The sequence below is a fragment of the Bosea vaviloviae genome (genome assembly GCF_001741865.1).
Lineage (GTDB): Bacteria > Pseudomonadota > Alphaproteobacteria > Rhizobiales > Beijerinckiaceae > Allobosea > Allobosea vaviloviae.
This window is the reverse complement of sequence record NZ_CP017147.1, coordinates 5,885,948-5,941,397: the sequence shown is the minus strand read 5'-3', so window position 1 is coordinate 5,941,397 and position 55,450 is coordinate 5,885,948. Positions and strand designations below refer to the sequence as shown.

Annotated in this window: 54 protein-coding genes and 1 tRNA gene (2 of these 55 cut by a window edge); 32 read left to right on the top strand and 23 right to left on the bottom strand. The window is 65.8% G+C overall.

Annotated features, from left to right (window positions below; translation table 11 throughout):
- The 6 genes from BHK69_RS27500 to ggt form a co-directional block, all read left to right on the top strand.
- Positions 1–1,497, top strand: partial view of an ABC transporter substrate-binding protein gene (locus BHK69_RS27500; protein WP_069692887.1) — the 3' portion only. The gene continues 45 nt to the left of window position 1, outside the view; only the last 1,497 of its 1,542 coding nucleotides appear in the window; its start codon lies beyond the left edge, outside the window; the stop codon is at positions 1,495–1,497.
- A gap of 35 nt (positions 1,498–1,532) precedes the next feature.
- Positions 1,533–2,477 (top strand): ABC transporter permease, encoded by a 945-nt coding sequence (locus BHK69_RS27495; protein ID WP_069692886.1) that lies wholly within the window; start codon positions 1,533–1,535, stop codon positions 2,475–2,477.
- Positions 2,474–3,292 (top strand): ABC transporter permease, encoded by an 819-nt coding sequence (locus BHK69_RS27490; RefSeq protein WP_069692885.1) that lies wholly within the window; start codon positions 2,474–2,476, stop codon positions 3,290–3,292. The genes BHK69_RS27495 and BHK69_RS27490 overlap by 4 nt, the downstream gene beginning before the upstream one ends.
- Positions 3,289–5,004 carry an ABC transporter ATP-binding protein gene (locus BHK69_RS27485; RefSeq protein WP_083269718.1) on the top strand — a complete coding sequence of 572 codons (1,716 nt, stop codon included), beginning with the start codon at positions 3,289–3,291 and terminating at the stop codon, positions 5,002–5,004. The genes BHK69_RS27490 and BHK69_RS27485 overlap by 4 nt, the downstream gene beginning before the upstream one ends.
- 6 nt (positions 5,005–5,010) lie before the next feature.
- Positions 5,011–6,036 carry a CapA family protein gene (locus BHK69_RS27480; protein ID WP_069692884.1) on the top strand — a complete coding sequence of 342 codons (1,026 nt, stop codon included), beginning with the start codon at positions 5,011–5,013 and terminating at the stop codon, positions 6,034–6,036.
- A 67-nt stretch (positions 6,037–6,103) separates the two neighbouring features.
- Positions 6,104–7,720, top strand: coding sequence for a gamma-glutamyltransferase (gene ggt / locus BHK69_RS27475; protein WP_069692883.1), 1,617 nt, complete (start codon positions 6,104–6,106; stop codon positions 7,718–7,720).
- A 45-nt stretch (positions 7,721–7,765) separates the two neighbouring features.
- Here ggt and BHK69_RS27470 read toward each other — a convergent pair whose 3' ends face one another.
- The 7 genes from BHK69_RS27470 to BHK69_RS27440 form a co-directional block, all read right to left on the bottom strand.
- On the bottom strand, positions 7,766–8,788 hold the full coding sequence (locus BHK69_RS27470) for an amino acid ABC transporter substrate-binding protein (RefSeq protein WP_069692882.1): 1,023 nt from the start codon (positions 8,786–8,788) through the stop codon (positions 7,766–7,768).
- Positions 8,789–8,897: 109 nt separating this feature from the next.
- A complete protein-coding gene (gene metC, locus BHK69_RS27465) occupies positions 8,898–10,082 on the bottom strand; it encodes a cystathionine beta-lyase (RefSeq protein ID WP_069692881.1) in 1,185 nt (394 codons plus the stop codon).
- 118 nt (positions 10,083–10,200) lie between these two features.
- Positions 10,201–11,358 carry an amidohydrolase gene (locus BHK69_RS27460; RefSeq protein ID WP_069692880.1) on the bottom strand — a complete coding sequence of 386 codons (1,158 nt, stop codon included), beginning with the start codon at positions 11,356–11,358 and terminating at the stop codon, positions 10,201–10,203.
- A gap of 40 nt (positions 11,359–11,398) precedes the next feature.
- The gene (gene ehuD, locus BHK69_RS27455; RefSeq protein WP_069692879.1) at positions 11,399–12,052 is read right to left on the bottom strand and encodes an ectoine/hydroxyectoine ABC transporter permease subunit EhuD; all 654 of its coding nucleotides are present in this window, start codon (positions 12,050–12,052) and stop codon (positions 11,399–11,401) included.
- 8 nt (positions 12,053–12,060) lie between these two features.
- Positions 12,061–12,720 (bottom strand): amino acid ABC transporter permease, encoded by a 660-nt coding sequence (locus tag BHK69_RS27450; RefSeq protein WP_069692878.1) that lies wholly within the window; start codon positions 12,718–12,720, stop codon positions 12,061–12,063.
- A 45-nt stretch (positions 12,721–12,765) separates the two neighbouring features.
- Positions 12,766–13,647: an ectoine/hydroxyectoine ABC transporter substrate-binding protein EhuB gene (ehuB, locus tag BHK69_RS27445; RefSeq protein WP_069692877.1), complete on the bottom strand. Its 882-nt coding sequence runs from the start codon at positions 13,645–13,647 to the stop codon at positions 12,766–12,768.
- A gap of 119 nt (positions 13,648–13,766) precedes the next feature.
- Positions 13,767–14,642, bottom strand: a complete 876-nt coding sequence (locus BHK69_RS27440; RefSeq protein WP_069692876.1) for a LysR substrate-binding domain-containing protein — start codon at positions 14,640–14,642, stop codon at positions 13,767–13,769.
- A gap of 365 nt (positions 14,643–15,007) precedes the next feature.
- On the opposite strand from BHK69_RS27440, the gene BHK69_RS27435 reads away from it, so the two are divergent.
- Entirely contained in the window at positions 15,008–15,256 is a 249-nt protein-coding gene (locus BHK69_RS27435; RefSeq protein WP_148663612.1) for a hypothetical protein, read from the top strand.
- A gap of 130 nt (positions 15,257–15,386) precedes the next feature.
- A complete protein-coding gene (locus BHK69_RS27430) occupies positions 15,387–15,758 on the top strand; it encodes a hypothetical protein (RefSeq protein WP_069692874.1) in 372 nt (123 codons plus the stop codon).
- A 36-nt stretch (positions 15,759–15,794) separates the two neighbouring features.
- On the opposite strand, the gene BHK69_RS27425 is transcribed toward BHK69_RS27430, so the two are convergent.
- Positions 15,795–17,249 (bottom strand): undecaprenyl-phosphate glucose phosphotransferase, encoded by a 1,455-nt coding sequence (locus BHK69_RS27425; protein WP_069692873.1) that lies wholly within the window; start codon positions 17,247–17,249, stop codon positions 15,795–15,797.
- A 416-nt stretch (positions 17,250–17,665) separates the two neighbouring features.
- On the opposite strand from BHK69_RS27425, the gene BHK69_RS27420 reads away from it, so the two are divergent.
- Positions 17,666–19,084 carry a mannose-1-phosphate guanylyltransferase/mannose-6-phosphate isomerase gene (locus BHK69_RS27420; protein ID WP_069694010.1) on the top strand — a complete coding sequence of 473 codons (1,419 nt, stop codon included), beginning with the start codon at positions 17,666–17,668 and terminating at the stop codon, positions 19,082–19,084.
- Positions 19,085–19,162: 78 nt separating this feature from the next.
- The gene (locus tag BHK69_RS27415) at positions 19,163–19,912 is read left to right on the top strand and encodes an aspartate/glutamate racemase family protein (RefSeq protein WP_069694009.1); all 750 of its coding nucleotides are present in this window, start codon (positions 19,163–19,165) and stop codon (positions 19,910–19,912) included.
- 38 nt (positions 19,913–19,950) lie between these two features.
- On the opposite strand, the gene BHK69_RS27410 is transcribed toward BHK69_RS27415, so the two are convergent.
- The 3 genes from BHK69_RS27410 to BHK69_RS27400 all read right to left on the bottom strand — a co-directional run bounded on the left by BHK69_RS27410 (position 19,951) and on the right by BHK69_RS27400 (position 22,162).
- Positions 19,951–20,868: a 3-hydroxyacyl-CoA dehydrogenase NAD-binding domain-containing protein gene (locus tag BHK69_RS27410; protein WP_069692872.1), complete on the bottom strand. Its 918-nt coding sequence runs from the start codon at positions 20,866–20,868 to the stop codon at positions 19,951–19,953.
- 7 nt (positions 20,869–20,875) lie between these two features.
- Positions 20,876–21,850: a Bug family tripartite tricarboxylate transporter substrate binding protein gene (locus BHK69_RS27405; protein WP_069692871.1), complete on the bottom strand. Its 975-nt coding sequence runs from the start codon at positions 21,848–21,850 to the stop codon at positions 20,876–20,878.
- 63 nt (positions 21,851–21,913) lie between these two features.
- Positions 21,914–22,162, bottom strand: a complete 249-nt coding sequence (locus BHK69_RS27400; protein WP_069692870.1) for a hypothetical protein — start codon at positions 22,160–22,162, stop codon at positions 21,914–21,916.
- A gap of 143 nt (positions 22,163–22,305) precedes the next feature.
- Here BHK69_RS27400 and BHK69_RS27395 point away from each other — a divergent pair, with 143 nt between their 5' ends.
- The 4 genes from BHK69_RS27395 to BHK69_RS27380 all read left to right on the top strand — a co-directional run bounded on the left by BHK69_RS27395 (position 22,306) and on the right by BHK69_RS27380 (position 25,481).
- A complete protein-coding gene (locus tag BHK69_RS27395) occupies positions 22,306–23,247 on the top strand; it encodes a transporter substrate-binding domain-containing protein (RefSeq protein WP_083269915.1) in 942 nt (313 codons plus the stop codon).
- A gap of 85 nt (positions 23,248–23,332) precedes the next feature.
- Entirely contained in the window at positions 23,333–23,998 is a 666-nt protein-coding gene (locus BHK69_RS27390) for an amino acid ABC transporter permease (RefSeq protein WP_069694007.1), read from the top strand.
- Positions 23,999–24,005: 7 nt separating this feature from the next.
- Complete coding sequence (locus BHK69_RS27385) at positions 24,006–24,683, top strand: amino acid ABC transporter permease (RefSeq protein WP_069692869.1); 678 nt, start codon at positions 24,006–24,008, stop codon at positions 24,681–24,683.
- 12 nt (positions 24,684–24,695) lie between these two features.
- Positions 24,696–25,481: an amino acid ABC transporter ATP-binding protein gene (locus BHK69_RS27380; RefSeq protein WP_069692868.1), complete on the top strand. Its 786-nt coding sequence runs from the start codon at positions 24,696–24,698 to the stop codon at positions 25,479–25,481.
- Positions 25,482–25,608: 127 nt separating this feature from the next.
- Here BHK69_RS27380 and araD read toward each other — a convergent pair whose 3' ends face one another.
- The 3 genes from araD to BHK69_RS27365 form a co-directional block, all read right to left on the bottom strand.
- A complete protein-coding gene (araD, locus tag BHK69_RS27375; RefSeq protein ID WP_069692867.1) occupies positions 25,609–27,342 on the bottom strand; it encodes an L-arabinonate dehydratase in 1,734 nt (577 codons plus the stop codon).
- Positions 27,343–27,488: 146 nt separating this feature from the next.
- A complete protein-coding gene (locus BHK69_RS27370; RefSeq protein WP_069692866.1) occupies positions 27,489–28,406 on the bottom strand; it encodes a dihydrodipicolinate synthase family protein in 918 nt (305 codons plus the stop codon).
- Positions 28,396–29,100 carry a GntR family transcriptional regulator gene (locus BHK69_RS27365; protein WP_244548341.1) on the bottom strand — a complete coding sequence of 235 codons (705 nt, stop codon included), beginning with the start codon at positions 29,098–29,100 and terminating at the stop codon, positions 28,396–28,398. The genes BHK69_RS27370 and BHK69_RS27365 overlap by 11 nt, the downstream gene beginning before the upstream one ends.
- A 287-nt stretch (positions 29,101–29,387) precedes the next feature.
- Between BHK69_RS27365 and BHK69_RS27360 the strand changes: the two genes are divergently transcribed.
- The 4 genes from BHK69_RS27360 (at position 29,388) to BHK69_RS27345 (ending at position 34,156) form a co-directional block, all read left to right on the top strand.
- A complete protein-coding gene (locus tag BHK69_RS27360) occupies positions 29,388–30,356 on the top strand; it encodes a Bug family tripartite tricarboxylate transporter substrate binding protein (protein WP_069692865.1) in 969 nt (322 codons plus the stop codon).
- A 161-nt stretch (positions 30,357–30,517) separates the two neighbouring features.
- Positions 30,518–31,231, top strand: a complete 714-nt coding sequence (locus BHK69_RS27355) for a ribonuclease activity regulator RraA (protein WP_069692864.1) — start codon at positions 30,518–30,520, stop codon at positions 31,229–31,231.
- A 125-nt stretch (positions 31,232–31,356) separates the two neighbouring features.
- Positions 31,357–32,451, top strand: coding sequence for an SMP-30/gluconolactonase/LRE family protein (locus tag BHK69_RS27350; protein ID WP_069692863.1), 1,095 nt, complete (start codon positions 31,357–31,359; stop codon positions 32,449–32,451).
- A 202-nt stretch (positions 32,452–32,653) separates the two neighbouring features.
- Positions 32,654–34,156, top strand: a complete 1,503-nt coding sequence (locus tag BHK69_RS27345; protein WP_158516290.1) for a methyl-accepting chemotaxis protein — start codon at positions 32,654–32,656, stop codon at positions 34,154–34,156.
- On the opposite strand, the gene BHK69_RS27340 is transcribed toward BHK69_RS27345, so the two are convergent.
- Positions 34,157–35,194, bottom strand: coding sequence for an NAD-dependent epimerase (locus tag BHK69_RS27340; protein ID WP_069692861.1), 1,038 nt, complete (start codon positions 35,192–35,194; stop codon positions 34,157–34,159).
- A gap of 440 nt (positions 35,195–35,634) precedes the next feature.
- Here BHK69_RS27340 and BHK69_RS27335 point away from each other — a divergent pair, with 440 nt between their 5' ends.
- Complete coding sequence (locus BHK69_RS27335) at positions 35,635–36,207, top strand: hypothetical protein (RefSeq protein ID WP_069692860.1); 573 nt, start codon at positions 35,635–35,637, stop codon at positions 36,205–36,207.
- Between the two features lie 112 nt (positions 36,208–36,319).
- Here BHK69_RS27335 and BHK69_RS27330 read toward each other — a convergent pair.
- Together BHK69_RS27330 and BHK69_RS32405 are read right to left on the bottom strand one after the other, a co-directional pair.
- Positions 36,320–36,396: transfer RNA gene (locus BHK69_RS27330), tRNA-Met, on the bottom strand.
- Between the two features lie 216 nt (positions 36,397–36,612).
- A complete protein-coding gene (locus BHK69_RS32405; RefSeq protein ID WP_148663611.1) occupies positions 36,613–36,846 on the bottom strand; it encodes a hypothetical protein in 234 nt (77 codons plus the stop codon).
- On the opposite strand from BHK69_RS32405, the gene BHK69_RS27325 reads away from it, so the two are divergent.
- Positions 36,845–37,066 carry a hypothetical protein gene (locus BHK69_RS27325; RefSeq protein ID WP_148663610.1) on the top strand — a complete coding sequence of 74 codons (222 nt, stop codon included), beginning with the start codon at positions 36,845–36,847 and terminating at the stop codon, positions 37,064–37,066. The two genes, BHK69_RS32405 and BHK69_RS27325, sit on opposite strands and share 2 nt — an antisense overlap.
- Positions 37,067–37,114: 48 nt before the next feature.
- Here the strand turns inward: BHK69_RS27325 and BHK69_RS27320 are convergent, their stop codons facing one another.
- Both BHK69_RS27320 and mnmA read right to left on the bottom strand, forming a co-directional pair.
- On the bottom strand, positions 37,115–37,762 hold the full coding sequence (locus BHK69_RS27320) for a class I SAM-dependent methyltransferase (protein ID WP_069692858.1): 648 nt from the start codon (positions 37,760–37,762) through the stop codon (positions 37,115–37,117).
- A 52-nt stretch (positions 37,763–37,814) separates the two neighbouring features.
- A complete protein-coding gene (gene mnmA, locus BHK69_RS27315; RefSeq protein WP_069692857.1) occupies positions 37,815–38,999 on the bottom strand; it encodes a tRNA 2-thiouridine(34) synthase MnmA in 1,185 nt (394 codons plus the stop codon).
- Between the two features lie 238 nt (positions 39,000–39,237).
- On the opposite strand from mnmA, the gene BHK69_RS27310 reads away from it, so the two are divergent.
- The 8 genes from BHK69_RS27310 to flbD all read left to right on the top strand — a co-directional run bounded on the left by BHK69_RS27310 (position 39,238) and on the right by flbD (position 47,217).
- On the top strand, positions 39,238–40,797 hold the full coding sequence (locus BHK69_RS27310) for a flagellar hook-length control protein FliK (protein ID WP_069692856.1): 1,560 nt from the start codon (positions 39,238–39,240) through the stop codon (positions 40,795–40,797).
- 17 nt (positions 40,798–40,814) lie between these two features.
- Positions 40,815–41,501: a flagellar hook assembly protein FlgD gene (locus tag BHK69_RS27305; RefSeq protein ID WP_069692855.1), complete on the top strand. Its 687-nt coding sequence runs from the start codon at positions 40,815–40,817 to the stop codon at positions 41,499–41,501.
- Between the two features lie 110 nt (positions 41,502–41,611).
- On the top strand, positions 41,612–41,887 hold the full coding sequence (sciP, locus tag BHK69_RS27300; protein ID WP_038359348.1) for a CtrA inhibitor SciP: 276 nt from the start codon (positions 41,612–41,614) through the stop codon (positions 41,885–41,887).
- A gap of 196 nt (positions 41,888–42,083) precedes the next feature.
- Positions 42,084–43,751, top strand: a complete 1,668-nt coding sequence (fliF, locus tag BHK69_RS27295; protein WP_083269715.1) for a flagellar basal-body MS-ring/collar protein FliF — start codon at positions 42,084–42,086, stop codon at positions 43,749–43,751.
- Between the two features lie 104 nt (positions 43,752–43,855).
- Positions 43,856–44,845 carry a flagellar motor switch protein FliG gene (fliG, locus tag BHK69_RS27290; protein ID WP_244548564.1) on the top strand — a complete coding sequence of 330 codons (990 nt, stop codon included), beginning with the start codon at positions 43,856–43,858 and terminating at the stop codon, positions 44,843–44,845.
- Positions 44,842–45,447: a FliH/SctL family protein gene (locus tag BHK69_RS27285; RefSeq protein WP_069692853.1), complete on the top strand. Its 606-nt coding sequence runs from the start codon at positions 44,842–44,844 to the stop codon at positions 45,445–45,447. The genes fliG and BHK69_RS27285 overlap by 4 nt, the downstream gene beginning before the upstream one ends.
- Positions 45,448–45,457: 10 nt before the next feature.
- A complete protein-coding gene (gene fliN / locus BHK69_RS27280) occupies positions 45,458–45,808 on the top strand; it encodes a flagellar motor switch protein FliN (RefSeq protein ID WP_069694004.1) in 351 nt (116 codons plus the stop codon).
- Positions 45,809–45,852: 44 nt separating this feature from the next.
- On the top strand, positions 45,853–47,217 hold the full coding sequence (gene flbD, locus BHK69_RS27275) for a sigma-54-dependent transcriptional regulator FlbD (protein WP_069692852.1): 1,365 nt from the start codon (positions 45,853–45,855) through the stop codon (positions 47,215–47,217).
- 20 nt (positions 47,218–47,237) lie between these two features.
- On the opposite strand, the gene BHK69_RS27270 is transcribed toward flbD, so the two are convergent.
- From BHK69_RS27270 to BHK69_RS32785, 3 genes are all read right to left on the bottom strand, one after another.
- Complete coding sequence (locus BHK69_RS27270; RefSeq protein WP_148663609.1) at positions 47,238–47,534, bottom strand: hypothetical protein; 297 nt, start codon at positions 47,532–47,534, stop codon at positions 47,238–47,240.
- A gap of 124 nt (positions 47,535–47,658) precedes the next feature.
- Positions 47,659–49,122, bottom strand: coding sequence for an MFS transporter (locus BHK69_RS27265; protein ID WP_069692851.1), 1,464 nt, complete (start codon positions 49,120–49,122; stop codon positions 47,659–47,661).
- A gap of 104 nt (positions 49,123–49,226) precedes the next feature.
- Positions 49,227–49,532 carry a hypothetical protein gene (locus BHK69_RS32785; RefSeq protein ID WP_069692850.1) on the bottom strand — a complete coding sequence of 102 codons (306 nt, stop codon included), beginning with the start codon at positions 49,530–49,532 and terminating at the stop codon, positions 49,227–49,229.
- A gap of 310 nt (positions 49,533–49,842) precedes the next feature.
- Here BHK69_RS32785 and flhA point away from each other — a divergent pair, with 310 nt between their 5' ends.
- From flhA to BHK69_RS27245, 3 genes are all read left to right on the top strand, one after another.
- The gene (gene flhA / locus BHK69_RS27255) at positions 49,843–51,927 is read left to right on the top strand and encodes a flagellar biosynthesis protein FlhA (RefSeq protein WP_425285582.1); all 2,085 of its coding nucleotides are present in this window, start codon (positions 49,843–49,845) and stop codon (positions 51,925–51,927) included.
- A 154-nt stretch (positions 51,928–52,081) separates the two neighbouring features.
- Entirely contained in the window at positions 52,082–52,570 is a 489-nt protein-coding gene (locus BHK69_RS27250; RefSeq protein ID WP_069692848.1) for a GNAT family N-acetyltransferase, read from the top strand.
- Positions 52,567–53,538, top strand: a complete 972-nt coding sequence (locus tag BHK69_RS27245) for a DMT family transporter (protein WP_083269712.1) — start codon at positions 52,567–52,569, stop codon at positions 53,536–53,538. The genes BHK69_RS27250 and BHK69_RS27245 overlap by 4 nt, the downstream gene beginning before the upstream one ends.
- Positions 53,539–53,587: 49 nt before the next feature.
- Here BHK69_RS27245 and BHK69_RS27240 read toward each other — a convergent pair whose 3' ends face one another.
- On the bottom strand, positions 53,588–54,667 hold the full coding sequence (locus BHK69_RS27240; protein ID WP_069692847.1) for a lysylphosphatidylglycerol synthase transmembrane domain-containing protein: 1,080 nt from the start codon (positions 54,665–54,667) through the stop codon (positions 53,588–53,590).
- Between the two features lie 413 nt (positions 54,668–55,080).
- Between BHK69_RS27240 and BHK69_RS27235 the strand changes: the two genes are divergently transcribed.
- Positions 55,081–55,450 carry the 5' portion of a GNAT family N-acetyltransferase gene (locus tag BHK69_RS27235; protein ID WP_069692846.1) on the top strand. Its footprint extends 245 nt past the window's final position, so the window shows 370 of its 615 coding nt (coding positions 1–370); it begins with the start codon at positions 55,081–55,083; its stop codon lies off the right edge, out of view.

The window sequence follows — 55,450 nt, the reverse complement described above, 5'->3', positions numbered from 1 at the left end:
GGCCCCGCTGCCGCGCAGTCGCTCACCGTTGCGGTGGCGGCCGATGTCCGCAGCATCAATCCCGGCGTCAACCGCGACGACAACACCGACGACTTCGCCTTGCAGATGGTCGAGGGGCTGGTCGGGTATAACGAGGGCGGCGTGGCCCAGCCGCTGCTCGCCGAGAAGGTCGACCGCTCGGCTGACGGCAAGACCTACACCTTCACCCTGCGCCAGGGCGTCAAGTTCCACAACGGCGCGGAGCTGACCTCCGCCGACGTGCTGTGGAGCTGGAATCGCTACATGGATCCCAAGACGGACTGGCGCTGCACTTCGGAGTTCGATGGCCGCTCCGGCCTCAAGGTCGAGAGCGTGACGGCGCCCGACGCCCTGACGGTGGTGATGACGATCGCCCAGCCCAACGCGCTCTTCCTCGACACGCTGGCCCGGACCGACTGCGCCATGACCGCGATCATCCACAAGGATTCGGTCAAGCCCGATGGCTCCTTCGACAAGCCGATCGGTACCGGACCTTACAAATTCGGCGAATGGAAGCGCGGCGAGTTCTTCACGATGACCGCTTTCGACGGCTACAAATCGCCGAAGGACGGGCGCGCGGACGGCTATGTCGGCTCCAAGCGTCCGCTGCTCAAGGAGGTCAAGTTCCTGATCGTCAAGGATCCGGCGACGGTGAAGGCGGGCCTGACCTCGGGCGCGCTCGACATGGCCGAGATCCTGCCGAGCGATGTCGGGGAGATCCGCAAGATTCCCAAGCTCGCGGTTGCGACTGCGCCGAACGCCGTGCGCCACGTCTTCCTGATCCAGACCCGCGACGCGGTGATGGGCAACAAGAAGCTGCGCCAGGCCATTGCCGCCGCCCTCGACATGGATGAGGTCGTGGCCTCGTTCTACAACGACCTCGGCAAACCCAACAACTCGCCGATCTATTCCGGCTCAAGCTATTTCGGAGAGGTCGAGAAGAAGGGTCATGTCTACGACCCCGCCAAAGCCAAGCAACTCGTCAAGGAGTCCGGCTACAAGGGCGAGAAGATCGCGATCCTGGCCAACAAGCGTGGCACCGTGCCGAGCTTCCCGGCTGCCGTCGTCGCACAGCAGATGCTGCAGGCTGTCGGAATCAACGCCGAGATAGAGGTGCTTGACTGGGCGACCCAGCTCGACCGCTTCAGCAAGGGCAGCTACCAGATGCAGTCCTTCTCTTTTTCGGCCCGCTTCGACCCCGCGATCGCCTTCGAGCAGTTTTCGGGACCCAAGGACAAGCAGCCGCGCAAGGTCTACGACTCGGCCGAGGGCCAGGCCCAGATCGACAAGCTGATGCTGATCACCGACAAGGCGCAGCGTCAGGCCATCGTCGACGACCTGCACAAGCGCATTATCGACGAGGTGCCGCTGATCTTCCTCTTCAACGGCATCGACGTGATGGCGATCAACAAGCGCATCACGGGCTTCCAGCCCTGGCAGTCGAAGCTCAGGATGTGGGAAGTCACGCTCGCCAACTGAGCCATCCCCGACAATCCTGAACCGGGGAGAGCCCGATGCTGCGTTTTGCACTGACCCGGATCATGATGGCGATCCCGACCCTGCTGATAGTGGCGGTGTCGGTCTTCGTCCTGATCCGCCTGATACCGGGAGATCCGGCCTCGCTGATGCTGGGCGATCTCGCGACGCCCGCCTCGATCGCCGACCTGCGGGCCCGGCTCGGGCTCGACCAGAGCCTGTTCACGCAGTTCGGCATCTGGTTCGGCAATCTGCTCAAGGGCGATCTCGGCATCTCGATCAACAGCCAGGAGCCGATCCTGCCGCTGATCCTGGCGCGCTTCTGGGTCAGCGCCCAGATCGTGCTGGTCGCGGTGTTCTTCGCCAGCCTTGTCGCGGTGCCGGCCGGCGTCATCGCAGCCTGGCGGCAGGATTCGACGCTCGACCTAGGCCTCGTCGGCGCGGCGACGCTGCTGCTCTCGATCCCGACCTTCTGGCTCGGCCTGCTGCTGCTGCTGTTCTTCGGCCTCAAGCTCGAATGGCTGCCGGTGGTGGGCTATGTCTCGATCGGCGACGATCCCTGGCGCGGCATCATCTATCTGATCATGCCGATCCTGACGCTGTTCCTGCATGAGATCGGCGTGATCCTGCGCATGGCGCGCGCCTCGACGCTCGAGGTGCTGCGGCTCGACTACATCACCCATGCCCGCGCCAAGGGGCTCTCGGAAGGCGCGGTGCTCTGGCGCCACGCCTTCAAGAACGCCTTCGGGCCGACCTGGACGCTGATCGGCCTCGTGCTCGGCAATCTCCTGGGCGGCATCGCGGTCGTTGAAACCGTCTTCACCATTCCGGGCCTGGGCCGGCTCCTGGTCGATTCGATCTTCGCCCGCGACTACCCCGTCATCCAGGGCTGCATGCTCTTCGTCGCCTTCTGTTATGTGCTGGTGAATCTCGTGATCGATCTCTGCTATCCGATCTTCGACCCGAGGGTGACGGCGCAATGAAGCTCCCCGCATTCAATGCGCTGATCGGGGGCGGCCTCATCGGTGGCCTCCTCATCGCCGCCGGCACCGGCGCGCTCTGGACGCCCTATGATCCGCTCAAGCTCTCCTTTCGCGAGAAGCTCGCCGCGCCAAGCGCGGCCCATTGGCTCGGTACTGATGAATTCGGCCGCGATGTGCTCTCGCGCCTGATGGCGGGCGCCGCCACGAGCGTCTGGATCAGCCTGCTGACGGTGGCGCTCGCCGTGATCTTCGGCACGCTGATCGGCCTGTTCTCGGGCTATGTCCGTGGCTGGGTCGACCGGGTCATCATGGCCTTCAACGATGCGTTGCTGGCCTTCCCCGGCATCCTGCTGGCGCTCGGCCTGCTGGCGGTCGTCGGCGCCAACAAATACGGCATCATCGTCGCGCTCGGCATCGCCTATACGCCGTCGGTCGCGCGCATCGTGCGCGGCACGGTGTTGTCGCTGCGCGAGAGGGAGTTCATCGCCGCCTCGCGCGTGATGGGCAATTCGGAAGGCTACACCATGGCCCGCCACATCCTGCCGAACTGCATCGCACCCTTGACCGTGCTGGCGACCTCGATGTTCGGCTATGTGCTGCTGGCCGAGAGCTCGCTCTCCTTCCTGGGGCTGGGCGTGCCGCCGCCGGCTCCGACCTGGGGCAACATGCTTGCCGGAGCGCGCCCCTATATCGGCCAGGCGATGTGGCTTGGCATCTTTCCCGGCCTGTGCATCTCGCTGACGCTGCTCGGCATCAACCTGCTCGGCGACGCGGTGCGCGACCGGCTCGATCCGCGGATGAGGGGTTTGCGATGAGCACTGGAAAACAGTCGCCGAGCAGGTTCGTGCCCGGGAGCAAGCCTCTGCTCGCCAAGCCCTTGCTCGCAGTGTCCAATCTCACGCTCAGGATCGGCGCGTCCGGCAAGACCGTCGTCAACGATGTCGGCTTCTCGGTCTCGCCGGGCGAGATCGTCGGCATCGTCGGGGAATCCGGTTCAGGCAAGACCTTGGCCGCGCGCGCCATCATGGGCTTCGTCCCGCCGGCGGTGAAACTCGTTTCCGGTTCGATCCTGTTCGACGGCGACGAGATCACGACGATGGCGCCAAAGCGCCTGCGCGCCGTGCGCGGCTCCAAGGTCGGCATGGTCTTCCAGGAGCCGATGACCTCGCTCAATCCGTCGATGATGATCGGCCGGCAACTCGAGGAAGGCCTTGCGCTGCACCGCGATCTCGACGCCGCCGGCCGGCGGGCGCTGATCCTCGACATGCTCCGGCGCGTCGGCCTCTCCGATCCCGAAGGCGCGCTCCACGCCTTCCCCCACCAGTTCTCCGGCGGCATGCGCCAGCGCATCATGCTGGCCTCGGTGATGCTGCTGAAGCCCGCCTTGCTGCTTGCCGACGAGCCGACGACCGCGCTCGACGCGGTCGTCCAGCGTGACGTCATGGAGCTGATGGTCGACCTGACCAAGGAGAACGGCACCGCTGTTCTGCTGATCTCGCATGATCTCGGCATGGTCGCGCGCTATTGCAGTCGTATCGTCGTGATGAACCAGGGCGACGTCGTCGAGCAGGGCGCGGCCGACGACATCCTGGCGCGGCCGCAGCACCCCTATACCCGCAAGCTGCTGGCCGCGATGCCGCTGCGCGGCCAGGCCCGCGAGCTTCCAGAGGCGAAGACGCCGATCGTCGCGGTCCGCGACCTCGTCGTCGATTATCCCGGCCGACAGCGCTTCTTCCGCAAATCGGCGCCCAAGCGCGCGCTGCACGGTATCTCTCTTGCGGTGCAGCCGGGCGAGGTCGTCGCGGTGGTCGGCGGCTCCGGCTCGGGCAAGACCACGCTCGGCCAGTCCATCGCCGGCCTGGTCAAATCGAGCGGCGGCGAGATCCTGTTCAACGGCAAGCCGATCTTCAAGAGCGAGGTCGCTTACTGGGATTACCGGCTGAACTGCCAGATGGTGTTCCAGGATCCCTATTCCTCGCTCGATCCGCGCATGTCCATCGGCGAACTCGTCACCGAGCCGCTGCGATTGGTGCCGGGCATGGGGGCTGCCGAGAAGAAGGCGCGCGTCGCCGAGGTGCTGGCCGAGGTCGGCCTCGGCAACGGGTTCGCCGAGCGCTTTCCGCATGAGCTCTCCGGCGGCCAGCGCCAGCGCGTCGCGATCGCGCGCGCCGTGGTGCGCCGGCCGAGCTTCGTCATCGCCGACGAGCCGGTCTCGGCGCTCGACGTCACCGTGCGCGCCCAGGTGCTCGAGCTCTTCGCGGAATTGCAGCGCAAGCACGGCTTCTCCTGCCTGTTCATCAGCCATGATCTCGGCGTGGTCGAGCAGGTCGCCGACCGTGTCGTGGTCATGCAGGAGGGTCGCATCGTCGAGGAGGGCTCGCGCGACCAGATCTTCGACGATCCCAAGCACGCCTATACCCGCAAGCTGCTCTCCGCCGTGCCGGGGCTGGAAAGCAGCGGGGATGGCGGGGTGAGGCTGTTCTGGCGCCTCGCGGAAAACGAAACCGCACATACGCCGCTGAGCTGAGCTGCGATGACCCGCGCCTTGTACCTGCTGGGCGACATCAACCTGAAGGGTGTCGGCGATCCGAGCCTGGTCTTCGAGCACGTCGCACCCAAGCTGGCGGGTGCGAGCATGGTGTTCGCCAACCTCGAATGCTGCCTGTTCGACGATGCCGCGACCGCCACCGAGCAACGCGGCTTCTACGTTCCAACCCGCTTTGCCGCTGTGCTGAAGGCGGCGGGGCTGCATGCTGTCGGCATGGCCAACAACGTCAATATCGGCCAGGAGGCGATCGCCTCCTCGCTCGCGGCGCTCGGCCGGGCGGGCATCGCCACGGTGGGCGCGGGCCTTGACGACGCCGCCCGCGAGCCTCTCATCATCGAACGCCACGGGCTGAGATACGGCATTCTGCAACGCACGGCGATCTATTGGCCCGATACGCATGAGGCCGGGCCAGGCCAGGTCGGCGTCGCGGTTATCAAGGCCCATACCGCCTATCGGCCCAAGCTCGAACAGCAGGCGGCGCGGACCCGGCCCGGCGTCCCACCCGAGGTCGTGACTTGGGCCGATCCGGGCTCCCTGGCGGAATGCGCCGGGGCGATCGCGAGCCTGCGCGAACGGGCCGACATCGTCGTCGCCTCGTTTCATTGGGGCTACCGCGCCGAAATCCTGAATTATCAACGCGAATTCGCCCATGCGGCGATCGATGCCGGTGCCGATCTCGTCTTCGGCCATGGGCCGCACATGATCCTGCCGATCGAACTCCATGCCGGCCGGCCGATCGTCTATGGCTGCGGAAATTTCTCTTTCCAGTTCGCGCATGACCGCGTGCTGCATGCCGACTGGGTCGGCATGTTCCTGCGCGCCTCGATCGCAGACGGCGTGATAGGCTCGATCGAGATCGCCTTCGTCGAGCGCAACGCTGACAATCAGACGGTCGTCCGGGCCGTCGACGACCTGCCGCAGGCGCGCGACCGGCTGACCGCCGCATCCGCCGAACTGGGCTGCCGCCTGGAGACCGATGGCGGGATTCTGCGCCTCTCCCTCAGGGCCTGACCCCGGCGCATGGCGAGCGCACCGACCGAACCGCATCTTGGAAATCCCCAACCGACGAGACGCCCTGATGAAAAACGGAATGATCGTCTGTCCGCAGCCCGAGGCCGCCGAAGCCGGCGCAGCCGTGCTGGAGCGCGGCGGCAATGCGGTCGATGCCGCCATCGCCTGCGCCTTCATGCAGGGCGTGGTCGATCCGCTGATGTCGGGCATCGGCGGCTTCGGCTCGATGCAGCTCTACATGCCCGGCCGCGGCGTCCACCAGATCGTCGAGTTCTACGCAAAAGCCTCGCTCTCGGCGACGCCCGATATGTGGGTCGACAAATTGCTCGGCCAGTCGCGCGACGGCTTCGCCTTCCTGCTCGAGGGCGGCATCAGCGAGTTCGGCCATCTCGCCGTCTGCACGCCGGGCAGCGTCAAGGGCTATGACTACGCGCTCTCGCGCTTCGGCACGATGGATTGGGCCGACGTGATCGCGCCTGCAATCGCGCAGGCGAGGAGCGGGGTGCTGGTGCGCCCGCATATGCACTGGTTCTGGTCGCAGGATCAGAAAGGCTCGGGCCAGGTCAACACCGCCGACAAGCTGCGCTACAGCGAGACCGGCAAGAGCTTGTATTTCCGGCCGGATGGCAGCCTGAAGCGCGTCGGCGATCTGCTCGCCAATCCGGACATGGCCAACACGCTCGAACGTCTCGCCAAGGGCGGGGCGGAGCTGTTCTACAAGGGCGAGCTCGCCGAGGAGATCGCCGCCGACTTCGCGGCACATGGCGGCCTGATCTCGCGCCAGGATCTGGCGGCCTATGAACTTTCGGTCGCCGAGCCGATCTGGGGCTCCTATCGCGGTCACCGGATCTCGACCAGTCCGCCGCCGGCGAGCGGCATGCTGATGCTGCAGATCCTCAACATGCTGGAGAATTTCGAAATCGGCGGGCTGAGCCATGGCGGCACGGAGCATGTCCGGCTGCTGGCCGAGGCGATGAAGCGCATGACCATCGACAAGGACCAGCATATGGGCGATCCGGCTTATGTCGACGTGCCGGTCGAGCGATTGATCTCGAAGGAGCATGCTGCCGCCCATGCCGACAGCATCCGCCGCGGCGAGCGCGCCGATGTGAAGCGGCTGGAGCGCTCCTCCTCGCGCGAGACCACGCATATCTCGGTGGTCGACAGCCAGGGCAACGCGGTCGCACTGACGCATACGCTGGGCAGCCCGTCGGGTGCGATCACGCCGGGCCTGGGCTTCATCTATAACGGCACGATGAGCCGTTTCGATCCGCGCCCCGGTCGCGCGGGGTCGATCGCACCGGGCAAGCGCCGCTCCTCCTCGGCCGCGCCGACCATCGTCTTCAAGGACGACAAGCCCTTCATCGTGATGGGTGCGCCCGGCGGCAGCTATATCGCGCCCGCCATGGCGCAAGGCATCATGAACGTCGTCGATTTCGGCATGTCGATGCTGGAGGCGGTCGCCGCGCCGCGCATCGTCGCGGTCTCGAATTCGATCGACATCTCGAACCGCATCCGCCGCAGCGTCAGCGCCGAATTGAGCGCGATGGGCTACGACATCAAGCGCTCGGCCCAGAGCTATCCCTTCGCGGCCCTGCACGGCATCAGGATCGATGACGGGCGTTGCTCGGGCGGCGCCGATCCGCAGCGCGACGGCATGGCGATCTCGGTGCCGGTGGCCTGATCTGCAGCACGAAGGCAGTCGCGATCGGCACGCTGCTCGGGGCCTTCACCGGAAGGGCGGGCTGTATTGCAGGCCGCCCTGCGTCCACAGCGCGTTGGGGCCGCGAGCGAGGCGCATGCGGGATTTCTGGCCGAGATGGCGCTCGAAGCTCTCGCCGTAATTGCCGACGGCCGAGATGATGCGCACGACCCAGTCATTGGTCACGCCCATCGCCTCGCCGAATTTGCCGTCCTGCCCGAGGAAGCGCTTGATCTCGGGATTGGTCGACTTTGCCATCTCGGCGATATTGGCCTTGGTGATGCCGAGTTCCTCGGCGTTGATCAGCGCGAACAGCGTCCAGCGCACGAGGTTGAACCAGACCTCGTCGCCGCTGCGGACCCAGGGGCCGAGCGGCTCCTTCGAGATCACCTCCGGCAGCACGACATGCTCTTCCGGCACGCGGAATTTCAGCATGTTGGCCGAGAGCGCCGAGATGTCGGTGGTGTAGGCGTCGCAGCGTCCAGCCTCATAGGCGCGCAAGGCTTCCTCGGAGGTGGCGAAGGCGGTGGGCTCGTATTTCTGGCCGAGCTTGCGGAAATAATCGGCGAGGTTGAGCTCGCTCGTCGTGCCCTGCGCCACGCAGATCGAGGCGCCGCCGAGCTGGCTCGCAGAGGTCACGCCGAGCTTCTTTGTCACCATGAAGCCCTGACCGTCATAATAGTTCACGCCGGTGAAGGTGACGCCCTGGCTGGCGTTTCGCGACAGGGTCCAGGTCGTGGTGCGCGGCAGCACGTCGACCTCGCCGGCCTGCAATGCGATCAACCGGTCCTTCGAGGTCAGCGGGACATAGGCCGTCTTGTCCGGGTCGTTGAAGATCACGGCAGCGAGCGCCCGGCAGATATCGGTGTCGAACCCCTCCCAGCGACCATTGGCGTCCTGCAGCGAGAAGCCGGCGACGCCGGGGCTCGTGCCGCAGATGATCTTGCCGCGCTCGCGGATGGTTTTCAGCGTGTCGGCTGCGATGGCGGGCATGGCAAGGCTCGCCGTGAGCATGGCCGCTGTCGTCAGGCGGAGCAGTATGCGTTTCATTCCAGATCCCCTTTTTGTTGATTTTGGACAAAGCTCTCCCTGCGCGGTGGTGCGTTGCCGCCGCGTTCGTTCCTCTCCCGGAGATGGTTATGGCTCAGGCGAGCTTGGCTTAGGCGACCTTGGCGGCCGCCGGGCGTTCGAGCGCGACGAGCAGGGCGTCGAGGTCGTTCCAGAGGTCGTCGGGATCCTCCAGCCCGATGCTGATGCGCAGGACCGTGCCCGGATGCGTCCAGGGCTCGACCGTGCGGTCGCCCTTCACCGCCATCGGCGCGATCAGGCTGCGCGTACCGCCCCAGGAAGCGCCGATCGCGAAGACCTTGAGCGCTGTCAGCGCGGCTTCGAGTTCCGCCTCGGCGACCGGCTTGAGCACCACGCTGAAGACACCGGAGGAGCGGCCCATGTCGCGCTTCCAGAATTCATGGCCGTGGCAGGACGGCAGCGCCGGATGCAGCACGGTCTCGACCGCCGGAGAATGCGTCAGGCGCCGGGCGAAATCCTCGGAGACGCGACCCATATGGGCGACGCGCAGACCCATGGTCTCGATACCGCGAAGCGCCAGCGCGCATTCGTCGGGCGAGACGCCGACGCCGAGCCCGCGCAAGGTCTCCTTGAGCTTCTGCCGTAGCGCCAAGTCGGTGACCGTGACCGAGCCGAGCAGCAGGTCGGAATGGCCGCCGACATATTTGGTCAGCGCTTCGCAGGCGAAATCGGCACCATGCGCCAGCGGTTTGAACAGGAGCGGGGTCGCCCAGGTGTTGTCGCAGCCGACGAGCGCGCCCTTGGCCTTGGCCGCCTTCGCGATGGCGGGCACATCCTGCACCTCCATGGTGCCCGAGCCCGGCGACTCGACCCAGACGAGCTTGGTCCTGTCGTCGATGAGGTCGGCGATGCCGGCGCCGATCAGCGGGTCGTAGACGCCGTAATCGATGCCGCGCGGCTTGAGGTACTCCTCGCAGAAACTGCGGACGGGCGGATAGACATGGTCCGGGATCAACACCTTGTCGCCCGGCAGCAGCATCGAGAGCATCACGATGGTGACGGCGGCCTGGCCGGAGGGAACCAGAACCGTGCGTACGCCGCCATGGAGCGCGGAGAGTTGCGCTTCCAGCGTACGCGTCGTCGGTGTGCCGTGCAGGCCATAGGTATAGCCGTCGAAGCCGCGATATTTGCGGGCGGCGAAGCTTGCCGCATCGGGATAGACGATGGTCGAGGCGCGGTGCGTCGCGACCGCGAGGCTGGCATAGCCCTCGTCGGAGACGGCGGGATGGTGAACGCAGCGGGTCAGGTCGTGCATGATGGGCCTCTTTCGATGCGTCAGGTTGACGGTCCCGGCAGGTCGAGACAATCGAGCCGGGATCATGAGATCATGAGCCGGGCTTATGGTTCGTGGGCTTATGGTTTGTGAGCGAAGCTCAGGCGCCCGGCGCCTCGGTGAGGGCGAGCCTGGCGACATTCGTCAGCCAGCCCACGGCCGCGGGCAGGATCGCGTCGTTGAAATCGTAGCGCGAGTTGTGCAGTTCGCCGCCCGGGCCGGCCGGACCGTTGCCGATCCAGACATAGGCGCCAGAGCGCTGCTGGAGCAGGAAGGAGAAGTCGTCTCCGGTGGTGCTCGGGCGCAGGTCGCGGCGGACGGGCAGGCCTGCCATCCCGGCGGCAGCGACAGAGAGCTCGCCCTCGGCCTTGGTGTTGATCGCCGCGCGCCCGGTCGAGAGGATCTCGACATCCGTGCGCATGTCATAGGCCTCGGCGATACCCGAGATGATGCTTCTCATTCGTTTGATCACGGCCTCGCGCACCTCCGGCCGGTAGGTCCGCAAGGTGCCGAGCAGCGAGACGCTCGGTGGAATCTGGTTGCTGACGACGCCGCCGCTGACCTGGCCGATCGAGAGCACGACGGCGTCGATCGGGTCGACATTGCGCGCCACGATGGTCTGGAGCGCGACGATGAGATGGCCGGCGGCGACGATCGGGTCCCGCGTCTGGTGCGGGATCGCGGCATGGCCCGCCAGGCCGTGCAAGGTGACGCTCCAGCGCCCGCCGGCCGCCATCACCGGTCCGTCATGGACGGCGACCGTGCCGGCCTCGAGTCCCGGCCAGTTGTGAAAGGTGAAGACGCGCTCCATCGGGAAGCGCTCGAGCAGGCCGTCGGCGAGCATCGCCTTGGCGCCGACGCCGTTCTCCTCCGCCGGCTGGAAGATGAACTGCACCGTGCCTTTCCAGCTCTGATCATGCGCCAATGTGGCGGCCGCTCCGAGCAGGGAGACGGTGTGGCCGTCATGCCCGCAGGCGTGCATCACGCCGGGTGTCCTGGAGGCATGGGGAACGTCGTTTTCTTCCGCGATCGGCAGCGCGTCGATGTCGGCGCGCAGGCCGACGGAGCGATTTGAGCCCGGCCGGCTCAGGGTCGCGACGATGCCGGCGCCGCCGATGCCCGCCACGAAGGGAATGCCGAGCTCGGTCAACCTCGCCTGCACGAAGGCGGCCGTGCCGTGCTCATGCTCGGAAAGCTCCGGCTGGGCGTGCAGCTGCCGGCGCCATTGCGTCAGCGTCGCGAGAAGTTCTGTATCCATGGCAGGCCTCGGAGCGAGATGGCGGGGCGTATCGGGGCTGTCACCGGCTGGGGAGGGCGAGACGCGCCTCGAAGCGGTGAATGAGCCAGGAGAAGCCGACGGCGATGGCGAGGAAGATCGCGCCGACGACAGCCAGCGGCTCGCCATAGCGGAAGGTGTCGGAGGCGATATCGAGCGCCGAACCGAAGGATTCCGGCACGGCGATGACCGCGAGATAAGGCGTCGATTTGAAGATCGAGATGAAATAGCTGCCCATCGGCGCGGCGATGTTGCGCAGCATCTGCGGGGCGATGACCAGGATGACGGTCTGGAAGCGGCCAAGCCCAAGCGCCTTCGCCGCCTCGAACTGGCCCCGCGCGATGCCGTCGATGCCGGCCTTGAAGACCTCGGCGAGGTAGCCGCAGTAATAGATGCTCAGCGCCGCGACGCCGACGACCAGCGCCGGCAGCTTGATGCCGTAGACGGGCAGCACGTAGTAGAGGAAATAGAGCTGCACCAGCACCGGCGTCGAGCGGATGAAGTCGATGACGAAGCGCATGGCGTAGCGCATCGGCTGGCTGGAGCGGCGCGTGATCTCCAGCCCGAAGCCCAGAAGCGCCGCGAAGATGCAGCTCAGCAGAGTCACTGCGAGCGTGGTCGTCAGCGCTTTGCCTATGGCGGGAATGATCGACAGGGCGAAGCCGAAGTCAAACATCGTGCGGGTCAAACATCATGGACGAGCTTCCGTCCGGCGCCGACCTTGCGCTCCAGCCAGCGTCCGACCACGGTCGCGGGATAGCAGATGATGAAATAGGCGACGAGCAGCCCGGTATAAACCTTCACCGGGTCGTAATGGAGCTGCGAGATCTCCTTGGCCCGGAAGGTCATGTCGCTGAGCGTGATCAGCGAGACCAGCGCCGTACCCTTCACCAATTGGATGAACTGATTGATGAAGGTCGGCATCATGGCGAGCAGCGCCTGCGGCAATTCGATCAGGAGCAGGATCTGCCAGCGCCTGAGGCCGATTGAGCGTCCAGCCTCGACCTGGCCACGATCCAGCGCCTGCAGCGCCGCGCGCACTGCCTGACTGCCATAGGCGCCGATGTTCAGCCCCAGGACCATTGCGCCGACGGTAAGGCCCGACAGCCGCAAGCCGAAGCCCGGCAGCGTGTAGTAGAAGGCGTAGAGCAGGATGATGACCGGCGAGGAACGCCAGAATTCGATGAGCGCGGTGATGGCGGCATGCGGCCAGCCGCGCGCACTGTACTGCGCGACGCCGGCGATGAAGGCGAAGGGCACGGCGTAGAGCATGCCCAGCAGGGTGACCAGGGCGGTGACCCGGAAGCCTTCGAAAATGCCGGCGAGAACCTCGGCGAATGTCATGATGATGCGCTGGTCTCTATGATGCGCGGGCCTCTGGGCTGACCGTCAGCTCTTGGCGCAGAGTTCGGCCGAGGTGGCGCGCGGCGGCGCCTCGGCATCGGTGAAGCTGTACTTCTCCATCAATGCCTTGACCGTGCCGTCGGCCTTCAGCTTGGCGAGCTGTGCGTTGTAGATCGCCTGCAGTTCCTTATCCTTGGGAGCGAACACCACGGCGGTCGCCATCATGTATTCGCTGCCGTCGGGCCGGACATAGCCCTTGAACGGCAAGGCGCGCTCGATGCCGTTCATGCCGCCGGCTTCCATCAGTCCCGACACGCTCGGCGCCGACAAGGTCGCGGCGTCGACGCGGCCGGCGAGCATGGCGCTGACCACCGCCTCGTTATTCGGGAAGAGCAGGAGACGGTCCTCGGGCACGCCGGCCGCGAGCGCATTCTTGGCGTTCTCCGTGCCGCGCCCGCCGCCGAGCTTCACCTTCGGGTTTTTGACGATGTCCTCATAGCTGTGCAGGTTGAGCGGGTTGCCCTTGAGTACGAGCAGCCCGTCGCCGGCCGAGAGGTCAGGCTCGCCGAAGAGCACCTGCTGGCAGCGCGCCGGGGTGATGGCGACGCCTGATGCAATGATGTCGAAGCGGTTGGCCAGCAGGCCTGGGATCAATGCGCCGAAATCGGCCACGGTAAACTCGATTGCCTTGACGCCGAGCGGGGCCAGGGCCGCGCGCACCAGATCGGGATGATAGCCGATCACATCGCCATTCCTGTCGCGATAGCCCCAGGGTGCGCGGTTATGGATGCCGATGGTGATCGTCTTGCCGGCCAGACTGGATTGCTGGGCAAGACGGGATTGCTGGGCTTGCGTCGCGCAGGGCGCGGCCGCGACGAGGCCGAGCGCCATGACAGCCATCGTGACGCGTTTGGAAAAGAACGGCATGGCATGCTCCCCTATATCGGCCGTCTGCGACGATAGAGGCAGTTGCCCTGGCGACAATCGCGTCGCGGTAATGAGACGATGCCTAGGATTTATACCTGTCCCGCTCCAGAGCGATTGCTTCAGCGTGCGGCCATCAGGCAGTCGATGAAATCGCGCACGAGCTGGGATTTTGGGCGGTCGAGCGGCAGGATCAGCAGGCTCTTGCTCTGAACCACGGGCTCGAACGGCCGCAGCACCAGCCGGGTCGGGTCTGCTCCGGCGATGGCATAGGGGCTGACGAGGCCGACGCCGACGCCCTCAGCCACCAGGGCGCAGACGGTCGCGGCATAGATCGTTTCGACCACGATGTTGGGGGCGACGCCGGCTTCGTTGAAGATCAGGTCGAGGCGCTGCCGGGCTCGATCCTCCGGGACATAGGCGACGAAATCGACGCCATCGAGATCATGGGGGCCGATGACCTCCTTCGCCGCCAGGGGGTGGCCCTGCGGCATGGCGCAGAGGACGCGCGGCGTGACGAAGGATTGGTGCAGCACGCCGGTGACGTCGATCTCGTCCGCCGCCAGCCCGATGTCGAACTCGCCCGAGGCCACGCCGTCGCGAACGTCCCGCGACGGCAGCACCATCAGCGTCACGCGGATATCGGGATGCACCACGCGGAAACGCTTCACCGCGCGCGGAACAAGAGAGGAGCCCAATGCCGAGAGCGAGCCGATGCGCAATTGGCCCGAGCCCTGGTCGCGGATGCGCGCGGCGGCCGCACGCAAGGTGTCCATGCCGAGGAAGGACCGCTCGATATCGGCGTAGAACAATTTGCCTTCCGGCGTCGGGATGATGCGGTTGCGGACGCGGTCGAACAGCGAAAAACCGACGGCGCGCTCCAGCTCCGCGATGGCGCGGCTGACGGCCGGCTGCGTCAGCCCGATCAGTTCCGCTGCGCGCGAGACGGTGCCGGCCTTCATCACGGCCGAGAAGATTTCGATCTGACGGTAGTTCACGCCAAGCTGCCCGCTAGTGGTTTGATTCCGACATTTGCTCCCCAATCTATATCGAGCTCGGAGCAAATGTCGGAATCACCAAAACCACTAGCAAATCTTTGGTTTTCTAGTGGAACTTATGAATTTGACATTTGCCGCGCGGCCGATATCGGGCGGGTAGCAAATGTCAAATTCGTTCCACTAGTCTCGGCCATCGGGCCGGCCTCTTCAGGCGCTCAGTCTCGCACAAGGCCGGCCGCTTCGCGAGTTGGCGCGCGCGTGGATCGACGGAGAGGCTCTTCAGCTCCGATGGCAACCGTTCATCTTGGCCTCGATATTGCTGTTCTGGCGCGCCTTCGCGTTCTGTGCCGAATGGAGACGAGTCGATGACGGGAATGGATGGGACGGCTCGGTTCGCCTGCAGCGTCTGCGGCTCGCCCTCGATCGTCCTCCCCGCGGTGCTGGCCGATGAAGCCGTCGTGTCCTGCGGGGGCTGCCAGAGTGCCTTGGGCTCCTGGCTCGGCTACAAATCCTATGTCAGCCGCTCGATCCATGCGGAATATGAGGCGGTTCCGGTGCAGCCCATGATCTGTGTCGATCCGATCATCGCGCGGGCATTGGCGGAGGCGCTCTGATCGCGGTCTTGCTTCCGCGATCCGTGGTCGTTAGCGGATAAGTCAGCCGGTTCGGGTAATCTCGGCTGATGGCGGCGCCGGTTCGATGGTTTGGCCGTGCCTGGTTGAGAAGGCTGTGTCGAGGTTGTTCATGCGCGTCTTCAAATCGGCGGCCCTGGTTTGCGCCTGGATCGGGCTTGGCTACCTCGCCTGGGTCTCGATCATGCCGATCGGATCCAGGCCGCATCTCTTCGACGAGATCCCGGACATCAGCCGCTTCCTCGGCTGGTTCGTCATCACATCGGCCTTCGCGATCGCCTATCCGCGCAGTCTCGGCCGGGTCCTGCTCGCGATGTCGGTTGCGATCGTCATGCTCGAAGCCACCCAATATCTCGAGGTCACGCGCCATGGCCGGATTCACGACGCCGTGGTCAAGGTCGCGGGCGCGGCGGTCGCGGTCGTGTTGGCCCTGGCCTATCTCGCCATGGCGCGCAGGCGCGCGCCCGTGCAGGATCACTCCTGATTGCCCCAGTTTCTGTAAGCAGGCGAGGCGCCGTGATCAGCCGGCGTTGGCGAAGGCCTTCTTGCTGAACACCGTCCGCAGCAGGATGCCGAGATCGAGCCAGAACGACCAGTTGTCGATGTACCAATGGTCGTAGGCGATGCGCTTGGCCATCTTCTCGTCGGTGTCGGTCTCGCCGCGCAGGCCGTTGACCTGCGCCCAGCCGGTGATGCCGGGCTTGACGTTATGGCGGCGCGCATAAAGCGCGATCTTGCGCTGGAACTCATGATCATGCGCCAGGGCATGCGGGCGCGGGCCGACCAGCGACATCTGGCCGGCGACGACATTCAGCAATTGCGGCAATTCGTCGAGATTATAGCGCCGTAGCACGCGGCCGACGCGGGTGATGCGCGGATCGTTGCGCTGTGCCTGGCGGATGACGTCGCCGTCATCGGTCGTGGTCATGGTGCGGAACTTCAAGATGCGAAAGGTCCGCTGGTTGAAGCCGTAACGGCGCTGCAGGAACAAGACGGGGCCAACCGAGTCGAGCCGGATCACGAGGGCGATCAGCAGCAGCAGCGGCAGGCTCAGGAGCAGGATCGTCAGCGCGCCGACCATGTCGAATATGCGCTTGGCGACGTTCTCGATGGCAGACAGGGCCGGCCGCGTCAGGCGCAAGCTGGCGAAGGTCCCGGTGCGAACGATATGGGGGTTGTCGAAGCGGTCCATGATCCGCTCCGGGGCGAGGTGAATCGCGGCCGGCAGGTTCATGAAGGCGTCGATGCAGGCGTCGATCGCCTCCTGCTTCGACCAGGGCATGGCGATGTAGATCGCGTCCGGCTGCATCGCCCGGCAGCGCGCGACAGCGGCGCCGAGATCGGCTGCGAGCGCATCGGGATCGTCGGTGTCGCCCAGGAAAGCGACGTCGACGATGGCGAAGCCGATGTTCCAGGGCTGATGCCGCGAGACGAAGGACATGACGTCCTGCTCGCGCCCGATCAGGAAAATCCGCTCGGAGGTGATGCGCCCGGTCTTGCTCGCCATCGAGATGCTGCGGGTGATGGATGAGCGCGCCAGCGCGATCAGGAGGGGAGCGGTGAAATAGGTCGCGATGATCACGCCGCGCGAATAGTGATCGATGGTCTTGGCCATGAAGGTGATCGCGATGAAGGCGATCATGGTGATGTTCCAGACTGCGAAGGCCGCTGAAACCTGGCCCTTGGTCGAGAGATAATTGGCGATCTGGTAGCGGCCGCGCAGCAGATTGCTGAAGACGAAGATGGCGGCCAGCATCATCGCCAGCTCCAGCATGGTCCGGGCGCTGCCGAACTCATCGAAAGCCAACAGGTGGTATGTGACCGAGGAGAGGGCGACGATGGCCATGACCACGACGGTGTCGGTCGACGCGGTGATCAGGCCGATCCAGTGTCGCAAGGGCGAACTGCGCTCTGGCCTGACGCGCGCTTCCCCGGTTCGCGGGGCCGCGTAGTTCAGATCGTCGACGCTTGCCATCCTACCCGACTCCACCATTGCGCGGGAGCCCGAAGGTCCGTGCTGCAATCGGCGACCCGGATCAGGACATTTGTCCGGTCGGGAACGCTTTCGGGGGTGAAATCGCAAGCGCTATACCGCTGCGGACTGCATCGAAATGAGACGAAATTCACCGAGAACCGCCGTTCGTGGGATGGCACTTCTCAAGCCGGCCGATCTTGGCGGGCGGGATGGGCCAACTCAATCCGATATGGCCAAATGACGGGTACCCGTCGCAAACCAGACCGTCTGGCGCCGCCCGGTTTGAACGCCACGCTGTTACGGCGCTTCTTGCTGCAGTCCGCCGGCACTTTCCGCTGCGGCTAGAGGCTGTTATGACCGCAGTCTCCCATAGTGAAATCTCGCCGATTATCCTCATTCAGGTCGACACCAGCATCATGGCTTCAGCGAACATCATACCCTTGATCATGGCTGGTGGTTCCGGGACGCGGCTGTGGCCTCTGTCACGCGATACGATGCCCAAACAGTTCATCGGCCTGCTGGATGAGGGGCTGTCGACCTTCCAGGCGACGCTGCTGCGGGTGAAGGACGTTTCCTTCGACAAGCCGATCATCGTCACCAACCATGAGTTCCGCTTCGTCGTCGCCGAGCAGATGCAGGCGGTCGGCGTCGAAGGCGACATCGTCCTGGAGCCGGAGCGGCGCGATTCTGCCGCTGCCATCGCCGTCGGCGCGCTCCTGGCGAGCAGCCGGGCGGCGGATGCGATCTGCGTCGCGCTGGCGGCCGACCATATCGTCGCCGATGTCGACGGCTTCCGCGCCGATTGCGCCAAGGCTGCAACGCTCGCGGCCTCGGGCCTGATCATGACCTTCGGCATCATGCCGACGAAGCCCGCGACCGGTTACGGCTATCTCGAGCCGGGCGTCGCGCTCGACGTAGCCGGCGCGAGCCGCCTGACCCGCTTCGTCGAGAAGCCGGATGCGAAGACGGCCCAGCTCTATGTCGACCAAGGCTTCCTCTGGAACAGCGGCAATTTCGTTTTTGCAGCCGCCGGGATGATCGAGGAGCTCGATCTCTATGCGCCGGAGGTGATCGCGGGAGCGCGTGCTGCGCTTGCCGAGGCCAAACGCGACCTCGACTTCCTGCGGCTCGATGCGGCCGGCTTCGCGCGGGCGATAAAGGTCTCGATCGATTACGCCGTAATGGAGAAGACCAAGCATGCCGGCGTGCTCGCGGCGAGCTTCGACTGGTCGGATGTCGGCGCCTGGGACTCGATCTACGAGGTCAAGCCGAAAGACGGGGACGGCAACGTCCTCGAAGGCCCCGTGGTCGCGCTCGACACACGCGGCACGCTTGTGCGCAGCGAGGACATCCTGACGACGGTGATCGGGCTCGATGACGCCGTTGTCGTGACGACGCGCGATGCGGTCCTGGTTACGACCAAGGCGCAGGCCGCCAACGTCAAGGCGTTGGTCGAGCAGATGAAGAGCGACGGCCGGCGTGAGGCGAGCGAGCATCTGCGCATCTACCGGCCCTGGGGCTGGTATCAGCGTATCGATCTCGGGGCGCGGTTCCAGGTCAAGCGCATCAACGTCAAGCCCGGCGGGTTGCTCAGCCTGCAGAAGCATTTCCACCGCGCCGAGCATTGGGTCGTGGTCTCGGGCACCGCCGAGGTCACCCTCGACGGCGCGGTCTCCTATATCCACGAGAACGAGTCGATCTACCTACCGATCGGCTGCACCCACCGCCTTGCCAACCCCGGCAAGATCGCGCTCGAACTCATCGAGGTTCAGGTCGGTTCCTATACCGGCGAGGACGACATCGTCCGCATCGAGGATGTCTACGCGAGAACCTGACGCCAGGAGCGGGCAGCGCCTGTCCTGCCCGTTCGGAGCCTTCAGCGGAAACCTATCCAGCCTTTGTGGAATGTCCTGATGACGTCACGAGCCCCTTCGCCGGCCACCGGCCGCATCGCGCGCGGCGGCAAGGCGATCTATGGCGCGCCGCTCGGCATCCTGATGCTGGAGGCGCGCTTTCCCCGCATCCTCGGCGATATGGGCAATGGCGCGACCTGGCCTTTTCCAGTGTTGTATCGCGTGGTGTCCGGCGCGAGCCCCGACAAGGTGGTGATGCAGGGCGCTGCCGGCCTGCTGCCGGATTTCATCGATGCGGCGCGGGATCTCGTCCGCCTCGGCGCGGAGGCGATTACGACCAATTGCGGCTTCCTCTCGCTGTTCCAGCGCGAGATCGCGGCTGCTGTCGGCGTTCCCGTCGCGACCTCGTCGCTGATGCAGGTGCCCTGGGTTCAGGCGACGCTGCCGCCGGGTAAGCGCGTCGGACTGGTCACGGTTTCGGCGGGAACGCTGAGCCCGGCCCATCTCGAAGGCGCGGGCGTGCCGCTCGACGTGCCGGTTGCGGGCACAGAGAACGGCCAGGAGTTCTTCCGCGTCCTGATCAAGGCCGAGAAGGACGACATGGACATCGACCTCGCCGAGCAGGATGTGGTCGAAGCCGCGCTCGACCTCATCGCGAAGAACCCGGATGTCGGCGCCATCGTGCTGGAATGCACCAATATGCCGCCCTATGCTGCGGCGGTGCAGGCGGCGACCGGATTGCCGGTCTACGACATCTACTCGATGATCACCTGGTTCCACGCAGGATTGCGGCCGCACGTCTTTGGTTAGAGCCGTTTTCGATCCGATTGAATCGGAAATTGCTGCAACTACTCGCTGACGAGCTTGCGCGACTTCAACAAGGCGAGCAGGCCCTCGTCGCGGCGTATCTCCAGTTCGGCGATCGAGCGGCCGGCGGCTTCCTCCGCGACGCCGGCGATGATCGCGCGCTGGACCTCCTCGCCCAGCCCCGGATTGCCCAGCGCTTGCCAGCGCCGGACCTGGCTTGGGCCGAGATGGGCGAGGTAGCCAGCGATGCCGCCTTCGCCGCCGCCGAGATGATAGGTCATATGCGGCCCCATCAGAGCCCAGCGCAGACCGGGGCCGTTGCACAAAGCCGCGTCGATTTCGGAGACGCTGGCGACACCCTGCTCGACCAGATGCACCGCCTCCCTGTAGAGCGCCGAGGCCAGCCGGTTGGCGATATGGCCGGGCATTTCGCGGTTCAGGATCACCGGCCGGCGGCCAAGCCCGCGGTAGAAGGCAGCAGCCCGTTCGACGACAGCCTCGTCTTCGCCGACGATCTCGACCAGCGGCACCAGATGCGGCGGGTTGAACGGGTGCGCGACGATGATGCGGGCAGGGCTTGCACAATCGGTAACGATGGCACTGCGGACCAGCGCCGAAGTCGAGCTGGCGATGATCGCATCCGGCGGGCTGCCGGCATCGATGCGGGCGAGCAGCTCGCGCTTCACGGCCTCGTTCTCGGGACCGTTCTCCTGCACGAATTGTGCACCGGACAAGGCCGCTGCGAGATTGGCGGAAAAGGCGATGTTGCCGGTACCGATCAGGCCGAGCTCGGCGAGCTGTGCGCGAGCGCGTTCGACATAGGCGCGAAACTTTGCCTCGGCGTCCGGCGCCGGATCATAGGCGGAAACGTCGAGGCCGTGGGCGGCGGCAAGCGCCGCCCAGCTCGCGCCGATCATGCCGGCGCCGACGATGGCGATACGCTGGATGGTTCCTGTCATCGCGCCCTCATTCCGGCTTGAGCCCGGTCGCCTTGATCACTGCGTTCCATTTCGTCATCTCGCTGTCGATCAGCGCAGCCGCCTCGGCCGGCGTGCCCGGCTTGGGCGTGACGCCCTGGAGCTTCATCGCCTCCAGCGCCCGCGGGCTCCTCAGCGCCTTGCCGATCTCAGCGTTGAGCTTGTCGACGACGGGCTGCGGCGTGCCGGCCGGCGCCAGCACGCCGAACCAGGAGCCGATTTCGAAATCGGCCAGGCCCTGCGAGATCGCGGTCGGATAATCCGGCATGAAGGGTGAGGGCTCGCGGCCGGTCGTCGCGATCGCCTTCAGTGAGCCGGCATTCACATGCTGGAGCACGGAGGGGATCGTATCGAACATCACCTTGACCTGACCGCCGATCATGTCGGTCATCGCCGGGCCCGAGCCGCGATAGGCGACATGGCCGAGCTTGGTGCCGGCCCGCGCGTTGAACATCTCGCCCGCCAGATGCTGCGGCGAGCCATTGCCGGAGGAGGCGTAGTTGAAATCGTCGGGCTTCGCCTTGGCCAGTGCGACCAGCTCGGGGATGGTCTTGGCCTGCACCGAGGGGTGGACGACGAGCGCGAGGCCAACCGTGCCGGCGAGCGTGACCGGCGCGAAATCCTTCTTCAGGTCGAAGCCGGGCTTGGCCTGCAGGCCCATATTGATGGAGTGACTGGTGAGCGCGCCCATCAGCAGGGTGTAGCCATCGGGCTGGGCCCGGGCCACGGCCGCCGCACCGACGCTGCCGGCCGCGCCGGCGCGGTTCTCGACCACGACGCGCTGGCCGATCATGTGCGAGACCTCCTCGGCGATGACGCGGCCGATGATGTCGGTGGCGCCGCCGGGCGCATAGGGCACGATCAGGGTGATCGGCCTTGTCGGATAGGCTTGGGACAAGGCGGGCGCTATGCCGGCCAGAGCGAGGGCGGCGAGCGTGCCGCCCAGGAAGCTGCGTTTCAACATCGAGCGTTCTCCTCCTGTGGTGAAGCGGGCCGGTTGATCCGGCCTCGTCTGGTTCCGGATGGTTCAGTCGCGGCAGAGATCCTTCGCATCGGTATCGATGGCGAGGATGTCGGCGAAGCGCCTGGCGCGACGGCACAGGCAGATCGCCGGCACCCAGCTCTCCTGCTCGATCCGGGATTTGGTCGGAGGCCCGAAAGCCTCGCAGCAGCTCAGGCGAGGCGGGGAGGAGGGTGGCGTTTCGGGCAAAGGAGAGGTCTCGCTTGCGAGCGCAAGGCGGCTCGGAACCGAGCCGCCTGAATCTGCTGCCAGCATGCCCTGCCGATGGCTCCGGGTCGAGGCCTCGTCAGGCGGGGCCTGACCTTGCGAAAGCCCAGGGGATGGCCCGCTTCTTGCGAAAGCCGATGACGCCGGCCTGTCGAAAGCGGCGGCGCGTGCAGAGCGAAATGGAGAGCGAGATGGGCGTTCAGGACGACGTTGCTTCCCCACAGGATCTGGCTTCCCCGCAGGATTCGGCTTTGCTGGTCGAACGCCGCAGCCTGTTCGGGCTCGGCCTCGCCGGCGCCGCGATCGGCACCGCCGCGGCCGCCAGCCTGATCGCGCCCTCGGCCGCGCAGGCCCAGACCGCCGCCAAGAGCAAGCTCTACACGATCAAGGAGCGCGGCAAGCTCATCGTGGGCACGGGCAGCACCAACCCGCCCTGGCACTTCCAGGATGCCAGCGGCAAGCTCGTCGGCATGGATATCGACCTGGCCAAGCTCCTGGCGAAGGGCCTGTTCGACGATTACGAGAAGGTCGAGTTCGTGCTCCAGGGCTCGGATGCGCGCATCCCGAGCCTCGTCACCGACAAGGTCGATATCGTGGTGCAATGGATGACCGTGACGCCGGGACGGGCGCAACAGGTCGATTTCACCATTCCCTATTACCGCGAGGGCAATGGCCTGCTGATGCTGGCGCGCGGCGGCAAATACAAGAACTATGAGGAGCTGAAGGCTGCCGGCAGCGCCGTCACGGTCGGCGGCATGCAGAACGTCTTCCTGGAGGAATGGATCCACAAGGCTCTGCCGCAGGCCAAGGTCGACGCCTTCGACAGCCCGGATTCGGCGATGCAGGCGCTGAATGCCCGGCGCATCGATGCCTCGCTGCAAGATCAGTCGGCCGTGCGCTGGCTGATGCAGCAGGCGCCCGGCCGCTTCGTCGATTCAGGTTTCGGCTGGATGCCGAACTCCTATGCCTCGGCGGTCAAGCCCGGCGACCCGACCTGGCTGAACTGGGTCAACACGGCCTATAAGGAAGCGATGGTCGGCGTCGATTTCGACTATTTCGCCGCCTCGTACAAGAAGTGGTTCGGCATCGAACTGCAGATTCCGAAGGTCGGCTTCCCGCAAGAGTTCGCCTGATGGCATTGGCCCTGCCGGGGCCGGTCGGCATGCGCGCCGGCCGGCACGGCGTCGCGCTGTGGCTTGGACAATCACTGCCATCATGATCGACTATCATTTCGACTGGTCCGTCATTGCGCGCAACGCCGACAAATTGACCGATGCCCTGCTGCTCGGGCTCGGTCTTGCGCTCGTGTCGCTGCTGATCGGCAGCGTGATTGGGCTCTTGGCCGCCTATGCGCGCGTTTCGGGCAAGACCTGGCTCTCCGCCCCGGTCTGGGCCTATGTCGAGTTCATCCGCTGCACGCCACTGCTGCTGTTGATCTTCTTCCTCTATTTCGGCCTGCCGGAGTTCGACGTCAGTTTTCTCGACAAGACGCAGAGCTTCGTCCTCTCGCTCTCGCTCTATGCCGGCGCCTATATGTGCGAGGTCTTCCGCGCCGGCCTGGCCTCGATACCCAAGCAATATGTCGAGGCGGCCAAGGCGATCGGCCTGCGTCCCTGGCAGCGCCAGGCCTATGTCATTTTGCCCGTGATGTTCCGCATCACCTTGCCGTCGATCGGCAACAACCTGATCTCGCTGTTCAAGGACACGTCGCTGGCGGCCGCGATCGCGGTGCCGGAGCTGACCTTCACGGCGCGACAGATCAACGCCAACACCTTCCGGGTCATGGAGGTCTGGTTGACCGCAAGCGCGCTTTACCTGGTCAGCGCTTACCTGATCGCCATGATGCTGCGGCTGCTTGAGCGCCGCTACGCATCGATCCGCTGAGGCCGCCATGGATTTCTCGATGGCGCCCGGCACCTTCCTGTTCGAGGTCTGGCAGGCGCGGGGCTCGCTGCTCCAGGGGCTCGGCGTGACGATGCTGAGTTCGGCCCTGAGCATCGTCATGGCGACGGTCTGCGGGCTCGCGATGGGAGTGGCGCTGGCTTATGGCTGGTGGTGGCTGCGGCTGGTCGCCAGGCTCTATGTCGACCTGATGCGCGGCATCCCACTGCTGGTGCTGATCCTCTTCACCTATTACGGGCTGGCGCTGTTTGGCATCAACGTGCCGGCCTTCCGGGCCGGCGTCATCGCGCTCGGCGCTTTCGCCACGGCCCATGTCGCCGAGAATTTCCGCGGCGCGGTCCAGTCCGTGCCCGCCGGGCAGATGGAGGCGGCCAAGGCGATCGGGCTGACCTTCGGCAAGCGGCTCTCCTATGTCATCCTGCCCCAGGCCATGCGCCGCATGCTGCCGCCCTGGGTCAACACCGCGCTGGAGATCGTGAAGGGCACGACGCTGCTCTCGATCATCGGCGTGGTCGAGCTGCTGTTGTCGGCCCAGCAGGCGATGGCGCGCAATTACATGATCATCGATTTCTACCTGCTGACCGCGGCGCTTTATGTCGCGGTCAATTTCACGCTCGCCCAGCTCGGCGCATCGCTGGAGCGGCGGTTCTCCTATCTGCGCTACTAGAGCCGGATTCAGATGATCGAGCCAGCGCTTCTGCAAGCCCGTGACGTGCGCAAGACCTTCGGCCAGATCGAGGTGCTGAAGGGCATCGATCTCACCGTCAGCCAGGGGCAGGTGGTCTCGCTGATCGGCGCCTCGGGATCGGGCAAGACGACCTTCCTGCGCTGCATCAACCTGCTGGAAGAGCATGATGGCGGCGAGATCCTGCTCGATGGCGACCCGGTCGGCTACATCATGGCCGGTGAGCGCCGGAAGCGCCTGAGCGAGACGAAGGTCTCGGCGCAGCGTGCGCGGCTCGGCATGGTCTTCCAGCAGTTCAACCTGTTTCCGCATCTGACGGCCGCCGCCAACGTCATGCTCGGACTGACCAAGGTGCAGGGCAAGAGCGATGCCGAGGCGCGCGATATCGCCCAGCATTGGCTCGGCCGCGTCGGGCTGGCTGATCGCAGCGGTCATTACCCCTATCAGCTCTCCGGCGGCCAGCAGCAGCGCGTCGCGATCGCGCGAGCGGTCGCCATGCAGCCGCGGCTGCTGCTCTTCGATGAGGTGACCTCGGCGCTTGACCCCGAGCTCGTCGCGGAGGTCTTGAGCGTGATGCAGGGCCTGGCCGAGTCAGGGATGACGATGCTGCTGGTCAGCCATGAGATGATGTTCGTCCGCGATGTCTCGCACCATGTCGTCTTCCTCGACCAGGGCAAGGTCGCCCAGGCCGGGCCGCCGGCCGAGATCTTCGGCAATCCTCAGAACGACCGGCTCAAGAGCTTCCTCGGGCGCTTCCACGGGTTGTTCGGGCGGGGTTGAGCGGGACTTGTGTCGCTTGTCGCCGTCCATTCCCGTCATTGCGAGGAGCGAAGCGACGAAGCAATCCAGGAGGGCATCGAGCACGCGGCTCTGGATTGCTTCGCTGCGCTCGCAATGACGGTTGGCGCTAGTGAATCTCCGGCTCGGGGATCTTCGCGGTGCCTTCGAGATAGTCGAAATCGCAGCCCTTGTCGGCCTGGCGGATATGGGCCGCCGACATCTTGCCGTAGCCGCGCGGATAGTCGCGGTTCGGCGGCGACCAGCTCGCGAGCCGCGACGCGATCTCAGCGTCGCTCAGATTGACGTTGATGCTGCGCGCCTCGACATCGACGCTGATGATGTCGCCGGTCCTGACCGCCGCGAGCGGTCCCTTGATGTAGGCTTCGGGCGCGACATGGAGCACGCAGGCGCCATAGCTGGTGCCGGACATGCGGGCGTCCGAGATGCGCAGCATGTCGCGCACGCCCTGCTTCAAGAGCTTGCGCGGGATCGGCATCATGCCCCATTCCGGCATGCCGGGACCGCCGACGGGGCCGCAATTCTTCAGCACCATGACGTGGTCGGCCGTGACGTCGAGGCTCTCGTCGTTCACCGCCTTCATCATCGCGTCGTAGTCCTCGAAGACCAGCGCCGGGCCTGAATGCTTGAGCAGGCGCGGTTCGGCGGCGGAAGGCTTGATAACGCAGCCATCGGGGGCGAGGTTGCCCTTGAGCACGGCGAGCCCGTTGGCGGTCGAGACGGCGCGGTCGAGCGGGCGGATGACGTTGTCGTCATAGATCTGGGCCAGCGCGATCGTCTCCGAGATCGGCTTGCCGGTCACCGTCATCGCGTCGGTGTGGAGCTTGCTCTCAAGTTGCTTGAGCAGGGCCGGCAGCCCGCCGGCATAGAAGAAGTCCTCCATCAGGAACTCGCCGGAGGGGCGCAAGTTTGCGATCACCGGCACCGTCCGTGAAAAGGCGTCGAAATCATCCGGCGTCAGCGGCACGCCGGCGCGGCCGGCCATGGCGATGAGGTGGATGATGGCGTTGGTCGAGCCCGCGACCGCCATATGCACGGTCAATGCGTTCTCGAAGCTTTTCCGCGTCAGAATCCGGTCCGGCGTCAGATCCTCCCAGACCATCTCGACGATGCGCTTGCCGCTGGCGGCGGCCATGCGCGGATGGGCCGCGTCGGCGGCGGGGATGGCGGAGGCGCCGGGCAGCGTCAGGCCGAGCACCTCGGCATGGCTCATCATGGTCGCGGCCGTGCCCATCACCATGCAGGTGCCATAGGAGCGGGCGATGCCGCTCTCCATGTCGCGCCATTGATCGTCGGTGATGTTGCCGGCTTCCTTCTCGGCCCAGTATTTCCAGACATCGGCGCCGGAGCCGAGCACCTTGCCAGCCCAGTTGCCGCGCAGCATCGGGCCTGCCGGAACGAAGATGAAGGGCAGGCCGGCGCTGCAGGCGCCCATGATCAAGGCCGGGGTGGATTTGTCGCAGCCGCCCAGCAGCACCACGCCGTCGAGCGGATGGGAGCGGATCGATTCTTCGGTCTCCATCGCCAGGAAGTTGCGGTAGAGCATCGTCGTCGGCTTCTGGTACTGCTCCGAGACCGACATCACCGGGATCTCGACGGGAAAGCCGCCCGCCGCCCAGACGGCGCGCTTCACCGCTTCGGCGCGGTCGCGCAAATGGGTGTGGCAGGGATTGATCTCGGACCAGGTGTTGAGGATGCCGATGACCGGCTTACCCATGAACTCGTCATGGCCGAAGCCCATCTGCAGCGCCCGCGAGCGATGGCCGAAGGAGCGCAGGTCGCTCGCGCCGAACCAGCGCTTGCTGCGCAGGGTGTCGGGCGTCTTGCGGGGATGGGACGACATAGGCGTTTCCTTCGAGTGATCTTTTTGTTTGTCGCAGGCATTCTCCGTCATGCTCGGGCTTGTCCCGAGCATCCACGTCTTGAACACAGGTCGCGACCAGCCAAGACGTGGATGGTCGCCACAAGGGCGACCATGACGGGGTGGCGCTACTCCGCTGCCACTCGCACGGCGCTCCAGCCGGCGACGATGCGGCGGAGTTCCGCGCGTTCGGCCTCGTTCAGTTCGGGCAGGCCGGGCAGGCGCACCGGCCCGACCGGCGTGCCGAGCAGGCCGAGCGCCTCCTTCACCACCGTGACATTGGCGCCGTTGCCGTATTTCGTCCGCATCGTCTCGAAGCCGGCGATCTCGCTGACCTGCGCGCGCGCCTTGGCGAAGTCGCCCGCCTCCAGCGCCTGCCAGATCGAGAGCGAGCGTTCGGGCGCGACATTGACCAGCCCCGAGGTGAAGCCGCGCGCACCCAGCGCATAGAAGGGCGCGGCCCAGCCTTCAGCCAGGCCGCAGATCCAGTTGGCGCTGGTGCCTTCCGTGGCGCGGACGCATTCGGCCAGCAGCATCGCGTTGGTCGAGGCGAATTTGACGCCGGCGACATTGGCATGGGTCGCGACGCGGACGAGGTCCTTCACGCCGATCGCGTCCGAGCGGATATAGGCGACGACAGGCAATGTCAGCGCCTCGGCGATGGCGATGATGTAGTCAGCCTGCGACTGCGGCGCGGCGAAGGGGTCGAGCGGGTGATGCACCATCACCGCGTCGCAGCCCGCGGTCGCGGCGAGCTTGCCGGTCGAGACGGCTTCGCGCAGGGAGCGGCCGATGCCGGCGGTCACCAGTGCCTTGCCATTGGCGGCCTGCGCGGCGACGGCGTGGCTCCTCACGACCTCGTCGGTCGTCATCGGGTAGAACTCGCCGGTGTTGCCGGCCGAGACGATGTTGTGGATGCCGGCCGCCGCGATGCGCGCGACGATCTTAGCCGTCACCGCCCAATCGGCCTCGCCATCGGCCCCCCAGGCGGTGACATGCACGCCGGAGATGCCGCGCAAAGCCTTGCGCACTGTATCATTCGTCATAGGCCAGTCCCTCCGCATCTGAGCCGAACACCTGGCGCACATGGGCTTTCGCCGAGCGCACGATGTGGCGTCTCATCCTCGTCTCGGCGAGCGCCGGATCGCGTCCCGCCAGCGCCTCGAAAATCGATTTGTGTTCCTCAAAGCCCTGGGCGCGCTCGGCGGACTCGGAGAGCAGCGCGATGCGCTGGGCGTGATCGTACATGCGCTGGCCGTCGAGCCGGCGCTCGAGATAGGTGCAGCCCGAAATCCGGTGGATCGTGCCGTGATAGGCCTCGTTCAGGGTGACGAGATCCTCAAGCGCGCTATGTGCCGTCGCATGCTCCATGTCGTCGATCAGGCGCGCCATCTCGGCGATGTCGGCTTCGCTCAGCCGGTTGGCGGCGATATGAGCCATGACGCTTTCGAGCGCGGCGCGGCCAAGCGCCATTTCCAGCGCCTGCCGGGCCGAGAACTCGACGAAGACGCCGCGCCGGGCTTCCGTGCGGACCAGCCCCTCGCTTTCCAGCTTGCGGATCGCGTCCTTCACCGGGGTAGTGCTGACGCCGAGCATTTCGGCGAGCTGGCGCTCGTTCAGGCGTTCGCCATTGCGGAAGCGCCCGGCGACGATCGCGCGACGCAAGCGCTCATGCACATGCTCGCGCAGGGAGCGCAGCAGATGCGGAGCGACGGGCTCGATGGCGATCGATTGCGACATTGCGTTCCAGCGTTTGGCGGTTCCAGAAGAACTTGGCGTTCCAGAACTTGGCGGTTCCAGAACTTGGCGGTTCCAGGTCATGGTTTCGCAGCCGACGAATCCCGGATGGGAGTGAGGCGACCAGGAACCCATGGCGGCACCAAACATCACAAACCGCAAGTGCCGGCAAGTCTGAAATTTCAGATTTCAAATTCGAAATGTCGTGCTATGTCACTCTCAAGGCCAAGCCAAGGGCCGCACCGGCGCAACGAGCCGGGACTGAAAACGCAATGGGAGGATTGCCGACAATGAGACTGACACGCAGGGCCATGATCGCTGCCGCTTGCCTGGCTGCTGCGCCAGCCGCGATGGCTCAGGGAGATTATCCCTCCAGGGTCGTGACGATCGTCGTGCCCTTCGCCGCGGGCGGCACCACCGACATCCTCGGACGTCTGCTGGCCGAAAGGCTGGGCGCCCGGATGAACGGTCGCTTCATCGTCGAGAACCGGGCCGGAGCCGGCGGCAATACCGGCGTAGCCGCCGTCGCACGCTCGACGCCCGATGGCTACACGCTGACCATGGGCACGGTCTCGACCCATGCGATCAATCCCGGCGTCTACGCCAAGATGCCCTATGACCACATCAAGGATTTCGCGCCGATTTCGCAGGTGGCGAGCGTGCCGAACATCCTGATGGTCAATATCGACCTGCCGGCCAAGACGGTGCCGGAGCTGATCGCGCTCTTGAAGGCCAATCCCGGCAAATACTCGTTCGGCTCGTCGGGCGCCGGCACCTCGACGCATATGGCGGCCGAATTGTTCAAGGTCGCGACCGGGACCGACATGGCCCATGTGCCTTATCGTTCCAGCGGGCAGGTGACGCAGGATCTGCTCTCAGGCCAGATCCAGGTCTCGTTCGACAACATCACCATCGCCTGGCCGCATGTCGAGGCCGGCAAGATCCGCGCGCTCGCCACCGCGACGCCGGAGCGGCTGGCTGTGGCGAAGGATCTGCCGGCGCTGGCCGAGTTCATCCCGGGCTATGCCGCGACCTCCTGGCACGGCATCTTCGCGCCGTCGGGCGTGCCCAAGGAGATCGTCGCCAGGCTTTCCACCGAGGTGCAGGCGATCATGCGCGAGCCTGGCACGATCGAGCAGTTGAAGAAGCTCGGTGTCGATCCCGTCGGTTCGACGCAAGAACAGTTTGCCGCCCATATCGCCGCCGAGACCAAGCGCTGGGCCGAGGTGGCGCAGAAGGCGAATGTAAAGATCGAATGAGCGAAGGGCCGATCATTCCGCCAGCGCGGCCGCCTGACGTGGCGGTCTGCGCTTCCGGTGCTCACGTACTTGAGTACGCTCCGCTCCGGTTCTCGACCGCCACGCCATCCGTCTCACGATGACAAAATGCTCGACCCTTCGCTGGAGCCCCGCTCAAGATCATGACGACCCTCACTCCCGAAAACCGCACGAAACTGAAGCGCGTCTCGACCGCCACGCTCACCACCGCTCTGTTCAAGCGCGGCTTCCGCAACGTCTTCATCCAGGATGTCAGGCCGCTCGGCCAGAAGTCCGGCTCGATGGTCGGCGAGGCCTTCACGCTGCGCTATATCCCGGCGCGCGAGGATCTCGACCTGCTCTCGTCCTTCGAGGGCACAGAGCATCCGCAGCGGCGCGCGGTCGAGGATTGCCCGGCCGGTCATGTCATGGTGATCGACAGCCGCAAGGACCCGCGCGCGGCCTCGGCCGGCGGCATCCTGGTCTCGCGCCTGATGCAGCGTGGCGTCGCCGGCGTGGTCACCGATGGCGGCTTTCGCGATACGCCGGAGATCGCCGCCATGGCGATCCCCGCCTATCACAACCGCCCGAGCGCGCCGACCAATCTGATCCGCCACCATGCGCTCGACATCAACGCGCCGATCGCCTGCGGCGACGTCGCTGTCTATCCCGGCGACATCATGGTCGGCGACGGCGAGGGCGTCTGCGTCATTCCCGCCCATCTCGCCAACGAGATCGCGCCGGAGGTCTATGAGCAGACGGCCTATGAGGATTTCGTCGCCGAGCGCGTGCGCGCCGGGCAGGGCATCTTCGGGCTTTATCCCGCCAATGCCGAGACCAAGGTCGAGTTCGCCAAATGGCGGCCGAGCTGGTCCTGAACGCCCGCGCCGCCCGCCGCTGAGGCGGCGGCGCGCAAGCCTTGGGACCATATTCTGCGGAGAAGCCGGCGAAGACCGGCTGCCGCGCTTAAGACCATCAACGACAAAAAACTCCGGGGGAAACAATGGTTGAAACATCTCGTCGTCATCTGCTCGCGGGCGGCGCGGCCGTCATAGCCGGCTCAGTTCTGGCCCGGCCCGCACTCGCGCAAGGCTTCCCGTTCAAGCCGAACCAGCGCTACCCTGATCCATCGGTCGAGATCCTCGATCCCAGCTTCGCGAAATACCGGATCTATTCGAGCACCGTGGAGCAACTGGGGACCGGCATGCGCTGGGCCGAGGGGCCGGTCTATTTCCCGCAAGGGCGCTACCTGCTGGTGAGCGACATCCCGAACAACCGGATCATGAAATATGACGAGGTGAAGAACAGCTTCACCGTCTTCCGCGAGAACGCCAACTACGCCAACGGCAATGCCCGCGACCGCCAGGGTCGTCTCGTCACCTGCGAGCATTCGGTGACGCGCCGGATCACCCGCACCGAGAAGAACGGCAAGATCACCGTTCTGGCCGACAGCTATGAGGGCAAGCGTCTCAACGCGCCCAACGACATCGTCGTCAAATCCGATGATACGATCTGGTTCACCGATCCGCTCTTCGGCATCAGCGGCGAATGGGAAGGCTTCCGCGCCAAGCCGGAGCAGGCGACGACCAACGTCTATCGCATCGGCACCGACGGCAAGCTCATGGCGGTGATCACCGATCTGGTGAACCCGAATGGCCTCGCCTTTTCGCCCGACGAGAAGAAGCTCTATGTCGTGGAATGGCGCGGCACGCCCAATCGCAGCATCTGGAGCTACGACATCGACGCGCAGGGCAAGGCCTCGAACAAGACCAAGGTGGTCGATGCCGCCGATTTCGGCGCGCTGGACGGCTTCAGGGTCGACCGCGACGGCAATCTCTGGTGCGGCTATGGCAGCAATGGCGCGCTTAATGCGGAAGCGGCAGATACCGGTGGGCGCAAGGTCTTCTCATTGCGGGGCAAGTCGGAGGATCTTGACGGTGTCATGGTGTTCAGCCCCGCCGGCAAGCCGCTCGCCTTCATCCGCCTGCCGGAGCGCTGCGCCAATCTGTGCTTCGGCGGTCCCAAGGGCAACCGCCTCTACATGGCGAGCTCGCATTCGCTCTATGCGCTTTACGTCGAGGCGCATGGCGCGGTGTAGCAGCCAGAGGCAGGCAGAGTTCGCCAGATGCGGCCGAACGGGTCGTGAGGCGAGATTAACCTGGTCTTGAGTTCCCGCGGCCAAGCTGTCCATGGGAGTATAAGCGCACGGCAGAAAAGCTGGCATGGAGAGAGCGGATCAACAGCGCCAAGTACCGAAGATCATAGCGCTTTTGGCGCGCTATCAGATGTGGATCAGCAGATTGCTGCGGCTGCCTCTCCTGAATGAAGGGGAGGCGGCCCTGCTGCGGCAATCGCAGGCAGACATCTTCGTCACGATCCTGCCGCCAATCCTGATCTCGAATGTGCTGGCCGCCTGGGTCATTGCGCTCGCGGCGCTGTACTATGGCTGGATCCTGCTGCCTGTCTCCTGGGCGGCCAGCGTTGCCGCCATCGGCTTCCTCGGGATCAGGCGGATCAGACTGATCAAGGCGCGCCAGCGCAGCGAGCCACCTTCGGAACGCTTCGTCGCGCGCATCATCGCCGACTCCGCCATCATGGCGATGCCTTGGCTGGTGATCGCGATAGGGCTCAATCCGGGCGTCGCGCCGCAGATGGAGGTGCTCTTTTCGACCATCCTGGCGGGCCTCATCTTCGCAGGCATCTTCACGATGGCGAGCATGCCGGCGGCCGCGTTGATGTTCTCGGGGCTGATCATGGCCGGCCGGCTGATCCAGCTCGTCTTCACGGGGCTTGACCAGGCAGTCGCCAACCTTGCCATGCTGCTGATCTACAGCACCGTGCTGGTCATCTCGTTGCGGGCCTTCGCGCTGCTTTATATCGAGCGCGTGCGGGGCTCGATCACGGCAGCGACGCTGCGCGAGGAGGCACAGGCGCGCGCGCTGAGCGAGGAACGGCGACGCCAGCAGGTGGAGGCGCAGGCTGCGGGTTTCCGCGATGATGTCGGCGATATCCTCGGCGCCTTCTCGCAGTCGGCGAGCCGCATGAACGAGGCGGCCGAGGGACTGCGGAGCATCGCCCGCAGCTCGCATGACACCCTGTCGGGAGCTCTCGGACGGGTCGGTTCGGCCAAGAGCGACATCGCCTCGGTCGAGTTCTGTTCGCGCCGGCTGACCGAGACAATCGGACTGATCCGCCACGAGACCGATGCGACGACGCAGCTCGTGCGCATGGCGGCCGCCGATGTCGTGGCCTCTATTGCCATCAAGACCGGGCTGACCGGGGCGGTGCGCGATATCGGCCAGGTTTCCAACCTGATCCGTGACATTGCCGCCCAGACCAATCTGCTCGCCCTCAATGCGACGATCGAGGCGGCTCGCGCCGGCCTCGCAGGCCGCGGTTTCGCGGTCGTCGCCAGCGAGGTCAAGGATCTCGCCGCGCGGACCGGAGCAGCGACGGAAGACATCGCCCAGCGTATCGAGGAGGTGCGGCTGGCGACCGAGCGTTCGCTCGCGGCTGTGATGAACATCAGTGCCTCGACGGATGCGATCGTGGGCGCGACCGGCGGCATCGTCATTGCCGTCGACCAGCAAGCCGAGGCCATCGAGACCATGCTGGCTCTGCTGGCACGCGCCGTTTCCGAGGCCGAGCAGGCGGCACAGGCGATCGACCGCGTCGCGGCCGATGCCGCCCGCACTCTGGAGAGCGGCGAGGAGATTTCCCAGGCTGCGGCCGGGATCGATGTTTCGGCGACCCGTCTCGACGAATCCGTCGCCCGGTTCTCCCGCGACGTCGTCAGGGGCTGATCAGCCGGCTGTCCCGATGCGGTAGAATTCGCGGTACCACGCCACGAAACGGGCGATGCCGGTCTCGATCGGCGTGTCCGGCCTGAAATCGACCTTTGCCATCAAGGCGGAGACATCGGCGAAGGTCGCGGGCACGTCGCCGGGCTGCATCGGCAGGTGGCGCTTGATCGCGGGCTTGCCGCAGGCCTGCTCGACCGCCGCGATGAAGTGGTCGAGCCGCACGGGCGTGTGGTTGCCGATATTGTAGATGCGGTGCGGAGCGGCGGCCGTCGCGGGGTCAGGGCGGGCCTGGTCGAAAGCGGGATCGGCCTGGGGCGGCGCAGCCACGAGCCGGACGATCGCCTCGCTGACATCGTCGACATAGGTGAAGTCGCGGCTCATCTCGCTTTCGGCGTAGACGTCGATCGGCTGGCCCTCGAGGATCGCCTTGGTGAACTTGAAGTAAGCCATGTCCGGCCGGCCCCAGGGTCCGTAGACGGTGAAGAAGCGCAGGCCCGTCGCCGGGATGCCGTAGAGATGGGCGTAGGAATGCGCCATCAATTCATTGGCGCGCTTGGTTGCGGCGTAGAGCGAGACTGGATGATCGGCGCCGTCATGCTCGCTGAACGGCGTCTTGGCGTTGGCGCCGTAGACCGAGCTCGACGAGGCATAGATCAGATGGCCGACGGGATTGTGCCGGCAGGCCTCCAGCACCGACAGGAACCCGTCGAGATTGGCGCTGGCATAGGCGCGCGGATTGTCGAGCGAATAGCGCACACCGGCCTGGGCCGCGAGGTGAATGACGGCGTCGGGCCGGTAAGCCGCAAAAGCCGACAGGAGCCCATCATAGTCGGCGATATCCAGGGCCTCGAAGGCAAAGCCATTGCGCGGGGTGAGCCGGTCGAGCCGGGCCTGCTTCAGGGCCGGGTCGTAATAGGGCGTCAGGTTGTCGATGCCCAGAACCTGGATACCTTGGGCGAGCAGCGCCTCGGCGACATGGTAGCCGACGAAGCCGGCGGCTCCGGTCAGCAGGATGCGTTGCTGGCGAGTGTTGGTCATCTGGCGACGCGCCGTCCCTTGCCGCGGAGATGGCTGGCGGCGGGAGAGTGTTTCGCCGCCGGCTCCACATAGCGCCGGCAGCGAATGGCGGCCTGCGGGCCGCGACCGGGTTCGATTGCAGCCTCGTCCTCTTCGGATGATTTGCGGCGTGAGGCAAGAGCCCGACGATGTCGCGTCGCGCCGGTTTCGCAGCGTTCCCGGCCATGACGGCCTGTGGCATGCCGGCGATGAGCCGGGAAGAGCGGGCAATTTCTGCCTCCCGGTCCTCGCAACATGGCAAAAGCTGCCGGACCATTATGGTGAACGATCATTTAATCGATTGATTTGATTGCCTTTTTCTCCGGCTCGGCAATTGCGTGCCGCTTGCCCGGAGGCCAGCACCGATGCGGCCTCCGCCACCGGTATCGATGACCCAAAGGGGCCAGTCAGGAGAGCGTTCCATGAGTAGCGTATCGTCCAGCGCGCAGAACTATTCCCGGTTCGAGACGCGCGTCCAAAGCCGGCTGAACGCCGACATCGCCTCGGGCAAGATTTCCGCAGCGGACGGGACTGCGCTCGGCAGCGCGCTTGGCGACATCCAGCAGCAGCTCACCGCCAGCTCGACCCAAAGCACCTCGTCTTCCACGGGGAAGCTGGGCACGACGGTCGGCTCGCTCATCGATGGCGAGGTCTCGTCGGGAAAGCTGACCAGCGCTCAGGCCGGCGAACTCAAGAGCCTGCTCGGGGGTGGGCACCGCGTCGGCGGAGGTCACCATGGCCACAAATCCCAGGCGGCCAAGAAAGACAGCAGCGATCAGGCTAGCGACGATACCCAAACCCGGCTCCCCGGGGTGTTGAACGCGGCCTCTTCCAATGCGGCCGATTCCAGCGCCGCTGCCGATCCGCTCGCGGAATTCCTCAAGATCCTGCAGAGCGCTCAGCAGACCTTGTCCAGTTCGTCCTACACCGCAGCCGGCACGAGCACGACCAAGACCCCCAGCTCAAGCCTGGGCCTCGTCGACACCACCGCCTGACGGGCGCGGCGGTCAATAGAATGGCTGGGATGGAAACGGGACGGGCCGATGCATGTCGGCCTGGTCCCTCATCACTGTCATCGGAGAACCGCACCCCGTTTGGGGAAAGCGTTGGTAGCGGGAGAGGGACTCGAACCCCCGACACGCGGATTATGATTCCGCTGCTCTAACCAGCTGAGCTACCCCGCCCCGAGACGAAGGCTCGCCGCTGACGGCGTGCCTTTGTGAGGGCGCGTATAGGGGGCGAAGGGTGATGCCGTCAAGCCTCCGGACGGCATGGGAGATAATCATATGACATGCGCATTACGCTCTTTGCGGCGAGTACTGTAGGTTTGCCATGCGTTCATTGCATTGGTGCAGTCTTGAAGCCCGGATACGACGGCTTAGCTGATAGCTAGACCGGCGTCAGGGGCCGCTGCGGGAATGGCCGACGATGATCGCCGCCATCGCACCGCTGCGCAGCCGGTCATTTCGGAGGCCGCTTTTGATGGCAACGCTCATTTCATCCTTCACTGCTTCGTTTGCACAGTCCCTTTCGACACATGCCAGGCCCCGTCTTGCCAGGCCCCGTCTTGCCAGGCCGCGCATCGCCCAGACCGTGGCGGCTATCGCGCTCGGCTTCGCGGCGTTCGGCGCCATGCCGAGTGCTCCTGCCGCCGCCGCCGAGCGCTCTGGCTGGGAGACCGCCTGCGCCTACAAGCAGCCCTCGGGCATGTTCGGCAACGGCTATACGGTGGTGGCCGACATGTGCGCGCGTCTGCGCTCCTGCCAGGCCATCTCGGATCGGGGCGGCGACCTCGCGCAGGCCGGGTGCTTCGGCTTCGAGCCCGCGCCGCGCCCGGCTGGTCCGCGCTCCTAAACACGCTTCCGGCCCGGCAGGCATGGCGCCTGCCGGGCCGGAATCATCTCAGGCCGTAGCGGCTTGATGTGACGCGGTCTTGCGCAGGCGGACGACCTTGAAATAGCCGCGGCCGACATGGACGGTCTCGTAGCGTCCAGTGCGGGCCGCCCAGTCGGTCAGGCGGCTGACCTTGAAATCCGTGCTCCAGCCGATTGCCTTGGCCAGGGGGGCGAGTGCTGCCCAGAATGGTGCAAGCAGGCTGCCATCGTCGACGAGGCGGCTCGAGATCACGATCTCGCCGCCGGGTTTCAATACGCGATCCATCTCGGCCAGGGCCTGCTCCGGGTCGGGCACCAGCGTGATCACGAATTGCGCGGTCACGGCGTCGAAGCGTTCGGCCTCGAAGCCCAGGCGGCAGGCATCCATCACCATCAGGCCGCGGACATGGGCGAGCCCCTGGCTCGCGACCTTGCGGTTGGCGACCTTGAGCATGTCGAGCGAGAGATCGGCCCCGAGCACGCGTGTGCCTTGCGTGAAATAGGGCAGGGTCAGCCCGGTGCCGACGCCGATCTCCAGGATGTCGGGGCCGCAGGCGCAGGCCGCCGCGACGGCCTCGCGCTGCGGGCGGGCCAGCATGCGCAGATAGACCTTGTCGTAGAATTTGGCCCAGGCCGCATAGGCGCGCTTCTGGGCTTCGAGGTGAGTCACCGACATGGAGCGGCTCGCAGCGATTGAGGTTGCAGGAAAAGCCGGGGCGGGGTCGGGCTCAGGGCTGTGCGTGGGCGAAGGCAGGCGCGGGCGTCAGCATTGCCAGCGGCGGCCGCAGGATCGTGCCGCCGCCGAGCACGCGCGCATCGGGGCCGGCATCCGTGTAGATGACGCAAGCCTGGCCGGGTGAAACGCCCTCTTCATCGCTGGCGAGTTCGATCTTGAGGCCGTCCTCGTCGCGCATCAGGCGGGCTTCGCGCGGTGCCCGGGTCGAGCGCACCCGGACGGCGACATCGAGCCCCTCGACCGGGAGCGCATCCAGCGAGAGGTCGCCGAGCCAGTTGACGTCGCGCAGCCTGATCTCGCGCACGCCCAGCGCCTCGCGCGGGCCGACGATGACACGGGCGAGGTCGGCGTCGAGCCGCAGCACATAGAGCGGCTCGGCCGCGCTGAGACCCAGCCCCTTGCGCTGTCCAACGGTGTAGCGCAGCACGCCGTCATGGCGCCCGAGCACGCGCCCGTCGAGATGGACGATCTCACCGGGGCGCGAGGCGCCGGGCTTCAGCTTCTCGATCACATCGGCATAGCGGCCATTGGGAACGAAGCAGATGTCCTGGCTGTCGGGCTTGTCGGCGATGCCGAGCCCGAGTTCGGCGGCGAGTGCGCGGGTCTGCGCCTTGTCGATGCTGCCGAGCGGGAAGCGCAGCAGATCGAGCTGCTCCTGCGTCGTCGCATAGAGGAAATAGCTCTGGTCGCGCGCGGCGTCGGCGGCGCGGAACAGGCCGCGATGGCCGGTGCCGAGGTCGCGGCTGACGACATAATGGCCGGTCGCCAGCGCATCGGCACCGAGCTCCCGGGCCAGGCCCAGGAGGTCGCGGAACTTCACCGTGCGATTGCATTCGACACAAGGGATCGGCGTCTCGCCGGCGAGATAGCTCTCGGCGAAGCGCTCGATCACGGCGTCGCGGAAACGGCTCTCATAATCGAGCACGTAATGGGGGATGCCGATGGCCTCCGCGACGCGGCGGGCGTCGTGGATATCCTGGCCGGCGCAGCAGGCGCCGGCGCGGTGCACGGCCGCGCCATGATCGTAAAGCTGCAGCGTCACGCCGATGACGTCATAGCCCTCGCGCTTCAGCAGCGCGGCGACGACGGAGGAGTCGACGCCGCCGGACATCGCCGCGACGACGCGCGTGGCCGCAGGCGGCTTGGCGATGTCGAGGGAGTTGAGGGGCGTGGTCATGCGATGGTCCGGTCCGGGACGGCGGCGGATGCGATCGGCGGTTCTATACCGGCTTTGGTGCGCGCCTGCCAGCGCGCGATCGGCAAATCCTGCCGGGCTGGGGTGCAAGACCGGCGCTTCTTGCCGTCAGGTTGATCGTGTGATGCAGCTAAGTCATTGATATCAATTATGCATTGTGTGGCGTGGGACTTGCTCCCCGGAGGGGCGGGTGTTGTGTTGCCCGCGTCCGGAATCGCCGATGTCTGTTCAGCCGCTCACGCTTTCGTCTGCCTTGATCGAACCCGCTCCCGTGCGTCGTCGCGCGGCAGAGCCGGATTCCGGTCGCGCGGTTGAGGCGTTCACGCTGCCAGACGATACGTCTCGCGAGACGGCCACCCGCGCGCAGGACGCCTCCGCGCCGCGCCCGAAACCCGAGCGGGCGCAGGCCGAGGATCAATCGTCGCCGCAAAAGCCCGATGCCAGGACGAGCGATGCCAAGACGAACGCTGCCAAGACGAGCGAAGACAAGGCGAGCGCGGACAAGACGGATGCCGCCAAGACCGACGCTATAAAGACAGACGCGGCCAAGACAGACGCGGCCAAGACAGACGCGGCAAAGACAGACGCGGCAAAGACGAATGCCGCCACGCAGGCGCCGATTGCCGTCAAGCCGGGCGAGACCACGCCTGGCGCTCAGGGCGCCACGGGGTCGCCCCCGGTTCAGCAGGATATCGGCGCACTTGTCAGCATCGCGGTCGCCACGCAGGCCGAGGCGCCGGCGAGTGGCGAAGCCGTAAAGGAGAAGGACGCCAAGGGCGTCAAGGACAAGGCGACCGAGACGCCGGCGGTGGATCCCTCCGCGCTTCCCACCACGCCAGCCGAAGGCGTCGTTGTCCCGGCATTGCCGACCATCGATCTGTCCGCCGCGATCGTTCCAGGCGCCATGCCCGCTGCTGCAGCCGAAGCGGCCACGCCTGCTGTGGGCGCCGTCCTGGCTGCCGGGATCGCCAAGGCCGGGCTTGCCTCGCCGAAACTGGCTATCGCCGTCTCCTTGCAGGCCGATGCTGCTGGTGGTGCGGGAGCTGATGCCGGCGCCCTCGCGGATGGCGAAGCCGGCAAGCCGCAACTCGCGACCGGCGGGCAGCAGACCGCGCATACGACCAAACTCGGCAAGGAGGAGCCTGCTGCATCTCCGGCCGCCTCGGCCGCGCCGCAGGCTGAATTCAAGCCGCTCGAATTGCTGCAGACGCCGCAGAGCCTGGTCGATCTTTCCGCGCTGGCGCAGCCGCGCGCCGGCAAGGCGGGCGCTGCCGCTGACTTGATCGCTCCCGAACAGGCTGCCGCCGGGCAGGCCACGACGGCCCATGGCCAGCCTGCTGCGGCCACTCAGACGACACCGCTCCACATGGTTCCGATCGAAATCGGGATGAAGGCGCTGGCGGGCTCGCGGTCATTCGACATCAGGCTTGATCCGGCGGAGCTCGGCCGCGTCGACGTCAAGCTCGAGGTTTCCGACAAGGGCGAGGTCAGCGCCAGGCTGGTCGTCGACCGGGTCGAGACGCTGCACATGCTCCAGCGCGACTCGCGCACGCTGGAGCGAGCCTTCGAACAGGCCGGCCTCAAGCCCTCCGATGCGGGCGTCGAGATCAGCTTGCGCGATCCCGCCGATCAGTCCGGCTTCCGACAGAACCGACAGCAGGACGACGCGCCGCGCCGCACGCCGACAGCCACGGAAACCGGCGAAGACATCGTCGCGCCCGCCCAGCCAATCCAGACCCGCCGCCTCGTCAGGCTCGGCGGCGTCGATCTCAGCATCTGACGGCAAGGAGAAGCACCATGGCCGTTTCCAACACCTCCTCGACGACGACCGCGGGGTTCCAGAACACCTCCTCGACGACGAGCACCAACACCGTGACCGGTTCGCAGACGGCGATCGCCGGGAATTTCGACCAGTTCCTGTCGCTGCTGACGACGCAGCTCAAGAACCAGAGCCCGCTCGACCCGCTCGACACCAACCAGTTCACGTCCCAGCTCGTGCAGTTCGCCGGCGTCGAGCAGCAGCTCAAGATGAACGACACGCTGAGCGCGCTGCTCACTCTCAACAAGGCGACGACGACGACGGATGCGGTCGGCTTCATCGGCGCGACGATCACCGCTGATGGCGCAACGGCGCCGCTCAAGAACGGAACCGCCTACTGGTCGGTGAACATGGCGAGCGCCGGCACCGCCAACATCACCGTGAAGGATTCCAGCGGCTCGGTGGTCAGGACCCTGACGACGAGCCTCGCCGCCGGCGAGCAGACCGTCCAGTGGGATGGCAGCACTTCGACGGGTGGGACAGCGCCCGCCGGGGACTACACCATCACCGTCGACGCCAAGGATCTGGCCGGCCAGGCGGTGGTCGCCAAGACCGAAATCATCGGCGTCGTCGACAGCATCGATCTGAGCGGCGATACGCCGATGCTCAAGATCGGCACGATCAGCGTCGCGATCGACAAGGTCAAGAAAGTGATCAAGGGCTGATGGCGGCCGACGCGCAAATAGGGAAAGCCGTCCGATTCGCTTTAGGTAAATCTTAAAGCCGGACGCCTATGCTCAGCAGAAGTAGGTCTGTTGAGTTGTGTGAGTGTACCATGACCGAGCCTTTGCGACCGCGGGTGAAGTACGTGATCGGACCGGACGGAAGTCCGTTGACGATTGCCGATCTGCCGCCCATGAATACGCGCCGCTGGGTGATCCGGCGTAAGGCCGAGGTGGTTGCGGCCGTCCGCGGCGGCCTTCTCAGCCTTGAGGAAGCCTGTCAGCGCTATACGCTGACCGTCGATGAATTCCTGAGCTGGCAGATGTCGATCGATCAGCACGGCCTCGCCGGCCTGCGGACGACCCGCATCCAGCATTACCGCCAATAGGATCGCTTTTCCGGTCCATTGCCCGGTCCATTACCAAGGCGTCGGTCCGATCGGACCGGCGCCTTTCGCATTTTCAGTGCCTAACGGCATCAATCCACCATTCGTTAACCCGGTGCTAACCATGCACTGGGAAAAACTTGCCTAGTGCGTCGTGCCTTGTGTGCGGCGATGTCGGTTTTGTGGAACGGATGGCTGCGTGAACGGCATCGTCGGTCAGTTTACGAAATTCGGAGCGGCGCGCCTGGCGGCGATGCTAGCGGTGACGCTTGGCCTCGTGGGCTTCTTCGGCTTCGTCATGCTGAGGATGTCGCAGCCGGCGATGAGCGTGCTGTTCTCCGACCTGTCGAATCAGGATGTCAGTGCGATCCTGAAGGATCTCGATACGCGCGGCATCAAATACGAGCTGCGCGGCGACGGGCAAACCGTGCTGGTCGCCAAGGCCGATGTGCCGCGGCTGCGGCTCGACCTCGCCAGCAAGGGCATTCCGTCCGGCGGCGGCGTCGGCTACGAGATCTTCGACAAAGGCGATGCCTTCTCCTCGACCAGCTTCGTCCAGAATATCAACCATCTGCGCGCGCTGGAGGGTGAACTCTCGCGCACCATCCGCTCGATCAGCCGCGTCCAGGCGGCGCGCGTGCATCTCGTCATCCCGGAGAAGCGCCTGTTCGAGCGCGATCGCGAACTGCCGCGTGCCTCGATCGTGCTCAAGCTGGCCGGCGAACTCGACGCGGCGCAGGTGCGCGCCGTGCGCCATCTCGTCTCCTCCGCCGTTGACGGGCTCAAGCCCGAGCGCGTCTCGATCGTCGATGAGCGCGGCAGGCTTCTGGCCGACGGTGCCCAGGGCGAGCAAGGGCTTGTCGGGCTCGGCATCGACGAGCGGCAGATGGGGATCGAGAAGCGGGTCAAGACGCAGGTCGAGGATATCGTCGCCAGCGTCGTCGGGCAGGGGCGGGCGCGGGTCCAGGTTGCGGCCACTCTCGACGCCAACCGCATCGAGAGCCGCTCGGAGACCTATGATCCGGAAAGCAAGGTCATCCGCTCCAGCCAGAACCGCACCGAGAATGCGACGACGACCGATGGCGCGAACGGGGCCGTCACGGTCGGCAACGAACTGCCCGGAGCCCAGGCGGGGCAGGGCACCCAGCAGAATCAGAAGGACGCCTCCTCGAAGAACGAGGAGGTGGTCAATTACGAAATCTCGCGCACGACTCGCACCGAGGTGCTGGAGGGCGGGCGCGTCAAGCGGCTCTCGGTCGCGGTGCTGGTCGATGGAAACTACACCCGCAACGGCACCGAAGTCGCCTATCAGCCGCGTAGCGGCGAGGAGCTGGACCGGATCGGTCAGCTGGTGCGCATGGCGATGGGCTATGACGAGGCGCGCGGCGACAAGGTCGAGGTCGTCAATCTGCGCTTCGCTGAGGCGCCGCAGGCGATCGTCGAGCTGCCCGAACAATCCTTGATGCAGCAGCTGCTCTCCTTCACCAAGGAGGATCTGATCCGCTTCGCCGAACTCGGCGTCATCTCGCTGCTGACGCTGATCGTGCTGATGGTGGTGGTGCGGCCGCTGCTGAAGCAGGCGCTCGCGCCCGATCCGGGCATGCGGCCGATCCCGAGCTTCATGCGCGACGGCTTGGCCCTGGCCGACGGCACTGGCGACCCTGCGAGCTCGCGCTCCGTGACGGGCCCGGACGGCTCGCGCGATATGGAGGTCGAGGCGCCGTCCGAGCGCATGCTCGCGGTTGCGCAGATCAAGGGACAGCTCAAGGCCCAGTCCGTCGAGAAGATCGGCGCGCTGGTGTCGCAGAACCCCGCCGACTCGGTCGCGGTGCTGCGGGGCTGGATTCATGAAAAGTCCGCGGCATGACGGGTCTTTGAGCCATGGCCGCTGAACGTTCCATCGCCACGCGCAACTCCGGCAACCGCGATAGTGACGCCACGAGCTATGGCGGCGTAACCACGATCGCGGAGATGAATGGGCCGCAGCGCGCCGCGGTGATCCTGCTCGTGCTCGGGGAGGATCATGGCCGCACGATCTGGCAGGAGTTCGATGATGAGGAGATCCGCATCATCACTCGCGCCATGGCCGAGCTCGGGACGGTCGACGCCGATGAGGTCGAGCGGCTGATGCTGGACTTCGTCGGCCGGCTGTCGAGCGCGGGCGCGGTCACAGGCTCGTTCGACCGGACAATCTCGCTCTTGGAGAAGATCCTGCCGAGTGATCAGGTCGCCCTGATCATGGAGGAGATCCGCGGGCCGGCCGGCCGCAACATGTGGCAGAAGCTCGGCAATATCGATGCGGTCGTGCTCGCGAACTTCCTCAAGAACGAGTATCCGCAGACGATCGCGGTTATCCTTTCGAAAATCAGGGCGGAGCATGCCGCCAATGTTCTGCGCAATCTGCCCAACGAACTCTCGATCGACGTCGTCAGCCGCATGCTGCGCATGGAATCGGTGCAGAAGGAGGCGCTCGACCATATCGAGAATACGCTGCGCACCGAATTCGTCTCGACCTTGACGCAAACCCGCCGGCGCGATCCGCATGAGATGATGGCGGAGATCTTCAACGGCTTCGACCGCCAGACCGAGATTCGCTTCCTCGCGGCGCTCGACGATTCCAACCAGGAATCGGCCGCCCGCATCAGGGCGCTGATGTTCACCTTCGAGGATCTCGGCAAGCTCGATCCCGCCGCGCTGCAGACGCTGATGCGGCAGGTCGACAAGGACACGCTCGCGCGGGCGCTCAAGGGCGCGAGCGAGGACATGCGCAACTTCTTCTTCGGCGCGATGTCGCAGCGTGCCACCAAGAACATGCAGGACGACATGCAGGGCCTTGGCCCCTTGCGCCTCAAGGAGGTCGACGAGGCGCAAGCCAAGATGGTGGCCTTGACCAAGGATCTCGCCGACAAGGGCGAGATCGTCCTGGCCAAGGGCAATTCCGAAGACGAATTGGTTTATTGACGATGCGCCCCGCCACGAAATTCACGTTTGGCACCGATTTCCGCGAGGGCGGCCGGCGGGCCGCCGGCGAGGCCGATCTCGCTGCGGCGAAGTCCGAGGCGTTCCGCGCAGGCGAGGCCCAGGCGCGACACGACGCCGAGGGACAGCTCAACGGCATGGTCGGCCAGCTCGCCCGCGCGGCCGAGCGCCTACTCGCCCAGGAGGATGCCCGCACCGCTGCGATCGAGGCGCAGGCCGCCCATATCGCCATCGCCACGGCCAAGGCGCTGGCGGGCGCTGCGCTTGCCGAGAAGCCGCTGGCCGAGATCGAGCACGCCGTACGCGAATGCCTTTCGCATGCGCGGCTGGCGCCACACCTCGTCTTGCGGGTGAATGACGGCGCCGCGGAGGCCGTGGAAGCGTTGATCGCTCGTCTGGCGCGGGAGAGCGGCTTCGCCGGTCGTCTCGTCGTGCTCGGCGAGCCGGAGATCGCTCCCGGCGACGGGCGCATCGAATGGGCCGATGGCGGCTTCGTGATCGACGCGCAGCGTCTGTCACAACTGGTCGAGCAGGCTGTGACGGGCGTTTTCGGCCATGCCGGCCCGCGCAGCCTTGCCGAGTGAGGACACCAAGATGAGCCCAGGCAACGACTTGAACCTGCCCCCCCTGAACCCGGCCGATCTCTCCTTCGATCACGAGACGCCCTCGGTGGCGCGCTCGGGGCCGGTACCGGTCAAGACCGCCGAGGATCTGGAGCAGGTCTTCGACGTACCGGTCACCGTCTCGGCTGTGCTGGGTTCGTCGCGGATCGCGGTCGGCGACCTGCTGCAGATCGTGCCCGGCGCCGTGCTCGAACTCGACCGGCGCGTCGGCGAGGCCATCGACATCTTCGTCAACGAGCGGCTGGTCGCGCGCGGGGAGGTTGTCGTGGTCGAGGATCGGCTCGGCGTCACCATGACCGAAATCATCAAGGCCGACCGGTGAAGACCGGCCGCCCTATCACGCTCTCATACGGAAAGGCCTGAGCCATGCGCCTCATCATCGTCGGCGGTCTCAAGGGGCAGATCATCGCGGCCGCCCGGATCGCGATCGCGCATGGCGCGAACGTCACGCATACGGAGAGCCTCGAGCAGACGCTCGCCGTGCTGCGCGCCAAGGGGGCGGATCTCCTGATGATCGACGTCGCGCAGCCGATCGCGAAATATGTCGCGGCGCTGGAGGCCGAGCGCATCCGCACGCCGATTGTCGCCTGCGGTACCTCGACCGATGCGCGCGCCGCCGTCGCCGCGATCCAGGCCGGGGCGCGCGAATATGTGCCGCTGCCGCCCGATCCCGAACTGATCGCTGCCGTGCTGGAGGCCGTCGCGGCTGATCAGTCGAGCCTGATCTGGCGCGATCCGGCGATGGAGCGCGTCGTCCAGCTCGCGGCCCAGATCGCCCGCTCGGACGCCCCCGTGCTCGTCACCGGCGAAAGCGGCACCGGCAAGGAGGTGATCGCACGCCATCTGCACCAGAAGTCGCTGCGCAAGGACAAGCCTTTTGTGGCCGTGAACTGCGCCGCCATTCCCGACAACCTGCTCGAATCGGAGCTGTTCGGGCATGAGAAGGGCGCCTTCACCGGCGCGGTGGCGCGACGCATCGGCAAGTTCGAGGAGGCGAGCGGTGGCACGCTGCTGCTCGACGAAATTTCCGAGATGGATGTGCGGCTGCAGGCCAAGCTGCTGCGCGCCTTGCAGGAGCGCATGATCGACCGTGTCGGCGGCACGCAGCCGGTCAGGGTCGATCTTCGCATCATCGCGACCTCGAACCGCAATCTGGGCGATGCTGTCCGCGAAGGTTCGTTCCGCGAGGACCTGTTCTACCGGCTGAACGTGGTGCACTTACGCCTGCCGGCGCTGCGCGAGCGGCCGGCCGATATCCTGGCGCTCGCCGACCACTTCACCAAGAAATATGCCGAGATCAATGGCCTGCCGCTACGGCCGCTGGCGAGCGACGCGCGCAAGCTCCTGCTGACCAATTCATGGCGGGGCAATGTGCGCGAACTGGAGAATACGATCCATCGCGCCGTGCTGTTGGCGCAGGGGCCCGAAATCGGCACCGAAGCCGTGATGACGCCGGAGGGCGAGACGCTAGGCCCCGCCAGCGGCAGGGACCCGGCGGCGCGCGCGGCGCAGACGGCGGAGGCGGTGACGCGCTCGCTCGTCGGTCACACGGTTGCCGATGTCGAGCGCGAGCTCATTCTCGACACCTTGGACCATTGCCTTGGGAACCGCACGCATGCGGCCAAGATTCTGGGGATCTCGATCCGGACATTGCGCAACAAGCTGAGCGAATACGGAGCGGCCGGCATCGCTGTGGCGGAGCCGGGTCAGGCGCGCGTCAGCGCGGCCTGACCCGCTCCCGTCAGCTCAGATCACCAGCGGCGATAGCGGCGATAATAGCGCGGCCGGCGATAATAGCGCGGGCGATAATAATACCGCGGACGGGCATAATAGCGCGGCCGGCGGTAGTAATAATACTGGCTGAACTCGGCGTCGGTCTTGTCCAGGCCGTCCTTAACCTCGACGGCGATCTGGTCGTCGGCCTTGGCCGGCTGTGGTTCCGGCATTGGAGCGGGCTTGGGCTGAGCGGCTTCCGCGACAGCCATACCGCCGAGACTGGCGGTGGCCATCCCGCCGATCAGCGTCATGATGAATGAGCGTCTATCCACGACATCCTCCGAAGACTGGTTTTCCATTCCCTATTCGTGCCCGCATCACAGCGCGCAACCGGGGCTGAAAGATAACGCATTTTCGTGGTCTGTGTTCCCATTCCTCAAATTTCTCTGATCATGCCTAAAGCCGCTCGGGAGCGGGCTCGTCGACCGCGTTGAGAGGGCGACAGACGTCTTCCAGCGATCTGCGCTCGGCGCGGACAGCGAAGAGCGCAGCTATCAAGGCCGCGGCCAGCATCAGGGCGGCGCCGAACAGGTAGCCGCCGAAGACGCTCAGGCGCGAGCCGGTGTCGATCAGCGCGCCGAACAGCCAGGGGCCAGCGACGCCGCCGATGCCGGTGCCCACGGCATAGAAGGCGGCGATCGCCAAGGCGCGCATTTCGACCGGGAAGGTCTCGCTGACGGTGAGATAGGCAGAGCTCGCGGCGGTGGAGGCGAAGAAGAAGACAACGCTCCAGCAGGCCGTCAATTGCGCGGCGCTGACGAGGTCGCGCCAGAACAGATAGCCCGTCGCAGCCAGCAGCAGGCCCGACATCGCATAAGTGAAGGCGATCATCCGCCGCCGCCCGAGGGTGTCGAAGAGGCGGCCCAGGATGATCGGCCCGAGCACGTTGCCCGCCGCGAAGGGCAAGATGAACCAGCCGATCGCCTGCGAGGGCACAGCGTAGAAATCCGTCAGGATCAACGCATAGGTGAAGAAGATCGCATTGTAGAAGAACGCCTGTGCGGCCATCAACGCCAGCCCCACCAGTGCCCGCTGCCGGTGCCTGACGAACAGCGCGTGGAAGACCTCCCGAAGCGGGGTCGCAGCACGTGGACACAGGTGGATCTTCGGCAGGGCCTCGTCAGGGCTGTCGGAAACCCCGGCGCGCCGTTCGATCTCGGCGACGATCATGGCGGCCTCATTCGCGCGGCCATGGCTGATCAGCCAACGTGGGCTCTCCGGTATCCATTGCCTGAGGACGAGGATGACGAGGCCGAGAGCCGCGCCGATGAAGAAGGCGAGCCGCCAACCCAGTTCGGGATCGATGACAGCAGGATCGAGCAGGATAATCGCGCCGACCGCGCCGAGCGCCGCGCCGATCCAGAACGAACCGTTGATCACGAGATCGACCCAGCCGCGCATCCGCGCCGGAACGAGCTCCTGGATGGTCGAGTTGATGGCCGTATATTCGCCGCCGATGCCCATGCCGGTGAAGAAGCGGAAGATGATGAAGCTGGCAAAATTCCAGGAGAAGGCGGTTGCCGCCGTCGCGACGAGATAGACCAGGAGCGTGATCGTGAAGAGCCGTTTGCGGCCAAGACGGTCGGTCAGCCAGCCGAAGAGGAGCGCGCCGAGGACTGCGCCAGCAAGATAGGCCGCCCCGGCAATGCCGATCTCGGTGTTGCTGAAGCGCAGCGTTGGGCTTTGCTTCAGCGCGCCGGAGACCGAACCGGCGAGCGTGACCTCGAGCCCGTCGAGGATCCAGGTGACGCCGAGCGCCACCACCACCAGCGTATGGAACCGCGACCAGGGCAGGCGGTCGAGCCGGGCCGGGATATCGGTCGAGATCGTCGGCTGCAAAGCCGTGTCCGGCGCTGTCATGCCGGCATCCTCCCGATTGTCGCGAGGCCGCTATCGGTTGAACGGCCTCTTTATGAGAAAGGCGGCGCCCTGCGGGCGCCGCCTCGTTGGTGCGGGCGCTTGCCTCAGCGCACGTAGATCGGGCGCCGGCGAACGACGCGATGCGGGCGCCGGACGATGACGGGCCGGCGCACGATCACCGGGCGGCGATGGCGACGGCCTAAGGGCCGGTACGGGCGATGGCGCCCGACATACTGGGTGAACTCAGCCTCGGTGTTGTCGAGCGCGGTCTTGCTCGCGGGGTCGATCTCATCGGTCGCCGGCACGGCCGGGGCAATCTCCGGCTTGCGCGAAGCGGGTGGCGCGGAGGCAGCTTGCGCAATCGCGGTGCCGCCCAGGCTCGCAGCAGCCAGGCCGCCGAAAATGCTCATCACAAAGGAACGTCTATCCAAGTCTTCCTCCAATATCCGCGGTCTTGCGAAACCAGTTTTGTCGACCCGCACCAAGTTACGCGGCGCAATGCGGCGATAACGCGGCAGTTCGATAACGACCTGTTCAGGGAAAGGTTCCCAAGGCAGTTTTTCCGGCCGTCTTAACCACTCGTTCACCATGTACCCGGCAAGAATTGCCGGGTTATGCCTCTGTCGGGGCGTATGTCCGCATGCGGACGGGTTCGCCGTGGCGACGGGAGTGGGTTGGTCGATGACCGATGTGACGGCAGGCCAAAGCGGCGGTTTCAATATGCCGAGCCGCGGCGCGATGGGGAAGCTCCTCAACCGGCCGGACCTGTTCCTGGCGATCGGTGTCATGGGCATCCTGGTGGTGCTCATCTTCCCGCTGCCGGCGCTCCTGCTCGACCTTTTGCTGGCGCTTTCGATCATCCTGTCGGTGCTGGTTTTGATGACGGCGCTCTTCATCGAGGAGCCGCTGGAGTTCTCGGCCTTCCCGACGGTGCTGCTGATCGTCACCATGTTCCGATTGGCGCTCAACCTCGCCTCGACGCGCCTGATCCTGGCGCATGGGCATGAGGGCGCCGCGGCGGCGGGCCATGTCATCGAGGCCTTCGCCAATTTCGTGATGAGCGGCAATTTCGTGATCGGGGTGATCGTCTTCACCATCCTGATCATCGTCAACTTCGTCGTTATCACCAAGGGTTCGGGCCGTATCGCCGAGGTCGCGGCGCGCTTCGCGCTCGATGCCATGCCGGGCAAGCAGATGGCGATCGATGCGGATCTCTCGGCCGGGCTGATCGATCAGGAGGTCGCAAAGGTCCGGCGCAAGGCGCTGGAGGACGAGGCGAACTTCTTCGGTTCGATGGACGGCGCCTCCAAATTCGTGCGCGGCGACGCCATCGCGGCGCTGCTGATCACCTTCATCAACGTACTCGGCGGCATCATCATCGGCGTCGCCCAGCAGGGCATGAGCTTCGGCGCGGCTGCCCACAACTACACCCAGCTCACGGTCGGCGACGGTCTCGTCAGCCAGATCCCGGCGCTGATCGTCTCGACCGCTGCGGGCCTTCTGGTCTCCAAATCGGGCGTGCGCGGCGCCGCCGACAAGGCGCTCGGCAAGCAGCTCTCAGGCTACCCCAAGGCGCTCGGCATGTCGGCGGCGGTGATGCTGCTGATCGCGATCCTGCCCGGCATCCCGATGTTGCCATTCCTTGTGCTCGCCGGCGGCTCGGGCTGGCTTGCGTATCATTTCGGCAAGCTCGCCAAGACCAAGCAGGCGGACGAGGCGGTCGCGGCGCAGGCGGCCTCGCCACTCTCTGCCGACGGCACGCCGAAGGAGGAGACGCTCAACGACCTGCTCAAGCTCGACGAGCTCAAGATCGAGATCGGCTACGGCCTTCTGCCGCTGGTCAATGCGGCGGGCGGGCAGGACAGGCTGACGGATCAGGTCCGCGCGCTGCGGCGCCAGCTTGCGGCCGAGCTCGGCTTCGTCATGCCGGCGGTGCGCATCGTCGACAACGTCCAGCTCGAGGCGAACTACTACTACATCAAGATCAAGGAGATCGATGCCGGGCACGGTATCGTCTATGCCGGCCAGTACATGGCCATGGACCCGATGGGTGGCGCGGTGAACCTGCCCGGCCATAACGTCCTGGAGCCGACCTTCGGCCTGCCCGCGACCTGGATCGACGCCGCCTTGCAGGATGAGGCGCAATTGCGCGGCTTCACCGTGGTGGACGCCGCGACCGTGATCTCGACGCATCTCACCGAGGTGCTGAAATCGAACATGCCCGAGCTGCTTTCGCATGGCGAGGTGCAGAAGCTGCTGCGCGAGCTGCAGAAGGACCATGCCGACCTGCTCAAGGAGATCGTGCCGAGCCAGATCTCGACCACGGGCATCCAGCGCGTGCTGCAATTGCTCCTGGCGGAACGCGTCTCGATCCGCGATCTCGCCACCATCATCGAGGGCATCGCGGAGGTCGCCGGCAGCATCAAGAATCCGCGCGACATCGCCGAGCATGTCCGCACGCGCCTTGCCCGCCAGATCTGCGCGCAGTTCTCCAACGGCCAGGGTAATCTGCCGATCATCACGCTCTCCTCGGCCTGGGAGAGCATTTTCGCCGAATCGATCATCGGCCAGGGCGAGGAGCGCCATCTCGCCATGCAGCCCTCCCGGCTGCAGGAATTCGTGCGCCATGTCCGCGACAAGTTCGAGGAGGCGGCGCGCATCGGCGAGATGCCGGCACTCGTCACTTCCGGACTGGCGCGGCCCTTCGCGCGCCAGATCATCGAGCGCTTCCGCAGGGAGACGCCGGTGCTCTCGCAGGCCGAGATCCATCCCCGCGTCAGGCTGAAGACGGTCGGCAGCGTCTGAGGCGGCTGTCGGCGACGCGGCTCTATCGCCTGACGCCGCTCGGGCTTGCCTCCTGCAACTCACATCCCAGTCGCACGCGCCCAGCCAGCTTGACGCCCGATCGTTCACTATAATAGTATATCGTACTCTATAGTAGACAATCGAGAGTGCGAGCATGAGCATCCGACCGGCCCTTGCGGCCGACCTGCCGGCGATCCTGGCGATCTACAACGCCGTGATCGCGACCTCGACCGCCGTCTACACGGAGACGCCGGCGACCCTGGCGGATCGGCAGGCCTGGTTCGCGGCGCGGACGGAGCAGGACTATCCAGTGCTGGTTGCCGATGAAGGCGGCGAAGCTGTCGGCTACGCGAGTTTCGGCGATTTCCGGGCCTGGCCGGGCTATCGCCACACCGTCGAGCACAGCGTCCATATCCGCGCCGACAGGCAGGGCGGGGGGCTCGGCAAGGAGCTGGTCTCGGCGCTGTTCCCCTATGCCGCCAAGCTCGACAAGCATGTGATGATCGCGGGCATCGATGCGGCGAACGAAGCGTCGCTGCGGATGCATGAGCGCCTGGGCTTCAGCCAGGCGGGGCGTTTCAACGAGGTTGGGCGCAAGTTCGACCGCTGGCTCGACCTCGTCTTCCTGCAGCGTTTCCTATGACGGATCTGCGCAGCGGTGCCGAGGCCCTTATCGCGCCGGCCTCGACCGAGGCGCGGCGCCGCGTGAAGAGGCATCCATATCTATCCCTCAACGTTTTTCTCTTCGTCGCGATGTGCCTGGCCTGGGGACTGACCTTCCTGCCGGTCAAGATCGCGGTAGTGCATGTGCCTCCGATCTTCCTGGCGGCAGCACGCTTCAGTCTTGCCGGCCTGCTGCTGCTCGCCTGGGCCGGGCGTGACGCGTTCAAGGTTCCGGCGCAGGCATGGCTGCGGCTCGCCGGCACGGCGCTGCTGGTCAATAGCTGCAATTACGCCTTGCTGTTCTGGGGCATGGCGCATGCGCCCTCGGGGCTCGCGGCGATCATCAATATGGCGACGATCCCGATCTATACGGTGTTGGCGAGCCGCGTGATCGAGGGGCAGCCCATCAGCGGGCGCCGTATTGCGGCGGTCGCGCTCGGGGCAATCGGGCTCGGCTTCCTGTTCGCGACGCGGACGCTGGGGGGCTTGAGCGCGGCGAAGGGCGATGGGCTGGAATTCTGGGGCCTGGCGGCGATTGCGCTGGGCACGTTCTGCCACTGCGTCGGGGCGGTGCTGAGCCGCAAGATCGCGGGCACGATGCCGACCCTGACGCTGGCGGGGTGGCAGACCGCGATTGGGGCGCTCGGGCTGATTTTGCTCTCGCTCGCGCTCGAGCCTGTCAGCGGCACTCATCTGCGCGCGCTCGTGGAATGGCCGACGGCGCCGGCGCTCGCCTTCGTCGTCATCGCCGGCTCGCTGATCGGCTTCACCATCTTCCTGAGGCTGCTGCGCGATTGGGGCGCGTTCTACGCCGGGCTCTTCGCCTTCGTCAGCCCCGTCATCGCGGTTGGCGCTGGCGTGGTCGCGCTGGGCGAGCCATTCGGATGGCCCGAGGCCATCGGCGCGCTCCTGATGTTCGGCGCGGCGGCGATCGCGCTCAGGAAATAGCCCGGCCGATCTTCGCCCGGAGCAATGTCCTCGAAAACGCTGTGGAGTCTCAAACGATCGGCGGGTCGGCGCTTCGGGCCTTGGCGTCGGCCTGCGCGACCGCGACCGCCAATTTGTGTTTCTTGAGTTGGGAGCGCTCGAAGGCGAGCACCACCGGCAGCGAAACGACCAGCGGCAAAATGAGGTAGAACAGCCGCCAGATCAAAAGCGCGGCGAAGACGGCCGGGGCCGGCACGCCCGGCATCACCGCGAGGAAGACCGCCTCCATCACGCCGACGCCGCCCGGCACCTGGCTCAGCAGCCCGGCCGAAAAAGACAGCAGGAAGGCGCCCAGCACGATCATGAAGCCCGGATTGCCCTGGTCGGGCAGGGCGAAATAGATGATGCCGGCCGCACCGGCGAGCTCCAGCGGCGCCGCCAGATATTGGCGCGCGACGATCGGCAGGCGCGGATAGATCAATTCGAACTTGCCGATCTTGAACGGCTTGAACTTCAACCAGGAGCCGAGCGTGTAGAGCACGACGAAGCCTAGCATGCCGAAGCCGATCAATCGTGCCGTCTGATCGCCGATCGCGAAGCGCGTCGAGAGCCGCGTCAGGGGGCGCAGGATTTCCGGCTCGATCACCAGGACGAGCCCGAGCAGCAGGATCGTGCCGAACGCGAAGGTGAAGGAGCACAGCGCCACCAGCACCGCGACTTCGGCGGCCGTCAGCCCCTTGGCCGTATAGGCCCGGAACCGCACCATGCCGCCGGAGAAGACCGACGCGCCGATATTATGGGACAGCGCATAGGTGACGAAGGAGCACAGCGAAATATAGGGCCAGGAGATGCCCTTTTCCTTGCCGATATGGATCAGCGCGATGCGGTCGTACCAGGCAAGCGCGGCGTAGGCGACGAGGGTCGCGAGGGCTGCATGCAGGAAGGCGTCGGGTGGGATCACCGCGATTTTCTGGCCGATGCGGATCGCGACGATCTTGATGTTGTCCCAGAGGCTGCCCTGTTCCAGCAGTGCCTGGATCGCGGCGTCCGTACCGGCCTCGGTCTTGAGCTTCTCCCAGAGCAGGTCGACCGACCAGACGACCGCGATAAGCCCGATGATCGGCCAGAGATAGTCGAGATACTTTTTCATGGGACCCGCAGCTGCGAGGAGACGAAAAGCCATAGATACGCCATTGCTCGCACATGCGGGAAACACGCGAGCCGGAGGCTTGCGTCTTCTCTGCCAGCGGTCGCGCGCGAGGGCAAGCGGCGCATGGTGGGATGCCCCTTTGGGAGCGGGCTGGGCGCTAGAGCCGGATGATTTCAGATGGGATCACTAAGTGATCCCATCTGAAATCTGAATCCGTCTCTCATCAAGGAGTTAGAGCCGGATCAATGCGAAAAACCGGCACCCACTTTTTCGCATCCTGCTCTTGCGGCCGGCTCATGGGCTGATCATGGCGATGGCTCTTGTGTCGCGGGCGAAATCCCCCGACCCTGCCGCCGCGATCATGTCATGATCGCGGCCTTGCCCATCCCGCCTCGTCGCATCAAAAAGCCAGCATGTCCGAAAGCCTTTCCATCAGCCTGACCGGTATCACCGACCTGCCGCCGGGCAAGATCGCCGCCATCGTCACCTCGCTCGAAATGTTCGAGGCCCCGCCGCCGCGCTCCGACCCGCCTGGCATGGAGGGGTTCGCACTCGATACGATCGGGCGCGAGGATGTCGCCCGTTATCTCGCGATCTACCGCGCGCTGGGCGAGCGCTGGATGTGGTTCAGCCGGCTGGTCAAGCCGATGGCGGAGCTCCAGGCGATCCTGGCCGATCCGGCCGTGGAGTTTTTCTCGGTCCGGCATGATGGCCGCGATGTCGGCTTGCTCGAACTGGATTTCCGCGTGCCGGGCGAAGGTGAGCTCGCCTTTTTTGGCCTGG

Coding starts and splice junctions, on each gene's coding strand:
- BHK69_RS27385 (WP_069692869.1), top strand. CDS start 24,006: ATGGATTTCTCGATGGCGCCCGGCACCTTCCTGTTCGAGGTCTGGCAG.
- BHK69_RS27360 (WP_069692865.1), top strand. CDS start 29,388: ATGAGACTGACACGCAGGGCCATGATCGCTGCCGCTTGCCTGGCTGCT.
- BHK69_RS27305 (WP_069692855.1), top strand. CDS start 40,815: ATGGCCGTTTCCAACACCTCCTCGACGACGACCGCGGGGTTCCAGAAC.
- BHK69_RS27435 (WP_148663612.1), top strand. CDS start 15,008: ATGACGGGAATGGATGGGACGGCTCGGTTCGCCTGCAGCGTCTGCGGC.
- BHK69_RS27325 (WP_148663610.1), top strand. CDS start 36,845: ATGCCGAGTGCTCCTGCCGCCGCCGCCGAGCGCTCTGGCTGGGAGACC.
- BHK69_RS27240 (WP_069692847.1), bottom strand. CDS start 54,667: ATGAAAAAGTATCTCGACTATCTCTGGCCGATCATCGGGCTTATCGCG.
- BHK69_RS27265 (WP_069692851.1), bottom strand. CDS start 49,122: ATGACAGCGCCGGACACGGCTTTGCAGCCGACGATCTCGACCGATATC.
- BHK69_RS27460 (WP_069692880.1), bottom strand. CDS start 11,358: ATGGATACAGAACTTCTCGCGACGCTGACGCAATGGCGCCGGCAGCTG.
- BHK69_RS27395 (WP_083269915.1), top strand. CDS start 22,306: ATGGGCGTTCAGGACGACGTTGCTTCCCCACAGGATCTGGCTTCCCCG.
- BHK69_RS27340 (WP_069692861.1), bottom strand. CDS start 35,194: ATGACCAACACTCGCCAGCAACGCATCCTGCTGACCGGAGCCGCCGGC.
- BHK69_RS27245 (WP_083269712.1), top strand. CDS start 52,567: ATGACGGATCTGCGCAGCGGTGCCGAGGCCCTTATCGCGCCGGCCTCG.
- ggt (WP_069692883.1), top strand. CDS start 6,104: ATGAAAAACGGAATGATCGTCTGTCCGCAGCCCGAGGCCGCCGAAGCC.
- BHK69_RS32785 (WP_069692850.1), bottom strand. CDS start 49,532: ATGAGCATTTTCGGCGGCCTGGCTGCTGCGAGCCTGGGCGGCACCGCG.
- BHK69_RS27250 (WP_069692848.1), top strand. CDS start 52,082: ATGAGCATCCGACCGGCCCTTGCGGCCGACCTGCCGGCGATCCTGGCG.
- BHK69_RS27365 (WP_244548341.1), bottom strand. CDS start 29,100: ATGTCGCAATCGATCGCCATCGAGCCCGTCGCTCCGCATCTGCTGCGC.
- BHK69_RS27420 (WP_069694010.1), top strand. CDS start 17,666: ATGGCTTCAGCGAACATCATACCCTTGATCATGGCTGGTGGTTCCGGG.
- BHK69_RS27450 (WP_069692878.1), bottom strand. CDS start 12,720: ATGACATTCGCCGAGGTTCTCGCCGGCATTTTCGAAGGCTTCCGGGTC.
- mnmA (WP_069692857.1), bottom strand. CDS start 38,999: ATGACCACGCCCCTCAACTCCCTCGACATCGCCAAGCCGCCTGCGGCC.
- BHK69_RS27310 (WP_069692856.1), top strand. CDS start 39,238: ATGTCTGTTCAGCCGCTCACGCTTTCGTCTGCCTTGATCGAACCCGCT.
- BHK69_RS27380 (WP_069692868.1), top strand. CDS start 24,696: ATGATCGAGCCAGCGCTTCTGCAAGCCCGTGACGTGCGCAAGACCTTC.
- fliN (WP_069694004.1), top strand. CDS start 45,458: ATGAGCCCAGGCAACGACTTGAACCTGCCCCCCCTGAACCCGGCCGAT.
- flhA (WP_425285582.1), top strand. CDS start 49,843: ATGCCGAGCCGCGGCGCGATGGGGAAGCTCCTCAACCGGCCGGACCTG.
- BHK69_RS32405 (WP_148663611.1), bottom strand. CDS start 36,846: ATGGCGCCGAACGCCGCGAAGCCGAGCGCGATAGCCGCCACGGTCTGG.
- flbD (WP_069692852.1), top strand. CDS start 45,853: ATGCGCCTCATCATCGTCGGCGGTCTCAAGGGGCAGATCATCGCGGCC.
- BHK69_RS27490 (WP_069692885.1), top strand. CDS start 2,474: ATGAAGCTCCCCGCATTCAATGCGCTGATCGGGGGCGGCCTCATCGGT.
- BHK69_RS27400 (WP_069692870.1), bottom strand. CDS start 22,162: ATGCTGGCAGCAGATTCAGGCGGCTCGGTTCCGAGCCGCCTTGCGCTC.
- metC (WP_069692881.1), bottom strand. CDS start 10,082: ATGCACGACCTGACCCGCTGCGTTCACCATCCCGCCGTCTCCGACGAG.
- BHK69_RS27405 (WP_069692871.1), bottom strand. CDS start 21,850: ATGTTGAAACGCAGCTTCCTGGGCGGCACGCTCGCCGCCCTCGCTCTG.
- ehuD (WP_069692879.1), bottom strand. CDS start 12,052: ATGTTTGACTTCGGCTTCGCCCTGTCGATCATTCCCGCCATAGGCAAA.
- BHK69_RS27370 (WP_069692866.1), bottom strand. CDS start 28,406: ATGACGAATGATACAGTGCGCAAGGCTTTGCGCGGCATCTCCGGCGTG.
- BHK69_RS27415 (WP_069694009.1), top strand. CDS start 19,163: ATGACGTCACGAGCCCCTTCGCCGGCCACCGGCCGCATCGCGCGCGGC.
- ehuB (WP_069692877.1), bottom strand. CDS start 13,647: ATGCCGTTCTTTTCCAAACGCGTCACGATGGCTGTCATGGCGCTCGGC.
- BHK69_RS27495 (WP_069692886.1), top strand. CDS start 1,533: ATGCTGCGTTTTGCACTGACCCGGATCATGATGGCGATCCCGACCCTG.
- BHK69_RS27335 (WP_069692860.1), top strand. CDS start 35,635: ATGAGTAGCGTATCGTCCAGCGCGCAGAACTATTCCCGGTTCGAGACG.
- sciP (WP_038359348.1), top strand. CDS start 41,612: ATGACCGAGCCTTTGCGACCGCGGGTGAAGTACGTGATCGGACCGGAC.
- BHK69_RS27470 (WP_069692882.1), bottom strand. CDS start 8,788: ATGAAACGCATACTGCTCCGCCTGACGACAGCGGCCATGCTCACGGCG.
- BHK69_RS27480 (WP_069692884.1), top strand. CDS start 5,011: ATGACCCGCGCCTTGTACCTGCTGGGCGACATCAACCTGAAGGGTGTC.
- BHK69_RS27355 (WP_069692864.1), top strand. CDS start 30,518: ATGACGACCCTCACTCCCGAAAACCGCACGAAACTGAAGCGCGTCTCG.
- BHK69_RS27320 (WP_069692858.1), bottom strand. CDS start 37,762: ATGTCGGTGACTCACCTCGAAGCCCAGAAGCGCGCCTATGCGGCCTGG.
- BHK69_RS27425 (WP_069692873.1), bottom strand. CDS start 17,249: ATGGCAAGCGTCGACGATCTGAACTACGCGGCCCCGCGAACCGGGGAA.
- BHK69_RS27430 (WP_069692874.1), top strand. CDS start 15,387: ATGCGCGTCTTCAAATCGGCGGCCCTGGTTTGCGCCTGGATCGGGCTT.
- fliG (WP_244548564.1), top strand. CDS start 43,856: ATGAATGGGCCGCAGCGCGCCGCGGTGATCCTGCTCGTGCTCGGGGAG.
- BHK69_RS27410 (WP_069692872.1), bottom strand. CDS start 20,868: ATGACAGGAACCATCCAGCGTATCGCCATCGTCGGCGCCGGCATGATC.
- araD (WP_069692867.1), bottom strand. CDS start 27,342: ATGTCGTCCCATCCCCGCAAGACGCCCGACACCCTGCGCAGCAAGCGC.
- BHK69_RS27485 (WP_083269718.1), top strand. CDS start 3,289: ATGAGCACTGGAAAACAGTCGCCGAGCAGGTTCGTGCCCGGGAGCAAG.
- BHK69_RS27350 (WP_069692863.1), top strand. CDS start 31,357: ATGGTTGAAACATCTCGTCGTCATCTGCTCGCGGGCGGCGCGGCCGTC.